This is a genomic window from Bradyrhizobium sp. URHA0013, from assembly GCF_000518345.1.
Lineage (GTDB): Bacteria > Pseudomonadota > Alphaproteobacteria > Rhizobiales > Xanthobacteraceae > Bradyrhizobium.
Genome location: NZ_JADK01000011.1, coordinates 55,532 through 111,463 on the forward strand (window position 1 = coordinate 55,532; position 55,932 = coordinate 111,463).

General features: G+C 64.6%; 54 protein-coding genes (2 of these 54 only partly in view). 26 read left to right on the forward strand and 28 right to left on the reverse strand.

Annotated elements, in window-relative coordinates; all coding sequences use genetic code 11:
- The 3 genes from N551_RS0117320 to N551_RS0117330 form a co-directional block, all read right to left on the reverse strand.
- Positions 1-1,031, reverse strand: the 5' portion of a protein-coding gene (locus N551_RS0117320) for an HlyC/CorC family transporter (RefSeq protein ID WP_027567984.1). The gene continues 274 nt to the left of window position 1, outside the view; only the first 1,031 of its 1,305 coding nucleotides appear in the window; its start codon is at positions 1,029-1,031; its stop codon lies off the left edge, out of view.
- A gap of 92 nt (positions 1,032-1,123) precedes the next feature.
- Entirely contained in the window at positions 1,124-2,272 is a 1,149-nt protein-coding gene (aroB, locus tag N551_RS0117325; RefSeq protein WP_027567985.1) for a 3-dehydroquinate synthase, read from the reverse strand.
- The gene (locus N551_RS0117330; RefSeq protein WP_027567986.1) at positions 2,269-2,892 is read right to left on the reverse strand and encodes a shikimate kinase; all 624 of its coding nucleotides are present in this window, start codon (positions 2,890-2,892) and stop codon (positions 2,269-2,271) included. Before N551_RS0117330 ends, aroB begins: the two co-directional genes overlap by 4 nt.
- 185 nt (positions 2,893-3,077) lie before the next feature.
- Between N551_RS0117330 and N551_RS35715 the strand changes: the two genes are divergently transcribed.
- The 4 genes from N551_RS35715 to N551_RS0117350 all read left to right on the forward strand — a co-directional run bounded on the left by N551_RS35715 (position 3,078) and on the right by N551_RS0117350 (position 7,328).
- Positions 3,078-3,224: a hypothetical protein gene (locus N551_RS35715; protein ID WP_035669499.1), complete on the forward strand. Its 147-nt coding sequence runs from the start codon at positions 3,078-3,080 to the stop codon at positions 3,222-3,224.
- Positions 3,225-3,241: 17 nt separating this feature from the next.
- Complete coding sequence (gene xerD / locus N551_RS0117340) at positions 3,242-4,210, forward strand: site-specific tyrosine recombinase XerD (protein WP_027567987.1); 969 nt, start codon at positions 3,242-3,244, stop codon at positions 4,208-4,210.
- A 200-nt stretch (positions 4,211-4,410) separates the two neighbouring features.
- Positions 4,411-5,373 carry an acetyl-CoA carboxylase carboxyltransferase subunit alpha gene (locus tag N551_RS0117345; RefSeq protein WP_007599220.1) on the forward strand — a complete coding sequence of 321 codons (963 nt, stop codon included), beginning with the start codon at positions 4,411-4,413 and terminating at the stop codon, positions 5,371-5,373.
- Positions 5,374-5,783: 410 nt separating this feature from the next.
- Positions 5,784-7,328 carry a murein L,D-transpeptidase family protein gene (locus N551_RS0117350; RefSeq protein ID WP_245287797.1) on the forward strand — a complete coding sequence of 515 codons (1,545 nt, stop codon included), beginning with the start codon at positions 5,784-5,786 and terminating at the stop codon, positions 7,326-7,328.
- 186 nt (positions 7,329-7,514) lie between these two features.
- Here the strand turns inward: N551_RS0117350 and N551_RS0117355 are convergent, their stop codons facing one another.
- From N551_RS0117355 to N551_RS0117385, 7 genes are all read right to left on the reverse strand, one after another.
- Entirely contained in the window at positions 7,515-8,210 is a 696-nt protein-coding gene (locus tag N551_RS0117355; RefSeq protein ID WP_027567989.1) for an ABC transporter ATP-binding protein, read from the reverse strand.
- Entirely contained in the window at positions 8,203-8,937 is a 735-nt protein-coding gene (locus N551_RS0117360; RefSeq protein ID WP_027567990.1) for an ABC transporter ATP-binding protein, read from the reverse strand. Before N551_RS0117360 ends, N551_RS0117355 begins: the two co-directional genes overlap by 8 nt.
- Positions 8,924-10,030, reverse strand: a complete 1,107-nt coding sequence (locus tag N551_RS0117365; protein ID WP_027567991.1) for a branched-chain amino acid ABC transporter permease — start codon at positions 10,028-10,030, stop codon at positions 8,924-8,926. The genes N551_RS0117360 and N551_RS0117365 overlap by 14 nt, the downstream gene beginning before the upstream one ends.
- Before the next feature lie 6 nt (positions 10,031-10,036).
- Entirely contained in the window at positions 10,037-11,254 is a 1,218-nt protein-coding gene (locus N551_RS0117370) for a substrate-binding protein (RefSeq protein ID WP_027567992.1), read from the reverse strand.
- 4 nt (positions 11,255-11,258) lie between these two features.
- Positions 11,259-12,116, reverse strand: coding sequence for a branched-chain amino acid ABC transporter permease (locus N551_RS0117375; RefSeq protein WP_027567993.1), 858 nt, complete (start codon positions 12,114-12,116; stop codon positions 11,259-11,261).
- A 138-nt stretch (positions 12,117-12,254) separates the two neighbouring features.
- Positions 12,255-13,769, reverse strand: a complete 1,515-nt coding sequence (locus N551_RS0117380; RefSeq protein ID WP_027567994.1) for an amidase — start codon at positions 13,767-13,769, stop codon at positions 12,255-12,257.
- A 160-nt stretch (positions 13,770-13,929) separates the two neighbouring features.
- Positions 13,930-15,117, reverse strand: a complete 1,188-nt coding sequence (locus N551_RS0117385) for a substrate-binding domain-containing protein (RefSeq protein WP_027567995.1) — start codon at positions 15,115-15,117, stop codon at positions 13,930-13,932.
- A gap of 178 nt (positions 15,118-15,295) precedes the next feature.
- Here N551_RS0117385 and N551_RS0117390 point away from each other — a divergent pair, with 178 nt between their 5' ends.
- On the forward strand, positions 15,296-15,730 hold the full coding sequence (locus tag N551_RS0117390) for a MarR family winged helix-turn-helix transcriptional regulator (protein ID WP_007599198.1): 435 nt from the start codon (positions 15,296-15,298) through the stop codon (positions 15,728-15,730).
- Positions 15,731-15,951: 221 nt separating this feature from the next.
- On the opposite strand, the gene secA is transcribed toward N551_RS0117390, so the two are convergent.
- Positions 15,952-18,792, reverse strand: coding sequence for a preprotein translocase subunit SecA (gene secA / locus N551_RS0117395; RefSeq protein WP_027567996.1), 2,841 nt, complete (start codon positions 18,790-18,792; stop codon positions 15,952-15,954).
- Between the two features lie 361 nt (positions 18,793-19,153).
- Here secA and N551_RS0117400 point away from each other — a divergent pair, with 361 nt between their 5' ends.
- Positions 19,154-20,101: a peptidylprolyl isomerase gene (locus tag N551_RS0117400; protein WP_027567997.1), complete on the forward strand. Its 948-nt coding sequence runs from the start codon at positions 19,154-19,156 to the stop codon at positions 20,099-20,101.
- A gap of 103 nt (positions 20,102-20,204) precedes the next feature.
- A complete protein-coding gene (gene argJ, locus N551_RS0117405; RefSeq protein WP_027567998.1) occupies positions 20,205-21,446 on the forward strand; it encodes a bifunctional glutamate N-acetyltransferase/amino-acid acetyltransferase ArgJ in 1,242 nt (413 codons plus the stop codon).
- Positions 21,447-21,460: 14 nt separating this feature from the next.
- On the opposite strand, the gene N551_RS0117410 is transcribed toward argJ, so the two are convergent.
- Positions 21,461-22,816 (reverse strand): TadE/TadG family type IV pilus assembly protein, encoded by a 1,356-nt coding sequence (locus tag N551_RS0117410; protein WP_027567999.1) that lies wholly within the window; start codon positions 22,814-22,816, stop codon positions 21,461-21,463.
- A gap of 139 nt (positions 22,817-22,955) precedes the next feature.
- On the opposite strand from N551_RS0117410, the gene mutT reads away from it, so the two are divergent.
- Complete coding sequence (gene mutT / locus N551_RS0117415) at positions 22,956-23,366, forward strand: 8-oxo-dGTP diphosphatase MutT (protein WP_027568000.1); 411 nt, start codon at positions 22,956-22,958, stop codon at positions 23,364-23,366.
- 114 nt (positions 23,367-23,480) lie between these two features.
- Here the strand turns inward: mutT and N551_RS0117420 are convergent, their stop codons facing one another.
- Entirely contained in the window at positions 23,481-24,329 is an 849-nt protein-coding gene (locus N551_RS0117420) for a methyltransferase domain-containing protein (RefSeq protein ID WP_027568001.1), read from the reverse strand.
- Positions 24,330-24,393: 64 nt separating this feature from the next.
- Between N551_RS0117420 and N551_RS0117425 the strand changes: the two genes are divergently transcribed.
- Genes N551_RS0117425 through N551_RS0117440 form a run of 4 tightly spaced genes read left to right on the forward strand, consistent with a single transcriptional unit; the run spans position 24,394 to position 26,877 of the window.
- Entirely contained in the window at positions 24,394-25,191 is a 798-nt protein-coding gene (locus N551_RS0117425; RefSeq protein ID WP_027568002.1) for a ComF family protein, read from the forward strand.
- A gap of 47 nt (positions 25,192-25,238) precedes the next feature.
- Positions 25,239-25,514, forward strand: coding sequence for a glutaredoxin 3 (gene grxC, locus N551_RS0117430; protein WP_027568003.1), 276 nt, complete (start codon positions 25,239-25,241; stop codon positions 25,512-25,514).
- Positions 25,511-26,389 (forward strand): carbon-nitrogen hydrolase family protein, encoded by an 879-nt coding sequence (locus N551_RS0117435; protein WP_027568004.1) that lies wholly within the window; start codon positions 25,511-25,513, stop codon positions 26,387-26,389. Before grxC ends, N551_RS0117435 begins: the two co-directional genes overlap by 4 nt.
- The gene (locus N551_RS0117440; protein WP_027568005.1) at positions 26,386-26,877 is read left to right on the forward strand and encodes a DUF1178 family protein; all 492 of its coding nucleotides are present in this window, start codon (positions 26,386-26,388) and stop codon (positions 26,875-26,877) included. Before N551_RS0117435 ends, N551_RS0117440 begins: the two co-directional genes overlap by 4 nt.
- On the opposite strand, the gene N551_RS0117445 is transcribed toward N551_RS0117440, so the two are convergent.
- From N551_RS0117445 to N551_RS0117455, 3 genes are all read right to left on the reverse strand, one after another.
- On the reverse strand, positions 26,874-27,773 hold the full coding sequence (locus N551_RS0117445; protein ID WP_027568006.1) for an EamA family transporter: 900 nt from the start codon (positions 27,771-27,773) through the stop codon (positions 26,874-26,876). The genes N551_RS0117440 and N551_RS0117445 overlap by 4 nt on opposite strands.
- Before the next feature lie 275 nt (positions 27,774-28,048).
- Positions 28,049-28,822 (reverse strand): bifunctional 2-polyprenyl-6-hydroxyphenol methylase/3-demethylubiquinol 3-O-methyltransferase UbiG, encoded by a 774-nt coding sequence (ubiG, locus tag N551_RS0117450; protein WP_027568007.1) that lies wholly within the window; start codon positions 28,820-28,822, stop codon positions 28,049-28,051.
- A 14-nt stretch (positions 28,823-28,836) separates the two neighbouring features.
- Positions 28,837-29,304: a PH domain-containing protein gene (locus tag N551_RS0117455; protein WP_027568008.1), complete on the reverse strand. Its 468-nt coding sequence runs from the start codon at positions 29,302-29,304 to the stop codon at positions 28,837-28,839.
- A gap of 151 nt (positions 29,305-29,455) precedes the next feature.
- On the opposite strand from N551_RS0117455, the gene N551_RS0117460 reads away from it, so the two are divergent.
- From N551_RS0117460 to prfA, 3 genes are all read left to right on the forward strand, one after another.
- On the forward strand, positions 29,456-30,712 hold the full coding sequence (locus N551_RS0117460) for an aspartate kinase (protein ID WP_027568009.1): 1,257 nt from the start codon (positions 29,456-29,458) through the stop codon (positions 30,710-30,712).
- A gap of 268 nt (positions 30,713-30,980) precedes the next feature.
- Positions 30,981-33,248, forward strand: a complete 2,268-nt coding sequence (gene ptsP, locus N551_RS0117465; RefSeq protein WP_027568010.1) for a phosphoenolpyruvate--protein phosphotransferase — start codon at positions 30,981-30,983, stop codon at positions 33,246-33,248.
- Between the two features lie 57 nt (positions 33,249-33,305).
- The gene (prfA, locus tag N551_RS0117470; RefSeq protein ID WP_027568011.1) at positions 33,306-34,391 is read left to right on the forward strand and encodes a peptide chain release factor 1; all 1,086 of its coding nucleotides are present in this window, start codon (positions 33,306-33,308) and stop codon (positions 34,389-34,391) included.
- Between the two features lie 33 nt (positions 34,392-34,424).
- Here the strand turns inward: prfA and N551_RS0117475 are convergent, their stop codons facing one another.
- Positions 34,425-34,895 (reverse strand): MarR family winged helix-turn-helix transcriptional regulator, encoded by a 471-nt coding sequence (locus tag N551_RS0117475; protein ID WP_027568012.1) that lies wholly within the window; start codon positions 34,893-34,895, stop codon positions 34,425-34,427.
- A gap of 112 nt (positions 34,896-35,007) precedes the next feature.
- Positions 35,008-35,541: a hypothetical protein gene (locus N551_RS0117480; RefSeq protein WP_035961511.1), complete on the reverse strand. Its 534-nt coding sequence runs from the start codon at positions 35,539-35,541 to the stop codon at positions 35,008-35,010.
- A 335-nt stretch (positions 35,542-35,876) separates the two neighbouring features.
- On the opposite strand from N551_RS0117480, the gene N551_RS0117485 reads away from it, so the two are divergent.
- The 4 genes from N551_RS0117485 to N551_RS0117500 all read left to right on the forward strand — a co-directional run bounded on the left by N551_RS0117485 (position 35,877) and on the right by N551_RS0117500 (position 40,741).
- A complete protein-coding gene (locus N551_RS0117485; protein ID WP_027568014.1) occupies positions 35,877-37,211 on the forward strand; it encodes a substrate-binding protein in 1,335 nt (444 codons plus the stop codon).
- A gap of 100 nt (positions 37,212-37,311) precedes the next feature.
- A complete protein-coding gene (locus N551_RS0117490) occupies positions 37,312-38,187 on the forward strand; it encodes a branched-chain amino acid ABC transporter permease (protein ID WP_027568015.1) in 876 nt (291 codons plus the stop codon).
- A gap of 11 nt (positions 38,188-38,198) precedes the next feature.
- Entirely contained in the window at positions 38,199-40,046 is a 1,848-nt protein-coding gene (locus tag N551_RS0117495; protein ID WP_027568016.1) for an ATP-binding cassette domain-containing protein, read from the forward strand.
- Positions 40,043-40,741 carry an ABC transporter ATP-binding protein gene (locus N551_RS0117500; protein WP_027568017.1) on the forward strand — a complete coding sequence of 233 codons (699 nt, stop codon included), beginning with the start codon at positions 40,043-40,045 and terminating at the stop codon, positions 40,739-40,741. Before N551_RS0117495 ends, N551_RS0117500 begins: the two co-directional genes overlap by 4 nt.
- Here the strand turns inward: N551_RS0117500 and N551_RS0117505 are convergent.
- Entirely contained in the window at positions 40,738-41,157 is a 420-nt protein-coding gene (locus N551_RS0117505; RefSeq protein WP_027568018.1) for an HIT family protein, read from the reverse strand. The genes N551_RS0117500 and N551_RS0117505 overlap by 4 nt on opposite strands.
- A gap of 77 nt (positions 41,158-41,234) precedes the next feature.
- On the opposite strand from N551_RS0117505, the gene prmC reads away from it, so the two are divergent.
- Positions 41,235-42,140, forward strand: coding sequence for a peptide chain release factor N(5)-glutamine methyltransferase (gene prmC / locus N551_RS0117510; RefSeq protein ID WP_155809767.1), 906 nt, complete (start codon positions 41,235-41,237; stop codon positions 42,138-42,140).
- 462 nt (positions 42,141-42,602) lie between these two features.
- Positions 42,603-43,382 carry a DUF4167 domain-containing protein gene (locus N551_RS0117515; protein WP_027568020.1) on the forward strand — a complete coding sequence of 260 codons (780 nt, stop codon included), beginning with the start codon at positions 42,603-42,605 and terminating at the stop codon, positions 43,380-43,382.
- 71 nt (positions 43,383-43,453) lie between these two features.
- Here N551_RS0117515 and N551_RS0117520 read toward each other — a convergent pair whose 3' ends face one another.
- Positions 43,454-44,200, reverse strand: coding sequence for a class I SAM-dependent methyltransferase (locus tag N551_RS0117520; protein ID WP_007599158.1), 747 nt, complete (start codon positions 44,198-44,200; stop codon positions 43,454-43,456).
- A 109-nt stretch (positions 44,201-44,309) separates the two neighbouring features.
- On the opposite strand from N551_RS0117520, the gene gloB reads away from it, so the two are divergent.
- Positions 44,310-45,077: a hydroxyacylglutathione hydrolase gene (gene gloB / locus N551_RS0117525; RefSeq protein ID WP_027568021.1), complete on the forward strand. Its 768-nt coding sequence runs from the start codon at positions 44,310-44,312 to the stop codon at positions 45,075-45,077.
- Positions 45,078-45,114: 37 nt separating this feature from the next.
- Positions 45,115-45,537, forward strand: coding sequence for a cupin domain-containing protein (locus tag N551_RS0117530; protein WP_027568022.1), 423 nt, complete (start codon positions 45,115-45,117; stop codon positions 45,535-45,537).
- 34 nt (positions 45,538-45,571) lie between these two features.
- Here N551_RS0117530 and N551_RS0117535 read toward each other — a convergent pair whose 3' ends face one another.
- The 3 genes from N551_RS0117535 to N551_RS0117545 all read right to left on the reverse strand — a co-directional run bounded on the left by N551_RS0117535 (position 45,572) and on the right by N551_RS0117545 (position 48,715).
- A complete protein-coding gene (locus N551_RS0117535) occupies positions 45,572-46,441 on the reverse strand; it encodes a DMT family transporter (RefSeq protein WP_027568023.1) in 870 nt (289 codons plus the stop codon).
- 128 nt (positions 46,442-46,569) lie between these two features.
- Entirely contained in the window at positions 46,570-47,295 is a 726-nt protein-coding gene (gene phbB, locus N551_RS0117540; protein WP_027568024.1) for an acetoacetyl-CoA reductase, read from the reverse strand.
- 241 nt (positions 47,296-47,536) lie between these two features.
- Positions 47,537-48,715: an acetyl-CoA C-acetyltransferase gene (locus N551_RS0117545; protein ID WP_027515119.1), complete on the reverse strand. Its 1,179-nt coding sequence runs from the start codon at positions 48,713-48,715 to the stop codon at positions 47,537-47,539.
- Positions 48,716-49,018: 303 nt separating this feature from the next.
- Here N551_RS0117545 and phaR point away from each other — a divergent pair, with 303 nt between their 5' ends.
- Entirely contained in the window at positions 49,019-49,615 is a 597-nt protein-coding gene (gene phaR, locus N551_RS0117550) for a polyhydroxyalkanoate synthesis repressor PhaR (RefSeq protein ID WP_027568025.1), read from the forward strand.
- Positions 49,616-49,770: 155 nt separating this feature from the next.
- Here phaR and N551_RS0117555 read toward each other — a convergent pair whose 3' ends face one another.
- Positions 49,771-50,658 carry a branched-chain amino acid aminotransferase gene (locus N551_RS0117555; RefSeq protein WP_027568026.1) on the reverse strand — a complete coding sequence of 296 codons (888 nt, stop codon included), beginning with the start codon at positions 50,656-50,658 and terminating at the stop codon, positions 49,771-49,773.
- Between the two features lie 116 nt (positions 50,659-50,774).
- Here N551_RS0117555 and N551_RS0117560 point away from each other — a divergent pair, with 116 nt between their 5' ends.
- Positions 50,775-51,710: an alpha/beta hydrolase gene (locus N551_RS0117560; RefSeq protein ID WP_027568027.1), complete on the forward strand. Its 936-nt coding sequence runs from the start codon at positions 50,775-50,777 to the stop codon at positions 51,708-51,710.
- Positions 51,711-51,758: 48 nt separating this feature from the next.
- Here N551_RS0117560 and N551_RS0117565 read toward each other — a convergent pair whose 3' ends face one another.
- Positions 51,759-52,004 carry a hypothetical protein gene (locus N551_RS0117565; RefSeq protein ID WP_027568028.1) on the reverse strand — a complete coding sequence of 82 codons (246 nt, stop codon included), beginning with the start codon at positions 52,002-52,004 and terminating at the stop codon, positions 51,759-51,761.
- Between the two features lie 440 nt (positions 52,005-52,444).
- Between N551_RS0117565 and N551_RS0117570 the strand changes: the two genes are divergently transcribed.
- Positions 52,445-54,028 carry a sensor domain-containing diguanylate cyclase gene (locus N551_RS0117570; RefSeq protein WP_027568029.1) on the forward strand — a complete coding sequence of 528 codons (1,584 nt, stop codon included), beginning with the start codon at positions 52,445-52,447 and terminating at the stop codon, positions 54,026-54,028.
- 13 nt (positions 54,029-54,041) lie between these two features.
- Here N551_RS0117570 and N551_RS0117575 read toward each other — a convergent pair whose 3' ends face one another.
- The 3 genes from N551_RS0117575 to N551_RS0117585 form a co-directional block, all read right to left on the reverse strand.
- Positions 54,042-54,602 (reverse strand): carboxymuconolactone decarboxylase family protein, encoded by a 561-nt coding sequence (locus N551_RS0117575; protein WP_027568030.1) that lies wholly within the window; start codon positions 54,600-54,602, stop codon positions 54,042-54,044.
- 110 nt (positions 54,603-54,712) lie between these two features.
- Positions 54,713-55,873 (reverse strand): PLP-dependent cysteine synthase family protein, encoded by a 1,161-nt coding sequence (locus tag N551_RS0117580; RefSeq protein ID WP_027568031.1) that lies wholly within the window; start codon positions 55,871-55,873, stop codon positions 54,713-54,715.
- Between the two features lie 45 nt (positions 55,874-55,918).
- Positions 55,919-55,932, reverse strand: partial view of an Lrp/AsnC family transcriptional regulator gene (locus N551_RS0117585; protein ID WP_027568032.1) — the 3' end only. The gene runs 451 nt beyond the window's last position; 14 of the gene's 465 nt are visible here — the last part of the coding sequence; its start codon lies beyond the right edge, outside the window — the gene reads right to left on this strand; its stop codon occupies positions 55,919-55,921.

The following is a 55,932-nucleotide window of genomic DNA, read 5'->3' on the forward strand; positions in this document are numbered from 1 at the left end:
CCGTCCGGCTGGGCGCGCACGCCCGCGACCACGACGTCATGCTCGTCGGAGATGTCGCCGACGATCTCTTCCAGAATGTCCTCCAGCGTCACGAGACCTTCAACTTCGCCGTACTCGTCGACGACCAGGGCGAAATGGGTCTTGCGGCGGCGGAACGCCTTGAGTTGCTCGGAGACGGGCCGCATCTCGGGCACGAACCACGGCGGCAGCGCGATGGTGGAGACGTCGATGCGCGAGGTCTCGCCGTCGGCCACGCGAATCGCGCGCAGCAAATCCTTGGCGTGGAGCACGCCGATGATGTTTTCCGGCTTCTCGCGCCACAGCGGAATGCGGGTGTATTCGGCCGCCAGCACCTCGCGCACCAGATCCTCCGGCGGCAGGTCGGCGTTGATCATCGTCATCTCGGTGCGATGGATCATGACGTCGGAGACCTGGAGCTCGCGCAGATCGAGCAGCCCGCCGAGCATGTCGCGGTCGTGCTTCTCGAACTTGCCCTCATGGTGCAGCAGGTCGACCGCACCCCGCAGGCGCTCGGTCGGCGACAGGATCGCCTGGTGCTCGCCGGCAAGGCCAAACAGGCGCATCAACAGCCGCACGATGACTTCCACGATCCGCAGCAGCGGCCCCAGCACGTACATCGTCAGCCGCATCGGGCGTGCCACCGCCAGCGCCATGCGATCAGGCGCGTTGATCGCAATGGTCTTGGGCAGCACCTCGGCGAAGATCACGACCAGCGCGGTCATCAAGCCGGTGGCATAGAGCACGCCGACGTCGCCGAACCAAGCCGTGAAGATGCTGGTGGCCAGGGCGGATGCACTGATATTGGCGATGTTGTTGCCGAGCAGCAGCGCGCCGATCAGGCGCTCGCGCATGTCGAGCAGCTGCGAGACCACGTCGGCGTCGCGATTACCCTGCTTGGAGAGCCGCAGCATGCTGGCGCGCGAAGCGCCGGTCAGCGCCGTCTCGCTCGCGGCGAAGAAGCCGGAGACGAGCAGGCAGAGAATGACGATGGTGAATCCGAGCCAATCCATGAACCACTCTGGTTTCTTGTTTTGACGCGTTTTCTTGACGCGAACCGGTACCCACTTCGCTCGAAAACGCTTTAGCGCCGTTCAACCGCGTGTCACGCCTTGTGGGCGAGCTTGTCCTTGAGGAAGTCGCGCACCGGAGCCGGTTCGACGTTCTTCGCGACGACGGCGCGTCCCACAGCCTCCAGCAGGATGAAGGTGAGCTTGCCGCGCACGACCTTCTTGTCCTGCGCCATCAGCGCCATCAGCGCGTCGGCATCGGCAAGCCCCTCCTGCGCGAAGCCCGCGATGTCCTGCAAGCGCGTCGGCAGGCCTGCCTCAACGAGGTGACGCTCGACGCGCGCGGCATCCGCTTCGCCGATCATGCCGAGCTTCGCCGAAAACTGCGCCGCCAGCGTCATGCCGATCGAAACGCCCTCGCCGTGAAACAGGCGGTCGGAGAAGCCGGTCGCGGCTTCCAGCGCATGGCCGAACGTATGGCCGAGATTGAGCAGCGCGCGCTCCCCGGTCTCGCGCTCGTCGCGCGAGACCACGCCGGCCTTGGCGCGGCAGGAGGTCGCGATCGCATGCTCGCGCGCCGAACCGCCTTTGGAGATGTCGGAATGGTTCTTCTCGAGCCAGGCGAAGAAGGCCTCGTCGCCGAGCACGCCGTATTTGGCGACCTCGGCGTAGCCGGCGCGGAATTGCCGGGGCGACAGCGTGTCGAGCACGGCGGTGTCGGCAATCACCAGCACCGGCTGGTGGAAGGCGCCGAGCAGATTCTTGCCCTGCGGCGAGTTGATGCCGGTCTTGCCGCCGACGGAGGAATCGACCTGCGCCAGCAGCGAGGTCGGCACCTGCACGAAATCGACGCCGCGGCGCAGGATCGCCGCTGCAAAGCCGGCGAGATCGCCAACCACGCCGCCGCCGAGCGCGATGACGAGATCGTTGCGCTCGATTTTCGCGGCGATCAGGGCTTCGCTGACCTTTTCGAGACCGGCATAGGTCTTCGAGATCTCGCCTTCCTCGACGACGATGCGCGATGTCGCAATGCCGCTGGCTGCGAGCGAAGCCTCGGCGGGCTCGAGCCAGTATTTCGCGACGGTGCGATCCGTCACGATCGCGGTGCGCACGCCGGGGCGCAGGCGCGCGACGCGTTCGCCGAGCGAAGCCAGCACGCCGCGGCCGATGACGATGTCATAGGCGCGATTCTCCAGCGCGACCTCGACGTTGACGGGATCGGAATGTTTCAAAGGCGCGGTCATCGTGCGGCACTCGCGACGTCGGCTGATGGCGGGGACGCCCGTTCGCCGCAAAGATGCGCGCGTAGCGTCTCGATGGTCTCCTCAACGATCTTGTCGTGCGGCACGTCGCGCGAGGCGATGGTGAGATCGGCATGGCCGTAGACCGGCTCGCGCTCGGTGAGCAGGCGCGTCACCGTTCCTTCGGGATCGGCGGTCTGGAGCAGCGGACGGTCGGCGCGCCGGCGCACGCGGCGCATGATGACGTCATGATCGGCCTTGAGCCAGATCGAGATCGCCTTTGCCGCGATACGGCTCCGCGTCTCCTCGCGCATGAAGGCGCCGCCGCCGGTCGCCAGCACGATGGGGCCGCCGTCGAGCAGACGCGCGATCACGCGGGCCTCGCCGTCACGGAAATGCGGCTCGCCGTGGCGCTCGAAGATTTCCGGTATGGTCATGCCGGCCGCGGCCTCGATCTCGGTGTCGGCATCGACGAAGGGCAGCTTGAGCCTGAGAGCCATGCGGCGGCCGATGGTGGATTTGCCCACCCCCATCATGCCGACGAGCACGATCGAGCGCGTCCCCAGCGCCGACAGGATGTCGGCCTCGGGCGAAGCTTGGATCGGCAACGCGGCGTCGGGCATTTGTCTCGCTCGAATGGGTCTCGCTCGATCTGCCGCCAAAGGCGGCATCCTTTGGCCACCTATACGACCCCAAAGGGGGCCTCGCCAGAGGACTCTTGCCACGAAACGGCGAACGTGTTGGATGATTTCATTGGTTAATTTGCCCGCCAAGCCGCCTGACCGAGACCCTCTCCGAGATCCTGCCGATGCCCAGCCTGTTCCGCTTCCTGACGGTCGTCGCCGTGATCGCCGGCATCGTCTATGGCGTGGTCTTCGCGCTGGCGAACTTCGTCAATCCCAAGCCGCGGGAAATGACGGTGACGATCCCGCCGGATAAGTTTCTCAAGAAATAGGAGGTAGCCTCCGGGGCATGCGTGCAAAGCCCTCGGACACAAAACTCACCGGCCTGTTCCTCGACATGCTCGCGGCGGAACAGGGCGCCGGTGCCAATACGCTCGATGCCTATCGCCGCGACCTCACCGACTTCTCCGAGTTTCTCGGCCGTGTCGGCCATGCATTCGCGGACGCGGAGACACAGACGCTGCGCGACTATCTCGCCGATCTCGACACGCGCGGCTTCAAGTCCACCAGCGTCGCGCGGCGGCTGTCAGCGATGCGGCATCTCTATCGCTTCCTCCTGAACGAACGCATCAGAACCGACGATCCCGCGGCGATCCTGTCCGGCCCCAAGCGCGGCCGCGGCCTTCCGAAGGTGCTGTCGATAGGGGATGTCGACCGCATGCTCCGCCGCGCCAAGGAATTGAGCGAGGCAGAGGATGCCTCGCCCTCGAAACGGCTGCGCGCCCTCAGACTCTATTGTCTGCTCGAGGTGCTCTACGCCACCGGCTTGCGCGTCTCCGAGCTGGTGGCGCTGCCGCGCACGGCCGCGAAGCGCGACGCCCGCATGATCGTGGTGCGCGGCAAGGGCAACAAGGAACGGCTGGTGCCGCTCAACGAGGCCTCGCGCCAGGCCATGGCCGATTATCTCGCGGCGACGGAGGCCGCCAAGGACAACAACAAGTCCGACAAGAAGAACAGCGTGGCGGCCTCGAAATGGTTGTTCCCCTCCTTCGGCGAGAGCGGGCATCTGACGCGGCAGCACTTTGCCCGCGACTTGAAGGAGCTCGCGGTCGCTTCGGGCCTGCAGGCCCGGCTGGTCTCCCCCCACGTGCTGCGCCACGCCTTCGCCAGCCACCTGCTGCACAACGGGGCCGATTTGCGCATCGTGCAGACGCTGCTCGGCCATACCGACATCTCGACCACCCAGATCTACACCCACGTGGTCGAGGAGCGGCTGAAGAGCCTGGTCCGCGACCTGCACCCGCTGGCGGAGAAGTAGGTCTGCGCGTCGCCCCGCTACAGGCCAAGGCCGAAACCGCCTTGACTTCGGCCACATCTCCGCAGAAAGAGCCGGGGCCTCACGATGATTGGCCTGCGCTGGTTGCGAACACACAAGCCAACTCATTGACGGACCTACATTTCTTTCCACGACATCGAATCCGCTTCGCCGCCTCGCCCCGTTCTCCCTATATTGAGTTGATGCCAGACCAGATGCGCAGCTATCTCGATTTCGAAAAGCCCGTCGCCGAGCTCGATTCCAAGCTCGATGAATTGCGGACGCTTGCGGCCTCCGGCAGCGACATCGCCGAGGAGATTGGGCGGATCGAGGACAAGGCGGCGCAGGCGATGGCCGACCTCTATCTGAACCTGACGCCGTGGCAGAAGACGCTGGTCGCGCGGCATCCGCAGCGGCCGCATTTCAACGACTTCATCAAGGGCCTGATCACCGAGTTCACCCCGCTCGCCGGCGACCGCAAGTTCGGCGAGGACGAGGCGCTGGTGGCCGGCTTCGGCCGCTTCCGTGGCGAGGCCATCTGCGTGATGGGCCAGGAAAAGGGCGATTCCACCGAGAGCCGCATCAAGCATAATTTCGGCATGGCGCGGCCCGAAGGCTATCGCAAATGCGTGCGGCTGATGGAGATGGCCGAGCGGTTCGGCCTGCCGGTGCTGTCGCTCGCCGATTCCGCCGGCGCCTATCCCGGCATCGGTGCGGAAGAGCGCGGCCAGGCCGAGGCGATCGCGCGCTCGACCGATGCCTGCATGGCGCTGACCGTGCCGAACGTCGCCATCATCACCGGCGAGGGCATGTCGGGCGGCGCCATCGCCATCACCACCGCCAACAAGGTCCTGATGCTGGAGCACGCGATCTACAGCGTGATCTCGCCCGAGGCCGCGTCCTCGATCCTCTGGCGCGACGGCTCCAAGGCGCAGGAAGCAGCCAACAACATGAAGATCACGGCACAGGACATGCTCCGCTTCGGCGTGATCGACAGCATCCTGAAGGAGCCGGTCGGCGGCGCCCATCGCGACCCCGCCGCCATGATCGCCACCACGGGCGATGCCATCGCCAAGGCCTTCGACGAACTCCGGGGCCTCGACGGTGACGCCATTCGCAAGCATCGGCGGCAGAAATTCCTCGATATCGGCCGGAAACTGGGCTGATTCGGGCGGTTTGGGACCCGTTGGACGCGTTACCCTCCGCCGTCGTCCAGGCTGCTTTCGCCAGGACGACGCTGGATTTGAGGCCGGCCGAGCCCCGCAGGCGTCCGGTAACCCCGCGTTAACCCTTTTTTTGCCCAAATCAGCGATCTCTGTACCGGTTTGGCCGCGAGGCCCAAGTTACGGCCCAGTTTAAGTCTTCGTTGACCACGCCTTTGGGCCAACGGGCTCGTGATCCCCGTTCGGGTTGCGACCACATGACCCAGAGGTTAGAATTTTAATCAATGGCTTCAGGGCATAAGCGCTGGAGCGTGATTGCGAAAAAGCCCGTCGCGACGGGTCCCGGTCTCCGGTCGGATCATGCTTCAACATTGGGGTTTGCGCGCGCTGCCCTGGACGGTGTGGGGTCCATCTTGATTTCTCGTTCGCTTGCTCGCGCGTTTCTGGTTTCGGTGGCGCTTGCCGCCAGCTTCGTGCTGGCCGGCTGCGATACCGACCAGGTTTCGCTTGCGACCAATGCCAAGGCCAACCAGCCGGTGCCGCCAAAGCTTCTCGCCGCGATGGTCGAGAAGAACATGGATCTGCAATCACCTATCCTGGTGCGCCTGTTCAAGCAGGAGGCCGAGCTCGAGGTCTGGAAGCAGACCCGCAACGGCCAGTTCGCGCTGCTCAAGACCTATCCGATCTGTCGCTGGTCGGGCGACCTCGGCCCGAAGGTCCGCGAAGGCGACCGCCAGGCGCCGGAAGGATTCTACTCGATCAATCCGGGCCAGATGAATCCGCAGTCGGCGTATTATCTGTCGTTCAACACGGGCTATCCGAACGCGTTCGACAAGGCTTTGGGCCGCAGCGGCTCGCAGCTGATGGTGCATGGCGATTGTTCGTCGCGCGGCTGCTACGCGATGACGGACGAGCAGATCGCCGAGATCTATTCGCTCGGGCGCGAATCCTTCTTCGGCGGCCAGAAGGCGTTCCAGCTGCAGGCCTATCCGTTCAAGATGACGCCGGTGAACATGGCCAAGCACCGGAACAATCCGAACATGCCGTTCTGGAAGATGATCAAGGAAGGCTATGATCATTTCGAGGTGACGCGGCAGGAGCCGAAGGTCGATTTCTGCGAGAAGAAGTACGTGTTCGACGCGGCGAAGGCGCCTGACGCCAAGCGCGATCCGGTGTTCGACGCGTCCGCGAAATGTCCGGCCTATGTGGTCCCCGAGGAGATCGTCAGCGCCGTGCGCGAGAAGGATGCGCGCGACCAGGCTGAGTACAACAAGCTGGTTTCGCGCGGTACGCCCGTTGCGCGCATGAACACCGGTATCGACGGCGGCATGAACAAGATCTTCGCCGCGAAGATTCCGGAAGGCTCGACCGGCCTGTCGGAGGGCGCCGAAGGCACCACCTTGCAGATGCTGGCGATGGCGAAGGCGCCCGGCACGATCCCTGGACACGTCAATCCGCCGAAGCCGAATCTCGATGCAGCCGCGCCCTCGCCGCAGGAAGAGCCGGTCGTCGCCGTCAGCACGCCCGCCGCCAACGCCCGCGTCGCCACCGCAGCTGCGCCTGAGAAATCCGGCTTCTTCTCCAACCTCGGCCGCAAGATGGGCATGGGCAACGCCGACGCCACGGCAACCACGCCTCCGCCGCAGGCCACGGCATCCGTCGCTCCGGCCGCGACGACCACGACACCGCCGACCGCAGCGTCCCGGCTGAAGGCCGCGGTGACCCGGTTCGTACCGGGTCGCGACACGTCCAAGGATGCAGCGAAGGATGCGCCGAAGCCGGCTGTTGCCGCAACCAAGCCCGCCGAACCTGCGAAGCCCGATACCCGCCTCGCGGCGACGCGCCCGACGCTGAAGCCGTCGGTGTCGGATGGCGCGGGTGAAGCGACCCAGATCATGGGCGCCGCGCCGGTCGTGCAGTCGAACTCGTTCGACAGCCGGTTTGGGGCGGTGAAGTAAGCGGGCGCTCCGCTTAATCTCTCCGATCCATCCCAGCCTGACGCCGTCATTCCCCGCGATGGCGGGGAATCCAGTATTCCAGGCACCCCTTATCGATCGAGAAGCTGCGGCGTACGGGATGCCCCGCCTCCGCGAGGCATGACAGCCGAGTTCGGTGTGAGAGCGACGCGCTTCACGCGCGCTCTCCTACGGCGCCAGATACCGCAGCAGCTCCGGATTGCCCCTCACCTCGCCTGCCTCGCCTTGCAGTGCGACGCGGCCGCGGTCGAGCACGTAGGCGTAGTCGGCGACGCGGAGCGCGAGGTCGAGGTGCTGCTCGACGATGATGACGGCGATGGTTTTCGCGAGTTCGATCAGGCGCTCGGTGATCTCCTCGATCACGCCGATCCAGACGCCTTCGGTCGGCTCGTCGAGCAGAAGCAGTTTTGGATCGCCCAGCATGGCGCGGCCGATGGCGAGCATCTTGCGCTCGCCGCCAGACAGCGTGCCGGCGGGCTGGTCGAGGCGCTGGCCGAGCTTTGGGAATATGGTCAGCACGTGGTCGACCGCGTCGGCTTTTCTGCTCGCGAGCGAGCCGACCGCGAGATTGTCGCGCACCGACAGGCGCGCGAACACCGAATGCTCCTGCGGCACGTAGCCGATGCCGGCGCGCACGCGCTCCTGGGTCGCGCGGCGGCTGATGTCGCGCCCGTCGAAGGCGACCTCGCCCTTCCACGCCGGCAGCTCGCCGACGATGGTCTTCATCAGCGTGGTCTTGCCGGCGCCGTTGCGGCCCAGCACGGCGACACCGCCGCGCCAGGGAATGCCGAGATTGACGTCGAACAGGACCTGGCTGCGGCCATAGCCGGCGTCGAGATGCTTGATGTTCAAAAATTCAGGCACGGCGCAAATAGATCTCCTGGACGGCCTTGTTGGCCTGGATCTCCGACACCGTGCCGGATGCCAGCACCTTCCCCTGGTCGAGCACGGTGAGGCGATCGCAGATGTCGCGGATGAAATCGAGGTCGTGCTCGACGATGACGAGCGAGCAATGCTTTTTGATCGGCTGCAACAGTTCGCCGGTGACGCGGCGCTCCTCCAGGCTCATGCCGCCGGTGGGCTCGTCCAGCAGCAGAAGCTTCGGCTTGCAGGCAAGCGCCATCGCGATCTCCAGCCATTGCTGCTGGCCGTGCGACAGCGCCGCGGCCGCATCGAAAGCGCGGCCGGCAAGGCGAAATTGCGTCAGCATGGTCATGACCTGATCGTGCAGGAGCCCGCGCGTGCGCGAGAACACGAGATCGAACAGCGAGGACTGCGCCTGCAGCGCGAGCAGGATGTTGTCATAGAGCGTCAGCGTCGGCAGCACACTGGTGATCTGGAATTTCAGGCTCATGCCGGCGCGGGCACGTTCGGTCGGCGTGAACGCGGTGATGTCGGTGTTGATGAAACTCACCTTGCCCTGCGTCGGCACCTCGGCGCCGGCAATGCACTTCATCAGCGTGCTCTTGCCGGAGCCGTTCGGGCCGATCAGGCCGTGAAACTCGTTCTCGCCGACGGTCAGCGCGGCGCCATCGAGCGCGGTGAGCTTCCCGAAGATCTTCTTGACGCCGGTGGCTTCAAGGAGCGGCATCGCGCTTCTCCTTCCCGGTCTTCCTGGATTTCCCACCAAAGCTGCCGACCCGCTCGCGCTCGCCGAGCACGAAACTGATCAGGCCGAGCGGCCGGAACAGGATCACGAGCAGGAGCAGCACGCCAAGGATGATCGGCCAGACCTCGCGGTAATTGTCCGAGAGCCAGAAGCTGACGCCCTCGACGATGACGGCACCGATGACGGCGCCGATCAGCGTGCCGGAGCCGCCGAACAGCACATAGAGCACGACTTGCGTCGAGACCACGACGCCGACCATGTTGGGCCAGACGAAACCTTCGTGGAAGGCGTAAAGACTGCCGGCAAGACCCGCCACCGCGCCGCCGATCGCGAAGATGATCGCCTTCAGGTGCTGCGTCTTGTAGCCGAAGAAGGCGATGCGCTGCTCGTTCTCGCGCAATCCCGCAAGCGCCAACCCGAATTGCGAGCGCACCAGAAAACGGCAAAGCAGATAGACCACCACAAGAAGGCCAAGCACGAGATAATAGAACGGCGGCCCTTCCGAGAACTCGTAGCTGCCGAGCGTCATCGACGAGATCGAGGGAATGCCGTTCTGGCCACCGAGATAGTACCAGCCGCGCGCGAGCCGGTCGGCGGCGTAGGATCCGGTCAGCGTGCCCAGCGAGACGAAGATCACGCTGGAGGGATGCCGTCCCAGCAGCAGGAAGCCGCCCAGCAGCAGCGCAAAGGTGAGGCCGATGATGGTGCCCGCAGGCAGCACCAGGAAGATGTTGGTGATGTTGAGGTCGCGCGCGAGCAGCGCCACGCCATAGCCGGCCGAGCCGAAAAACAGCGCCTGGCCGAAGCTCATGATGCCGGCATAGCCCCACACCAAATCGAACGACAGCGCGAACAGCGCGAGGATGATCACCCGCGTCGCGAACACCGTGAGGTAGTCCTGCAGCAGCAGCGGCGCGAGCAGCGCCGCGGCGAGCACGACGCCCTCCACGATCGGCAAGACCTTTCGGCCCGAAGCGGCTTGCTTCGTTGGTCCGTGCTCAGTCATGGCGACGTCCGCCTCCCCGCCGATCTCGGCGGGGATCGCCTGTTTCACTGCGCCCATCGACTTCAGCATTCCGGCTTAACACTCCTTGGGGTCGACGAGCCCGTCGCTGCGTCCGACGATCTCGTAATTCCCGCCCTTGGCGACCGCGGTGTACATCTTCATCTTGCAGTGCCGCTTGCCCGGGACCATCTCGGCCGGTCCACCCGGGCCCTCGGCGATCTTGGCGTGGTCGAGTGTAACCGCGACCGACTCGCGGTCGATCTTGCCGGCTTCCTTGACGGCGGCTTCCCACAGCTTCAGCCCGCGATAGGTGCCGGTGGCGGCGCTGCCGGCGGCGAACAGGAAGTTGCCCGGGAAATCCTTCTCGTAGGCGGCCTGGATTTTTGCGTCGAACGGGTTCTCCTTGGTCAGCACCTTGAAATAGTCGAGACAGCTGGCGAGACCCTCGATCTCGGCGGCCTGATTGATGTTGAGCGTGTTCTCGTCATAGTAGACGCAAGCCAGCCGTCCGCCGTTCTTGAGGAAGCCGGCTTCATAAAGCTGCTTGAAGAACGGGCCGACGCCCGGCGGGATGACGGTGTTGAAGACGACGTCGACCTTGTTGGAGATGATGCGGTTGACGGTCGAGGAGAAGTCGACCTGGTCGAGCGGATAATATTCCTCGAACACCACCTCGCCGCCATTGGCCTCGATCACCTTGCGGGCATAGACGTTGAGCGTGTGCGGCCAGACGTAGTTGGCGCTCGGCAGCGCGAACTTCTTGCCGCCGTTCTTGATCAGCCAGGGAATGAACTCGTCGCACTGCTGCGCGGGCGTCGGCCCGGTGCAGAACAGATAGGGCGTGCACTCCTTGCCCTCGTAGAGCTGCGGATAGATGTAGAGCGTCTTGCCGCGCGCGACGATCGGGTCCTTGATCGCGTTGCGCATCGACGAGGTGATGCCGCCGAGCACCATGTCGACCTTGTCGCGCTGGATCAGCTTGCGGACGTTGCCGACCGCGACGGATTCGTTCGAGGCGGTGTCCTCGATGTAGAGCTCGAGCGGGCGGCCGAGCAGACCGCCGCCGGCGTTGATCTCCTTGATCACCATCTTGGCGACGTTGGCGTCGGCATTGCCGGCATAGGCGATCGGCCCCGTGAGGTCGGTGGCGATACCGACCTTGATCGGGGCTTCGACCGCATTGGCCCAGGGCGCCGGGATCACCCAGCTGCCGACGCCGGTTGCGACCGCGCCAGAGGCAAAGGCGAAATTCGAGAGGAAGCGACGACGGGAGAGCTGAGTACGATCGGACATGTGACTAAACCCCTTTTCCAGCAATGAGGCCCTGCGGCCGGAATTTGATGAAGACGATGGCGAGAACGAAGACGAGGACATCGGCCACGACGGGCGCCATCACCCAGGGCAGCGCGGCACTGAGCGTGCCGATGACGCCGGCGCCCGCGACCGGCCCGATGAAGGAGCCGACGCCGCCGACCATGACCGCGACAAAGCCCTGGATCAGGAAGCGCAGGCCGAGATCGGCGAACAGGCTGAACACGGGGACGATCAGCGCGCCGGCAAGGCCGGCAAGCGCCGCGCCGAACGCAAAGGTGGCGCCGTAGATCAGCGGCGTGGAGATTCCGGAGGCGCGTGCCAGCGACGGGTTTTCCAGCGTGGCGCGCACGCGCAGGCCGAAGCTGGTGCGCGCCAGCAGCAGATAGCAGCCGCCCATCACCAGCGCCGTGATGACGATGATGGTGAAGCGCCAGGCCGAGATATGCATGGCGCCGATGTCGATCGAGCCGCCGATCGGCTCCGGCACGGTGAGATAGAAGCCGCCGATCAGGCCGCGCACGGATTCGCGGATGATCAGGCCGAGCGCATAGGTGCCGAGCATGGCGACGATGGGGGCTGCGTAGAAGCGTCGGATGATCAGCGCCTCCAGCACGAAGCCGAGTGCGCCGACGAGGAAGGGCGCGGCGACCATGCCGGCCCAGATCGGCAGGCCCTTGGCGTAGGCAAGATAAGTGATGTAGGCCCCGAGCAGGACGAACTCGCCCTGCGCGAAGTTGAAGATGCCCATCATGCTGGCGATGATGCCGAGACCCAGCACGATCAGAACGATGATCGCGCCGAAGCTCAGGATCTCGAACGCCGCGACGAACGCGTTAGCCATGCGCCGGAGCCTTTCCCGTTCCGATGGAATCGGAACGGGGCTCAGGCTTGTTGTCTTGACACGTTTTCCTGGCGCGAACCGGTATCCACGTCGCGCGGAAACGCTTCCCTGTTCCGTTGGCCCGCATCAATGCCTCGCTCACATCTTCTTCCAGTCGCCGATCTGCTCGAAGGCGTGGGCGGCGCGGTAGATGGTGGATTCCTCGAACATGCGGCCGACCAGCATCAGGCCGACGGGCAGACCGTCGACCATGCCGCAGGGCAGCGACATCGCGGGATGATGGGTGATGTCGAACGGCGCAGTGTTGGAGATCATCTCCAGCGCACGTGCGACATAGTCCTCGCGGCTGGCCGTGGGCTCCGGCAGCTTCGTCGCCTTCATCGGCGTGGTCGGCAGCAGCAGCAAATCGTAGTCTTTGAAGGCCTTGTCGTAGGCCGCGGTCAGGCGTCGCGAGATGTTGAGCGCCTTGCCGTAATAGCGCGGACCAAAAGTGTTGTTGATGTAGGTGCCGAGCAGCAGGAACAGCTTTGTGGTCTCGGACAGGGAATCCGCCTGCCGGCGCCAGCCGCGATGGAAGTCCATCAACGTGGTCGAATAGAGATCCGAGCGGGACAGGCCATAACCGTCGCCATACATCATGGTCTGGGTCATGCCCTCGGTGCCGATCGGCGTCCAGATCGCGGGACCCATGAGATGCATCGGGATCGAAACGGTCTCGACCGTGGCGCCGAGATCCCTAAAACGCTTTGCGGCCTCTCGCACGCTCTCGTTCACGGCGGCTTCGGCCGTCGCCTGCTCAAAGCCTTCCTTGAGGATGCCGATCTTCATGCCCTTGACGCCCTGGCCGAGCGCCTTGGTGTACTCCTCGACCTCTGGCGCCTTGATGCGGGGATCGTAGCCGTCATCGCCGGCCAGCACCTCCAGCAGCAGCGCGTTGTCGGCGACGGTCGCCGTCATCGGGCCGGTGTGATCGACGAACACCTCGATCGGCATGATGCCGGTGTAGGGCACGAGGCCCCAGGTCGGCTTCATGCCATAGGTGCCGCAGAACGAGGACGGCATGCGGATCGAACCACCCTGGTCGCCGCCGATCGCCATGTCGACCTCGCCGAGCGCGACGACGACGCCTGAGCCTGACGACGAGCCGCCGGCCGAATAGCCCATCTTGTGCGGATTGTGGACGGCGCCGACCGCGTTGGTGTGGCTGCCGCCGGACATGCAGAAGGATTCGCAATGGACTTTTCCAGCGATCTCGGCGCCGGCATCGAGCATGCGGGTGACGATGGTGGCGTCGAAATCGGGGACGTAGCCTTCGAGCGTCGCCGAGCCGTTCATCATGGGCACGCCGGCGAGCATGATGTTGTCTTTCAGTGCGACCGTCTTGCCCTTGAGCTTGCCGCTCGCCGCACCCTTCACGGTCGACTTGCGATACCAGGCGTTGCGCGGGTTCTCTTCCGGGGAGGGCCGATAGCCCGGCGTGCGCGGATATTTGACCTCGGGCACCTCGTCGGGCATGGCTCCGACGAGATTGTAGGCTTCGATCGAGCCCTGCATCAGGCCGCGGAACGAGGCGACATCGTCATCGGACAACGCAAGGCCGCACTGGTCGGCGACGCTGCGCAATTGGGCTGGCGTGGGAAGGACAACTGTCACGGCGCTCTCCTGAAGTTTCTTGATCCCTGGCATTGGACGGAAGCCGTCCTGCGCCGGCATGGCGCCGCTCGGGCGGCTTCGCCTCGATATTACAGACGGAAATATTTTCCTTTTCAAGTATTATTTTGGATTTCCGCCTGTGCGCGTCACTGCACCGGCATCAGATCGGTTTGATCAGCTTGAAATCGAGGCCATCCGCCGCGGCGAGATACATTTGCATCCTGGTGTGACCGTTGCTGACCGTGACGGGGCCGCGCGCGCCGCCATAGACGATGTTGCGGCCGGCCGCGAGCATCGGCCCCATCGCCAACGTGCCCGCCTTGTTCGCTACGGCCTCAAGGAAGCGCAGTCCCTCATAGCTGGATTGACCGAGCGACCCGATCGGGGGGCCGTTCGGTCCGAACATCGCGCGATAGCGGCTCTGGAAGTCGTCGTTGGCCCGCGATCCGATGCCGGGGAAATAGCCGGAGGCGCAGAACAGGTTCTCGCTATTGTCGGCGCCGATTCCGAGCAGCACGGTCTCGTCCATCGCCCCGGCCAGCCGCAGCGTCGTGGCGCCGAGGCCGCATTCGCCGAACGCGCGATTGAACGTGATGCTGTCGGTGCCGATCAACGAGATCAGGACGACGTCCGGCCTCGCGGCACGGATGCGCTCCAGATGCGGCTCGTGGTTGTCTTCGCCGAGGGGAACGAACTCTTCGCCGACGACATGGCCGCCGGCCTCCTTGATGTAGCGCTTCACCGCGCGGTGCGACTGCCATGGCCAGACATAGTCGCTGCCGATCAGGTACCAGCGCGCCGCCTTCTTGACGTCGGCGAGCCAGTGGATCGAGGGGCGGCTCTGCCAGCGCGGCGTCTCGCCGATCGCCATGACACCCGGCGTCTGCTCGCCGCCCTCGTAGACGGGCGTGTAGATGTAGGGGATGCGGTGGCGCGTGGTGACCTTGCGCAGCGCCACGCGCACCGCGCTGGTATGCAGTCCGACGATGAGGTCGATCTCATCGGACGCGATCGCCTGCTCGGCGCGGCTCAGAATCCCGTCGAGCGGGCCGCCCGCGTCATAGATCGAAAGCTCGATTTCGCGCCCGAGAATGCCGCCGCGCTTGTTGATCTCGGCGACCGCGAGCTGCGCGCTGCTTGTCGCGCACGGGCCCCAAACGCCGGGCGAGCCGGTGCAGCACATGAAGCCCCCGATGCGGAGCTTGTTGTGTGCGCCGCGGCGCTTCATGAAATGCGCGTCAGTCGGCGACAGGTCGAAATCCGCTGCCGCGGACGACAGATTCCTGAACAGCAAGGACGGCGGTAACGCCGGACCGCCGTGAGCCGGGAAGTTTACCGTCGCGCGCACGCCAACTCCTGTCTGAGACCAGACTTGAAAGCTCATTCGAGAGGCGGCCGCGGCACCCGCCCTATTGTTGGGCAATATCCTATTTTGAAAATATTGAATATTCAAGAATTGAAGTGCATATAGATGCAGCATCGATTGCAAGACATTCACTCATTTGGGTCAAGACAAAGTCTTAGCCGTGGCAAAACCGAACACCCCGATCACCGAACACCTCGCCTACCTGCTCGCGCAAGCCAACCGGGAGATCAACCGGCAGCTCGAACTGCGGTTGAGCAAGGAAGGCGTGCCCGTCGAGCAGTGGCGCATCCTGAAAGTCCTGTCGGATGGCAACGGCCATTCGATGGGCGAGCTCGCGGATGCCGTGCTGCTCAACCATCCGACGCTGACCAAGATGATCGACCGCATGGTCTCCGACACGCTGGTCTACCGCGTGCAGGACCCGAACGATCGCCGCAAGGTCCTGATGTTCATCTCCGATCGCGGCAAGGTGCTGAGCAAGAAGCTCAACTCGCTCGCGGTCGACCAGGAGGAGCACATCCTGGAGAGCTACGGCGACAAGTCGACGAGCGAATTAAAGCGGCTGCTGGAGAGCTTGATCGACAGCTCGAATTGAGTGGTGCGTTTAGCTAGCTCCCTCGACACGGTCGTCCCGACGATGGAGATGGAGCTGCGCGCCACATACTCGCTGTCATCGCCCGATTTAATCGGGCGATCCAGTATTCCAGAGACTGACGTGATTTGAACCGAGAAGCCGCGGCGTACTGGGTCGCCCGGCTAAACCGGGCGAGGACAGCGGAGAGTGAGGCGCCGACGTCGGCGCCTCACATTCAAGCCTTAGGCATACCGCCCGTGGCAGTGCTTGTACTTCTTGCCTGAGCCGCAGGGGCAATCCTCGTTGCGGCCGATCTTGCCCCAGCTTGCCGGGTTCTTGGGATCGCGCAACGCGGCGTCGGTGGCCTGCGCCCCGAGTGTGACGCTGGCGAGCGCCATTTCATCCTCGCCGGTGTTCGGGTCGAACTTGTGCGCTTCCATCGGTGGCAGCACCGGGGCTTCCTGCTCCGGCGGCACGATCTCGACCCGCATCAGCTGCGCCGTGACGGCCTCGCGCAGATGCGCGCTCATCTCCTGGAAGAGGTTGAACGCTTCGGTCTTGTACTCCTGCAACGGATCGCGCTGGCCGTAGCCGCGCAGGCCGATGACCTGGCGCAGATGGTCGAGCATGATCAGATGCTCGCGCCAGAGATGGTCGAGCGTCTGCAGCAGAATGGTCTTCTCGACGTAACGCATCACGTCGGGGCCCCATTGCCCGACCTTGGCCGCCATGTGCTCGTCGGCCCGGGTCTCGATGCGCGTGAGCAGCTCCTCGTCGGCGATGCCCTCTTCCTTGGCCCAGTCCTCGACCGGCAGGTCGAGATCGAGCACGCGCTTGAGCTCTTCCTTCAGGCCCGCGACGTCCCACTGCTCGGCATAGGCATGCTCGGGCACGTGCTTGGCGACGAGGTCGTCGATGAAGGCGTGGCGCATGTCGGCGACGGTCTCGGCGACGCTGTCGTCCTTCATCAGGTCGACGCGCTGGTCGAAGATCACCTTGCGCTGGTCGTTCTGGACGTTGTCGAACTTGAGCAGGTTCTTGCGGATGTCGAAGTTGCGGGCCTCGACCTTCTGCTGCGCCTTTTCGAGCGCCTTGTTGATCCAGGGATGGATGATCGCCTCGCCCTCCTGCAGGCCGAGACGCTGCAGCATGCTGTCGAGGCGATCCGAGCCGAAGATGCGCATCAGATCGTCTTCCAGCGACAGGAAGAATTTGGAGCGGCCGGGGTCGCCCTGACGGCCGGAACGGCCGCGGAGCTGGTTGTCGATGCGGCGGGATTCGTGGCGTTCGGAGCCCATGATGTAGAGGCCACCGGGCTTCTTCACGGTCTTGGCCGGCTTCGAACCCTTCGCCGGCTCGATCTCGACCTCTTCCTCGGCCTTCAGCACGATCTCGCGGAAGTGCTCGATGTCGGCCTTGATCTGCTCGATCTTCAAGGCCTTCTCGGCCTGGTCCTCGATCGAAGCGGCCTCCTGCTGGATGCGCATTTCCAGCGAGCCGCCGAGCTTGATGTCGGTGCCGCGGCCGGCCATGTTGGTCGCGATCGTGATCGCGCCGGGGACGCCGGCTTCCGCGACGATGTAGGCTTCCTGCTCGTGGAAGCGCGCGTTCAGCACCGCGAACAGCTTTGCCGGTTTGCCGGCGCGGGCCGCGGCGTACAGCTTCTGCATCGAATTTTCGTTGCCGAAATCGATCTGCCGATAGCCGTGCTTCTTGAGATATTCGGCGATCACTTCCGATTTTTCGATCGAGGCGGTGCCGACCAGCACGGGCTGCAGCCGCGCATTGGCGCGCTCGATCTCGGCCAGGATCGCGGCGTATTTCTCGTTCTGGGTGCGATAGACCTCGTCGTCCTCGTCGAGACGGGCGACCGGCAAATTGGTCGGGATCTCCACGACCTCGAGCTTGTAGATGTCGAACAATTCGTCGGCTTCGGTCAGCGCCGTGCCGGTCATGCCGGCGAGCTTTTCGTACATCCGGAAATAGTTCTGGAAGGTGATCGAGGCCAGCGTCTGGTTTTCGGGCTGGACCTGCACGTGCTCCTTGGCTTCCAGCGCCTGATGCAGGCCTTCGGAATAGCGGCGGCCCTGCATCATGCGGCCGGTGAACTCGTCGATGATGACGACCTCGTCGTCGCGGACGATGTAGTCCTTGTCGCGCGTGAACAGCGTGTGGGCGCGCAGCGCCTGGTTGATGTGGTGCACGACGGAGACGTTCTCGACGTCGTAGAGCGACTCGCCCTTGAGCTGTCCGGCATCGCGCAGCAGCGTTTCGATCTTCTCCATGCCGGCTTCGGTCAGCGTCACCGTGCGCTGCTTCTCGTCGACGTCGTAGTCGGACTTGTCGAGCTTGGGCAGGAAGCCGTCGATGGTGTTGTAGAAGTCGGAGCGGTCGTCGAGCGGGCCGGAGATGATCAGCGGCGTGCGCGCTTCGTCGATCAGGATGGAGTCGACTTCGTCGACGATCGCATAGAAGTGCGGCCGCTGGACCATGTCCTCGAGCCGGTACTTCATGTTGTCGCGCAGATAGTCGAAGCCGTATTCGTTGTTGGTGCCGTAGGTGATGTCGCAGGCATAGGCCATCTTGCGCTCGGAATCGTCGAGGCCGTGCACGATCACGCCGGTGGTCAAGCCGAGGAAGCCGTAGATCTGGCCCATCCAGTCGGAGTCGCGGCGGGCGAGGTAGTCGTTGACGGTGACGACGTGGACGCCCTTGCCGGCGAGCGCGTTGAGATAGACCGCGAGCGTTGCAACCAGGGTCTTGCCTTCGCCGGTCTTCATCTCGGCGATGTCGCCCTCGTGCAGCACCATGCCGCCGATCAGCTGGACATCGAAATGGCGCTGGCCGAGCGTGCGCTTGGCGGCTTCGCGGACCGTGGCGAAAGCGGGGACCAGGAGGTCGTCCAGCGTCTTGCCCTCGGCGAGCTGCTTCCTGAACTCGGCGGTGCGGGCCTTGAGGGCCTCGTCGGAGAGTTTCGAGACCTCGGGCTCCAGCGCGTTGATCGCGTTGACGCGGGACTGATATCCCTTCACCCGCCGGTCGTTGGCGGAGCCGAAAAACTTGCGGGCGAGCGCGCCGATCATGCTTAGTTCCTGTGTTCGCGATTCAACCGCGTTCGCGTTGCAGCCAAGAGGTTGTCACCCGCCTGCCTATCAACTCACCGTGACGCCTGCTGGGCGCCGGAGCCCGGATTGCGGGGGGTCCATCCGCCATATGGGTGGGAGTTGGGCAAGTCTGGGTTCAACGGCCAAAAACGCAGCAAAATAAACGCCATCGCATGGACGCGACCGGGCAGAGATATGGCCCGGTCAGGGCCTTGTCAACGGCGGGTGCATTGCGGCTAATTCATCATTTTGACAGACTTTTCGCGTTGCCAAGGCCCCCTGAATTGGGCGAGTGTCCGCCCCGCTCGAGCAGCCCCCTGCTTCAACAAAAGGATTTTCCATGACCACCTCGTTCCCGGTAACCAAAACCGGCCTGCGCTTCGGCCTCGCCACCGCCCTCGTGGGCTGCCTTGCGCTGGCGCTGATCGCGGGTCCCGGCCGGGCTGCCGACGATCCGGTGCTGGCGAAGGTCAATGGCGCTGAAATCAAGAAGAGCGACGTCGCCATGGCCGAGGAGGAACTCGGGCCGAGCCTCGCCCAGATGGACCCGGCGACCAAGGACGAGAACGTCCTGTCCTTCCTGATCGACATGAAGATCGTCGGCAAGGCCGCTGAGGACAAGAAGCTCGCCGACGGCGAGGAGTTCAAGAAGCGTCTGGCGTTCGCCCGCAACCGCCTGCTGATGGACAGCCTGCTCGCCGGCGAGGGCAAGGCCGCCACCACCCCGGATGCCATGAAGAAGGTCTATGAGGAGGCCTCCAAGCAGATCACCGGCGAGCAGGAAGTGCACGCCCGCCACATCCTGGTCGAGACCGAGGACGAGGCCAAGGCGGTGAAGGCCGAGCTCGACAAGGGGGCCGATTTCGCCGAACTCGCCAAGAAGAAGTCCAAGGATCCCGGCTCGGCCGACGGCGGCGACCTCGGCTTCTTCACCAAGGAGCAGATGGTGCCGGAATTCTCGGCAATCGCCTTCGCGCTCGAGCCGGGCAAGATCTCCGACCCCGTGAAGTCGCAGTTCGGCTGGCACGTCATCAAGGTCGAGGAAAAGCGCAGCCGCAAGGCACCTGATTTCGAGCAGGTCAAGGCGCAGATCGAGCAGTATGTCACCCGCAAGGCCCAGGCCGACTATGTCGCCAAGCTGCGCGCGGAAGCCAAGGTCGAGCGGCTGGACCAGCCGGCGGATGCGGCCAAGGACGCCAAGCCGGCTGATGCGGCCAAGCCTGCCGATGCCAAGCCTGCCGATGCGAAGCCGTCCGACAGCAAGATGGCTCCGCCCGCGAAGAAGTAAGAATTCGCTGTCACTTCGGTGACGTGAAGAGTATCTAAGCCTTTGTGATGCCCGGCCCCCGCGCCGGGCATCTGCATATCCAGATCCCATCAAGGCGCCCGCGATGTCCTCCTCCGTCTCTCCCCTGGCCCCGAAGAACGTTCCGAACATGCCCGTGATCGCGGGGGTCCGTCTCGCGACGGCCGAGGCCGGCATTCGCTACAAGAACCGCACCGACGTGCTGCTGGCGGTGATGGACAAGGGCACCGCGGTCGCAGGCGTCTTCACCAAGTCGAAATGCCCCTCCGCGCCGGTGGAATGGTGCCGCGCCAAGCTCAAGGGCGGCAAGGCGCGCGCGCTGGTGGTCAATTCCGGCAACGCCAATGCCTTTACCGGCAAGACCGGTCGCAGCTCCACCGCACTGACCGCCAGGATCGCGGCCAAGGCCGTCGGCTGCACCGAGGGAGAAATCTTCCTGGCCTCGACCGGCGTGATCGGCGAGCCGCTGGACGCGACCAAGTTCGACGGCGTGCTTGGTCGGCTCGCGGAAACCGCCGAGGCCGGCGATTATCTCGCCGCCGCCAAGGCGATCATGACCACCGACACCTTCCCGAAGGTCGCGACAGCGACCGTGAAGCTCGGCAAGGCCAAGGTCACGATCAACGGCATGGCCAAGGGCGCCGGCATGATCGCGCCCGATATGGCGACGATGCTGTCCTTCATCTTCACCGACGCACCGATCGCGCCTGCCGCGCTGCAGGCGCTGCTCAAGAGTGGCGTCGAAGACACGTTCAATGCGGTCACGATCGACGGCGACACCTCGACCTCGGACACGCTGCTGGCCTTTGCCACCGGTGCTGCTGCAGAACACGGCGCGCCGAAGATCAGCCGGGCCAGCGACCCGCGCCTGAAAGCCTTCGTCAAGGCCTTCAACGAGGTGCTCGCCAATCTTTCCGAGCAGGTGGCCCGCGACGGCGAAGGCGCGCGCAAGCTGGTCGAGATCACCGTCGAGGGAGCCAAGACCAAGGCCTCGGCGCGCAAGATCGCTATGTCGATCGCGAACTCGCCGCTGGTGAAGACCGCTATCGCCGGCGAGGACGCCAATTGGGGCCGCGTGGTGATGGCGGTCGGCAAGGCCGGCGAGCCGGCCGACCGCGACAAGCTCTCGATCTCCTTCAACGGCATCCGCGTCGCCAAGAACGGCGCACGCGATCCGTCCTATGACGAGGCGCAGGTGTCGGAAGCGATGAAGGCGCCGGAGATCGCGATCAAGGTCTCGCTCGGCCTCGGCAAGGGCCGTGACCGCGTGCTGACCTGCGACCTCACCAAGGAGTATGTCGCGATCAACGGGGATTACAGGTCGTAGAGTCTACGGCTGCCTCACCCCGCAATCCGCGCGTCGGCAACCGCCTTCTTGAACAGCGCGTTCATCGCGGCCGAAATGCCCTGGGTGGGGCTAACCTCGAAATAGAATCCCGGCGAAGCGCAGCTCTCCATGTTCTGCGCGATCTTGCTGTTCGGAGACGGCCCCCACGGCCCGGAATTAAAGGGCGATATCCATGTGTTGTACCAGCCGTCAGTAGGCGGTTGGTATGTCGTGTACAGCACCGCGATCTTGATGCCCCGGTTCTTGATGGTCGTGCAGAGCGCCGGATTGATCGGCGACTGACAGCGGTTCGATGACGCGAGAGGATACGAAGAAGACGAGACACTACACATCGTCGTGCCCGAGTTGGCTTCGTCAGCGACCCCATCGGATACAAAAAACAGATATTTCAGCGGTGACGCGGACGTACCTGCGCCAGGCGAGGCGATTGCGCTATTGATTGCGGGAAAAATAGTGGTGAGGGGAGTATCCTTGTCGATAGTGTACACGTCATTCTGACCGGCAACCGCCATCAGGTCGATGTTTCCCGCCGCCGTCTTGGCGGAGGTCAGGCTCGACGAGAGCGCGAACAGATTTCTCAATCCGATCGTCGCCGAGGAAGCGCCGAAATCGTAGATCGCCATTCTGAACTGGTTCGCGTAGGTCTGCGTGCTCTGGGCCGTGTCCATCAAGTTCGCGCTCGCCTGGCGCACCACGTCAATTCGGGTCGTGATGCCATTTGCTTTGGCGATGTCGTAGTTGCTTGTGCCGGCCGCCTTGGTGGTGTCGTGACAGGCAAATGCACATCCACCCGTCTTCGCCTGCAAATTCGTGATGTCGGTCGGTGTCGCTGCGACACCCATCGACGGAGAATTGTCCAGCAGGAGATAGAAGTCGACATAGAGCGGCATATTGACCGTCGACGCCGACGTGCCGCTCATGGTCAGCGTGGTCTTGCCCATCAAGCCGAGAAACATGGTGTTGATGGAGGCGGTGAACGAGACGGTCGAGTTGATGGTCGAGCCGGTCTTGACGACGGTCTGGGTGACGCTGTTGAGCGTATAGCCGGTCAAGTTGGCGCGATTGGCATCGAAGATTTTCTGGGCGTCGGTGACGCCGACCGCGATCGAGCCGTCCGTGGTCATCGAGCCCGCGGCGGCAAACCCCGGCGAGGCTTTGGCGATGGCACCGACGCTGGCCGCGTCGGCCGCGCCCTGAAGTTTCGCCCGGACCTGCGTCGCGCGGGAGTAGTCGATCGCACTGCCGACGAACGTGATCAGAGGCACGCAGCAGATTGCGAAGATCACCGCCACATTGCCGCGCCGGTCGCGGAGGAACCGGCGGAAGATGGTACGACACTCAGCGCGCATGGATCTGGCCCGGATTGATTTCGGCGTTTCCACTCTAGGAACCGTGGATTAAATATGACTTATGGAGACCTCGGAAATACGGGCCTTAACAGGGTTAACGAACTGTTGCGAATGACCTTCAGCGAGCGACATTCCAGGCATGGCTGATCTCAAACTGACGCTGGTGGTGGCCTGCGCGCTGGTCGACGCCGACAACCGCGTCCTGATCGCGCAGCGCCCCGAGGGCAAGACGCTGGCCGGCCTCTGGGAATTTCCCGGCGGCAAGTGTGAGCCCGGCGAGCGGCCGGAACAGAGCCTGATCCGCGAACTCCACGAGGAGCTGGGCATCACCGTCGCGGAGCCCTGCCTGGCGCCGCTGACATTCGCAAGCTACGGCTACGAGACCTTTCACCTCCTGATGCCGCTCTACATCTGCCGGCGCTGGGAGGGACAGGTCATGCCACGCGAAGGCCAGACCCTCGCCTGGGTCCGCGCCAACAAGCTGCGCGACTATCCCATGCCGCCCGCGGACATTCCGCTGATCCCGCATTTGATTGATCTGCTGATGTGAGCTCAGACCTCATCCTGAGGAGACCGCGCAGCGGTCGTCTCGAAGGATGGCTGCGGATGAGAGCCGGGCCTGCATGGTTCGAGACGGCGCTGACGCGCCTCCTCACCATGAGGATTACTCTTTCCCCGCCTTCTTCACCGCCTCCGCCAGGCTCGCCTTCGCTGAGCCGGGCTTGAGCGGCTGCTGCTGGCTCGCATGCGGGGCCCAGCCGGAGAGCCAGATGATATCGAATGTCGCACGGATGCGGCCGTCGGCATCGGCAAAGCGTTCCGCGTAAATTTCCGCCATCCGCAGCAGCGTCGACCGCCGGCTGGGCGTGCGCCGCCGCTCGATCAGTACATTGGCGGCGCCCATGCGCCTGATATCCTGCATCAGCGCGAACGCGTTGGCGTAGCGCACCACGACGCGGTCGACATCGGTGACCGGCAGCGCAAACCCTGCCCGCTGCAACAGCGCGCCAACGTCGCGCAGATCGGCAAACGGTGCGACGCGCGGCGACACGCCGCCCTCGCATTCGGCCTCGGCGGCGGCAAAAGCCTGGCGCAGCTCGGTCAGGCTGTCGCCGCCGATCATCGCCGCCAGCAGCAGCCCGTCCGGCCTCAGCGCGCGACGGATTTGCGCAAATACCCCCGGCAGATCGTTGACGAATTGCAGCGCCAGCGCCGAGAGCACGAGGTCGAGGCTTTCGGGCGCAAAGGGCAGCTTCTCCGCACCCGACGCATCGAGATTAATGCGCTCGATCGAGGGCAGTCGCGCGCGCAGCACCGCCAGACCCTCGCCGGGCGTCCAGAGATCGACCGCTGTATGAAACTCCCGCATCACCGCGGCCAGCCGGTCGGACATGTCCTCGGCGACCCGATCCAGCAGGAAGCTCACGGCACCTTGCGCCTGCGCGCGGCGCTGTCGCGCATGCAGCAAAGCACGATCGAACAAAGCGGGCGGGGTTTGCGGATCTTGAGCCATGCGGCTGGTTACGCCGATCGCGACGGTTCTGGCAATCCGGTGCGTGGGGCGCTAGCTTTCGGCCATGGCATCCGACGCCGCCCCTTCTCGTTCCATCGCCGCCCCCTTGCGTGCCGCATGGACGGCTGGCCGGCACGTGCTGTCACGTGCGGCACGGCTTGCGCTCGACATCGCGCTGCCGACGCTATGCGTGTCCTGCCGCGACCCGGTTGACGGCGAGGGCGTGTGCGCGGCGTGCTGGGCGCGGCTGTCGTTCATCGAACGGCCCTACTGCCCGCGGCTCGGCATTCCTTTTGTGTACGATCCCGGCCCCGACATGCTGTCGATGGAGGCGATCGCGAGCCCGCCCGCCTACCAGCGTGCGCGCGCTGCGGTGCGTTATGACGACGTCGCGCGCACCCTGGTGCATGCGCTGAAATACCAGGACCGCACGGATCTGGCGCCTGCCATGGGCCGCTGGATGGCGCGCGCGGGCGGCGAGTTGCTCGCCGAGGCCGACATGTTGGTGCCCGTTCCCCTGCATTGGCGAAGGGCCTGGCGCCGCCGTTACAACCAATCCGGGGCGCTGGCGCGGATCATCGAGCGGCAAAGCGGGGTGAAAGCGAAGGCTGAGGTGCTGCGCCGGGTACGCGCGACCGAGCAGCAGATCGGCCTGTCGCGAGCCCAGCGCGCCACCAATGTGCAGGGCGCATTCCAGGTATCCCCCGACCGTCAGGCGGAGGTTCAGGGTCGGCGCATTGTTCTCATCGACGACGTCCTGACGTCCGGTGCGACACTGGGTGCCTGTGCGCGGGCCCTGCTCCGGGCCAAGGCGGCGCAAGTGGACGTGCTGGTGTTTGCCCGGGTTGTCGAGAGCCGGTGAAGTCCCATATAATTCAATGAATTCATGACATGAGAGCGCCAGACAAGATGACCGCTGCTGTCGAGATCTACACGAGGCCGGGCTGCGGCTATTGTTCCGCCGCCAGGTCGCTGCTGACCCGCAAGAAAGCGACCTTCACGGAGTTCGATATCGCCAAGAACCCGTCCTGGCGCCAGGAGATGTACGATCGGGCCGGCGAGGGCTCGACCTTCCCGCAGATCTGGATCGGCGGAACCCATGTCGGAGGCTGCGACGAGCTCTACTCGCTCGATCGCGAAGGCAAGCTCGACGCCATGCTCGAAAGCGTCAAGGCGGAGTCATGAGCGACACCAGGACCTTCACGGCGGCGATGGTGCAGATGCGCACCGGCCTGATGCCCGAGCCGAGCCTCGCGCAGGCCACCCGGCTGATCCGCCAGGCTGCGGCCAATGGCGCCGACTACGTGCAGACGCCCGAAGTCAGCAACATGATGCAGCTCAACCGCAAGGCACTGTTCGAGCACCTTCAGAGCCAAGACGACGATAACTCGCTGAGGGCCTACCGGGCGCTCGCGGCCGAACTGAAGATCCACATCCATGTCGGCTCGCTGGCGCTGCGCTTTTCGGACGAAAAAGCGGTCAACCGCTCCTTCCTGATCGGGCCCGAGGGCAACGTGCTCGCGAGCTACGACAAGATCCACATGTTCGACATCGAGCTGCCGGACGGCGAGAGCTATCGCGAATCCGCCAATTACCAGCCGGGCGAGACGGCCGTTATCTCCGACCTGCCCTGGGGCCGGGTCGGCCTGACGATCTGTTATGACGTGCGCTTCCCCGCGCTCTACCGCGCGCTGGCCGAAAGCGGCGCGTACTTCATCACGGTGCCCTCGGCCTTCACCCGCAAGACCGGCGAGGCGCATTGGCACGTGCTGTTGCGTGCGCGCGCGATCGAGACCGGGTGCTTCATCTTCGCCGCGGCGCAGGCAGGCCTGCATGAGAACAAGCGCGAGACCTATGGCCATTCGCTGATCATCGATCCCTGGGGCGAGATCCTCGCCGAGGGCGACGTCGAGGCCGGCATCATCATGGCAAAAATCGACCCGGCCAAGGTCGAGACCGCGCGCCGCGCGATCCCCTCGCTCCAGCACGGCCGCCGCTTCGGCGTTGCCGACCCCAAGGCGGGGCCGGACCATCTGCACCTGGTGCGGGGATCGGCATGATCCGCTACGCGCTCCGCTGCGACCGGAGCCACGACTTCGAGAGTTGGTTCCAGAGCTCGGCCGCGTACGATTCTCAGGTGAAGCGCAAGCTCGTGACCTGCCCGATCTGCGGCTCGGCCAAGGTCGAAAAGGCGATCATGGCGCCGCGCGTCGTCGGCAAGAAGGGCCGCGGACGCGCCACGCCGCCGGCTGAGCCCACCGCCACGACGCCCGCGCCCGCGCCCGAGGCTGCGCAATCCGCACCGACCTCGCTGTTGATGGCGCAGGAGCGCGAGCTGCGTGCCAAGCTCAAAGAGCTGCGCGATCACATCGTGAAGAACGCCGACAATGTCGGTGAGCGATTCGCCACCGAAGCCCGCGCGATGCATTACGGCGACAAGGAGCACCGTCCGATCTACGGCGAGGCCTCACCCGACGAGGCCAAGTCGCTGATCGACGAAGGCATCGAGGTGTCGCCGCTGCCGACGCTGCCGGAAGATCGGAATTAGGCTCCCACCAGCACCGCCACGCCGAGCACGATCAGCGCGATGCCAATGATCTCGCGCGGCGCGATCGGCTGCTTGAACGAGTAATAGGCCACGCCTTGCGCAAACAGTACCTCGATCAAGGCGAGCGTGCGGACATTGGCGGCGGCCGTCAGCGCAAAGGCGAGGAACCAGAACTGCGAGGCGAAGGCGCCGGTGAAGCCGGCCAGCATCGAGGGTCGCCACATCGAGAGGATGCCCTGAAGCACTTTTGGCGCGCGCCAGAGCAGGTAGATCGTCAGGATCAGCGTCTGCACGAACAGGCCGAGCACCAGGGTGAACGATGCCGCCGTCACGAACGAGACATCAGGCACGTTGATGATGGCGCCGCGGAAACCGACCGCTGACAACGCGAACGCTGCCGCCGCGACGAGGCCGGTGATGGTCGGCTTCAATTCGGCAAAGCTCTTCTCGCCACCGGGACGCAGCGCGGTGATGACGACGCCGATGGTCGCGATCACGATCGCAAGCACCTTGAGCCATGTCAGATGATCGCCGAGAAAGACGAAGCCGAAGATGGCGGTCTGGATCGCCTCGGTTTTCAAATAGGCCGTCGTCACCACGAAGGAACGGTCGTTCATGGCGAGCAGCATCAGGCCGGTCGCGACGATCTGGCTGAGGGCGCCGAGCAGGAGCCACGGCCAGAACACGCCGGACGGCATGCCGAGATGATCGCCGGTCGCGACCAGCACCACCGTGAGAAACAGCAGCGAGAACGGAAAGCCGAACAGGAAGCGGATATTGGTTGCGCCCCAGGTCCCCAGCGGCTTCGTCAGCGATCGCTGCATCGCATTGCGCGCGACCTGGCCGAGCGCGGCAATGACGGTAAAGGGAATCCAGAGGCTGGCGATGGTGAACATGGGGGATGGGGTGCGGGGGGCCAGAGATCGCGGCCAACCTGCCGCTAGCTGTTCAATGGGTCAACCACACGAACGTCATGGGAGCGATGCTATCGCCACAAACTCAGTGTCGTCCCGGCGAAGGCCGGGACCCATAACCACAGGGAGTGATTTGGCGAAGATTCGTGGTTGCCTGCTTCGCGCCGCAACTTCTTCCTGAGGGTATGGGTCCCGGCCTCCGCTGGGACGACACCTATATTTGCGGAGACAGCTAGGCCGCCACGAGCGGCGCGGCCTCACACCATGCCTTCCGCCACCACCATGTAGTTCACGTCCATGTCTGACGAGAGGGTCCATCTGTCGGCGAAGGGGCTGTAGACGACGCCGGTCTGCTCGGTAATGACCAGGCGGTTGTCGAGCAGGTATTTCGTCAGCTCGTCGGGGGTGACGAACTTGTTCCACTCGTGGGTGCCGCGCGGCAGCCAGCGCAGGACGTATTCGGCGCCGACGATGGCGAGCGCAAAACTCTTCCAGTTCCTGTTCAGCGTCGAGACCACCATCAGGCCGTTCGGCTTCAGCATCGCCGCGCAGCGCTTCAGGAAAACGCCGACGTCGACGACGTGCTCGACCACCTCCATCGCCAGCACGATGTCGAAGCGCTCGCGCGGGTCGATCTCCTCAACCGTGGTGCAGCGATAGTCGATCGCAAGATGCGCCTTGTCGGCATGCAGCTTCGCGGCCGCGATGTTGCTGACCGACGGATCGACGCCGATGACCTGCGCACCCAAGCGCGACAGCGGCTCGCAGAGCAGGCCGGCGCCGCAGCCGATATCGAGCACGCGCAGACCGCCGAGGCAGTTGAGGCTGCGCACGTTGCGCTCGAACTTGCGGCAGGCGGCGTCGCGGATGTAGCCGAGCCGCAGCGGGTTGATCCGGTGCAGCGGCGCCATCTTGCCGTTGGGGTCCCACCACTCGGCCGAAAGTTTTGAGAATTTCGCGATCTCGGCGGCGTCGACGGTCGAGCCCGGCGGGGTGGTTGCGGTTGCGGAAGTATCTTGCTGCATGCTCATGGTTACGCGCGGTCCTACCGCGTGGTGATCGAACTGCGGAAGGCGAGCGGCGAGGCGATGGTCCGGATGGTTTCGCGACCTTCCCCCACGCCGTTGATGGTCACGTCGCCATAGTTGAGAATACGTCCAAGAATGGTCTGATTCACATCGACGCTCTCGACCTTGTCCAGCGCCATCTCGAAAGTGCGGCGCTTGATGAAGCCGGTCTTGTGCACGACCCGCAAATTGGTCACGTCGGTCTCGGTGGTAAAGCGATGGAACCAGCCCTTCACGGTCCAGTACAGCGCCGCCAGAGCCACCACGCCGGCCGCGACGAGACAGAGCAGGACAAGCCCCTCGACGATGGTTTGCCGGGACAGGACGAACAGGACCAGCGCCACGATCCAGGCCAGGATCGCCGGAAAATAGAAGATCCAGTGCGCATTGGTCGAATACAGCACCTTCTCGCCAGGCTGCAGGATCTCGTCGATATAGCGCGCCATGATTCTCGGTTAACCCACTACCCCGCACCCTGCCCCGCAGGAACCCGCTTGCCCCCGGCCCCGCCGCTATGTATACGCGCGGTCGGTGTCCGCGAGGCCCGTCCAGTGCGGGCCACCATACTGATCCTTATGAAGGAATGCACGCGTCGTCATGAGCCGCCTCGTGATGAAATTCGGCGGCACATCCGTCGCCAACATCGAACGTATCCGCAACGTCGCACGCCATGTGAAGCGTGAGGTCGACGCCGGACATGAAGTGGCCGTGGTCGTCTCGGCGATGTCCGGTAAAACCAACGAGCTGGTGGCCTGGTGCACCGAGGCCTCGCCGATGCACGACGCGCGCGAATACGACGCCGTGGTCGCCTCGGGCGAACAGGTGACCTCCGGCCTGCTTGCCATCGTGCTTCAGGGCATGGGTATCCAGGCCCGTTCCTGGCAGGGCTGGCAAATCCCGATCACGACCAGCGACGCCCATGCTTCGGCCCGGATCGAGGGCATCGACGGCAGCGAGATCATCAAGCGCTTCAGGGAGCGCAAGGAAGTCGCCGTAATTGCCGGCTTCCAGGGCATCTACCCGGAGACCAACCGCATCACCACGCTCGGCCGCGGCGGCTCCGACACCTCGGCCGTGGCAATCGCCGCCGCCGTCAAGGCGGACCGCTGCGACATCTACACCGACGTCGACGGTGTCTACACCACCGATCCGCGAATCGTGCCGAAGGCCAAGAGGCTCGACAAGATCGCGTTCGAAGACATGCTGGAGCTGGCCTCCCAGGGCGCCAAGGTGCTCCAGGTCCGCTCCGTGGAACTCGGTATGGTCCACAACATGCCGATTTTCGTCCGCTCGAGCTTCGACAAGCCCGAGGATATCGATCCGCATGCCAACCAGCCGCCCGGCACGCTGATCTGCAGCGAGGAGGAGATCATGGAAAGCCACGTCGTCACCGGCATCGCCTTTTCGAAGGACGAGGCCCAGATCTCGGTACGCCAGATCGAGGACAAGCCCGGCGTGGCGGCGTCGATCTTCGGCCCGCTCGCGGAGGCCAACATCAACGTCGACATGATCGTGCAGAACGTCTCCGAGGACGGCAAGACCACCGACCTCACCTTCACGGTTCCGGCCGCCGACTACACCAGGGCCAAGGAGACGATCACCGCGGCCAAGGGCCAGATCAATTATGCCCGGCTCGACACCGCGACCGACGTCGCCAAGATCTCGGTGATCGGCAGCGGCATGCGCAGCCATGCCGGCGTTGCCGCCCAAGCGTTCTCGGCCCTCGCAGGACGGAATATCAACATCCGGGCCATTACAACCTCCGAGATCAAATTCTCGGTCCTGATCGACACAGCCTATACCGAGCTTGCGGTGCGCACCCTGCACACGCTCTACGGCCTCGATCAGGCTTAGGCTAATTTTCTCTTAGCGGTCGCAGCAAACACGAAGTGTCCACACTTTCGCGTTTGGCAGGCGTTTTGCTTGGCAAAACAAACCCCAATTCGCTATACGGCGAACAGGGTGGGCTGCCGGAAACTGTGCCCCAGTTGAGGCGGTGCTGATTCGGCCCAGGCAACCGCCGGGGCTGGCGCCGGACGAGCAAATTTGTTGTTTTTCTGGATTTCTGGGCGAGCCGCCGCGGGCCCTTTCGGCCCCGGCAGACGGAGGAGATTGACGGTCCATGCGGAGCGCGTCGGGAGGTCCCCGCGTCTTGTTGAGACGGCTCCGCGAAACCATGGCGGAGCAGGTCTCGGCCCAGGAGCGGCTGGACAAGATCGTGGTGCTGATCGCCGCCAACATGGTGGCCGAGGTGTGCTCGGTCTATGTGCTGCGCGTCGACAACACGCTCGAGCTCTATGCCACCGAAGGCCTCAATCGCGAGGCGGTGCACCACACCGTGCTCAGCGCCCATGAGGGTCTTGTCGGCCTGGTCGCCAGCGAGGCAACGCCTCTCAACCTGAGCGATGCGCAGAGCCATCCGGCCTTCTCGTTCCGCCCGGAGACCGGCGAAGAGATCTACCACTCCTTCCTCGGCGTCCCGATCCTGCGGGCCGGCAACACCCTCGGCGTGCTGGTGGTGCAGAACCGCGCCAAGCGCAACTATGTCGAGGAGGAGCTCGAGGCGCTTCAGACCACCGCGATGGTGCTGGCGGAGCTGATCGCCTCCGGAGAGCTGTCCGCGCTGGCCCAGCCGGGCCATGAGCCCGCCGCGCGCCATTCGGCGCAAAAGGTCGGCGCCATCCTGTCGGAAGGCATCGCGCTCGGCCATGTCGTGCTGCACGAGCCGCGCGTCGTCATCAAGGACTACATCGCCGAGGACCTGCCGAAGGAAATCAAGCGACTCGACACCGCGCTCGCCAAGTTGCGCGCCGATCTCGACCGCATGCTGGAGCGCGGCGACGTCGCGGAAGGCGGCGAGCATCGCGAGGTGCTGGAAGCCTACCGCATGTTCGCCAACGACCAGGGCTGGTCGCACAAGCTGCACGAGGCGGTCGCCACCGGCCTCACGGCGGAGGCCGCCGTCGAGCGTGTGCAATCCGATACCCGCGCGCGCATGCTGCGCTCGACCGATCCCTATTTGCGCGACCGGCTGCATGATCTCGAGGATCTCGGCTATCGCCTGATGCGCCAGCTGGTCGGCCAGGATCACGCGCCGTCACGCGAACAATTGCCCGACAATGCCATCGTCATCGCGCGCGCGATGGGCCCGGCGGCGCTGCTCGACTATGACCGCAAGCGCCTGCGCGGCATCATATTGGAGGAAGGCACCGCCAATTCCCACGTCTCGATCGTGGCGCGCGCGCTCGGCATTCCCGCGGTCGGCGAAGTGCCGAACGCGCCTGGCATCGCCGATCCCGGCGACGCCGTCATCGTCGACGGCACCTCCGGCATGATCTATGTGCGCCCGTCGCAGGAGGTCGAAGCGGCCTTCGCAGAGCGCGTGCGCTTCCGCGCCCGCCGCCAGGCGCAGTATCTGGCGCTGCGCGACCTGCCCTGCGTCACCAAAGACGGCCAGAAGGTCGAGCTGATGATCAATGCGGGTCTCGCGATCGACCTGCCGCATATTGAAGACACCGGCAGCGCCGGCATCGGCCTGTTCCGCACCGAGCTGCAATTCATGGTCGGCCAGAGCCTGCCGCGCACCAGCGACCAGCTCGCGCTCTATCGTACCGTGCTGGATGCCGCCGGCACGAAGCCCGTCACCTTCCGCACCCTCGACATCGGCGGCGACAAGGCGCTGCCTTATATGGAAGCAGTGATCGAGGAGAATCCCGCGCTCGGATGGCGCGCGATCCGGCTCGGGCTCGACCGTCCCGGCCTGTTGCGCGGCCAGATCCGCGCACTGCTGCGCGCCGGAGGTGGCCGCGCGCTGCGCATCATGTTCCCGATGATCTCGGAGGTCGCCGAATTCGATTCGGCGAAGGCGCTGGTCGAGCGCGAGCTGACCTATCTGCGCCAGCACGGCCACACGCTGCCGGAAAGAATCGACATCGGCACCATGGTCGAGGTGCCGGCGCTGCTCTATCAGCTCGACGAACTCCTCAAGAAGGTCGACTTCATCTCAGTCGGCTCCAACGATCTGTTCCAGTTCCTGTTCGCGGTCGACCGCGGCAACGCAAAAGTCTCCGAGCGCTTCGACACCATGTCGGCGCCGATCCTGCGCGCGCTTCGCGACATCGCACGCAAGACGCAAGCCGCGAAGAAATCGCTGTCGCTCTGCGGCGAGATGGCGTCGAAGCCGATCGGCGCGCTGGCGCTGATCGCGATGGGCTATCGCTCGCTGTCGCTCTCGGCCACCGCGCTCGGCCCGGTCAAGGCGATGGTGATCGATCTCGACGCCAAGAAGGCCGAAGCGATGCTCGGCCCGTTGCTGGACGCGCCCGCCGGCAGCGTCTCGATCCGGCAGAAGCTGACGGAATTTGCCGAGGCCGAAGGCCTGGCGTTGTAGCGGGCCTGTCGCCGCTTCCCGCCGCCTCGCCCTTTTCCGCATTTTGAGACTGAACCGATGTCGTCACTCCCCGAAGCCAAACTGGACGTCCTGCTCGCGCATCACGCCTCGCTGGAGGCCGAATCGCTCGGTCAGCTCGCTTCCGAACGCTATGTGCAGATCACGCGTGAGCTCGCCGAGCTCACGCCATTGATCGAAGCGGTCAAGACCTATCGATCGGCCGTCAAGGAGCTCGCCGACACCGAAGCGCTGATCGCCGACCCCGCGACCGATGCGGAGATGCGCGCCATGGCGGAAGCCGAGCGCGGCGAGCTGACGCCAAGGATCGAGGAGCTGGTCCAGAAGATCCGCGTCGCGCTGCTGCCGAAGGACGCGATGGATGACCGCAACGTGGTGCTGGAAATCCGCGCCGGCACCGGCGGCGACGAGGCTTCGCTGTTCGCCGGCGATTTGTTCCGGATGTACGAGCGCTTCGCGGCCCTGCAGGGCTGGAAGGTCGAGGTGATCTCGGCCAGCGAAGGCAGCGTCGGCGGCTATAAGGAAATCATCGCGGAGGTGCAGGGCCGCGGCGCGTTCTCGAAGCTGAAGTTCGAATCCGGCGTGCACCGCGTGCAGCGCGTGCCGGACACCGAGACGCAGGGGCGCATCCACACATCCGCCGCCACCGTCGCCGTGATGCCCGAGGTCGAGGAGGTCGATGTCGAGATCCGGAACGATGATTTGCGTATCGAGACGATGCGCGCCGGAGGCGCCGGCGGCCAGCACGTCAACAAGACCGAATCGGCGATCCGCATCACCCACATCCCGACCGGCATCGTGGTGATGATGCAGGACAGCCGCTCGCAGCACAAAAATCGCGCTTCCGCCATGAACATCCTGCGTTCGCGCATCTACGACGCCGAGCAGCAACGCCTCGACGCGGCGCGCTCGGCCGAGCGCAAGGAGAAGGTCGGCTCCGGCGACCGCAGCGAGCGCATCCGCACTTACAATTTTCCGCAAGGACGCGTCACCGATCACCGCATCAATTTGACGCTCTACAAGCTGCCGCAGGTGATCGCGGGCGAAGCGCTGGGCGAACTGACCGACGCGCTGACCACCGAGCACCAGGCCGCGCAGCTCGCCGCCCAGGGCGCGGCGGCGTAAAGCTCGCGGCTTCGCGCTTTCTTCAGCGTGTCTTCAGCGTCTCTTGGCTCGAAACGCTCGCAGGATCTTGCCCAAACCGGGCGCGGCGGCGCTGAGCTCGTCCAGATGGATGCGCGAGAGGGATCGCAGCTTCCGCTCGCCCTTCGCTGTCAGCTTGACCAGGACGCGCCGCGCATCATCGGGGTCGGCTTCCCGGCCAGTCAGCTTCAGTTTCGCCATGCGATCCACCAGCTCCACCGCGGTGTGGTGCCGGATCAGCAGGAAGCGCGCGATGTCGCCGACGCTGGCGCCGTCAGGGGCAGCCAATCCCTTGATCGCCAGCAGCGCCTGGTGCTGCTGCGGCGTCAACCCGGCGCTCTGAGCCGCGGCTTCGCTGAAGGCCAGGAAGGTTCGGAGCTGATAGCGAAACTGCGCAAGCGCCGCGTAGTCGGCCTCGCGCATCGCGCCACTCTTTGTGGGCACAGCACGCGTCGGGCGCGTCGTCTTCCGCTTCGATGGGGCCATTCCCTGCCTGCGACGTCGAGCCAGCCGGTGCAACGGGCGGCCTCACCGAGACTAGCAAGGAAGGTCAGGCCGAACCAACCGACCGGCGCCCCGGATGCACAAATATCGCCACCTATTCGAAGCTGGACAGCAGGATCTTCACCAGGATGACCTGTAACGCGATCGGGATGCGGACGCTTTTCCGCCGGATCGAGCGCTGCAGCGCGCCGGCAATCTCGGAGCTGGTCAAGGTACCGGCGGATGCATTGGTAATCATCTCCGCCCACATCTGCGACAGCGAGCCGCCGGGTGGGATCACCGGCTTGATGGTCACGCCGCAGCCCTGCGCCCAGTCGATGATCTCCCTCATCGTGTGAGGGCCGCAATTGCGCGCGGTGGCGAGGCGCTCAGCCGTCAGAGCAAGCAGCAATTCGCGCGAGGGCGACCAATTCCCCTTCGGCGGCTGCTCAGCAGTGAGCTCGACCGCGAGCTCCTTGAGGACGTTCTGGGCGCGCACGCTGAGCATCTGCATCGGGCCGGGTGCGCGCTTCGCCTGAACGGGGCCGACGGCGGGCCCGCGCCGGCCGGCCGGCCAGTTGCGCGGATCGGGCATGCGCGAGGCATCGCCGGAGTGCGGTGTCGCTCGCTGCCCGTTCGCCTCTTCCACTGGCCACCCCGCCTCCTGCCGCTCCGCACCTTGCGGCCACGACCGTCGCTTCCGGGTACCCGCCACCGTCGTCTGCCGCGCCATTTCTCTCGCCGAACCCGCCAGCTTCGTACTCACAAAGACTAATATATATCGTGATGCGATATGTTTTCACGAGATAATTTTCGTCGTTCGACCAAAGGCGAAATTGACAGAAGGCGTTCACAAGCAATGCTTGCGTCCAAGAGCTACACGCGGATGTGACGTGCCCGGCGCGGGCAGGCCCTTGAGGCCGGCTGCCGCCGGACAGGTCGTGCTTTGCCTGCAAACAAGAACGATGTTCGGAGGAAACGATCATGACTGACAATCTCATCCGCCGCGGCCTCTCGCGCCGTGGCCTGCTTCAGACCACCGCGGGCCTCATCGGCGGCGCGGTTCTGCCCGGGATGCCGGCGTTTGCCGAGGACAAGCTGGCGATCGGTTCCTACCCCGCCGGGGTCTCGGGCTCCACCGCCTTCATCGGCATCTCCGTGCCGCGCACCGGCACCTATGCCGTGCAGGGTGAAGACGAGCTCAAGGGCTATCAGCTCGCGATCGAGCACATCAACAGCGGGCACGACCTGATCAAGAAGATATCGCCGAAGACCAGCAAGGGCGTGCTCGGTAAGGAGCTGAAGTTCGGCGTCGCCGATTCCGCGGCCAAGCCAAACGAGGCGGTGCAGGCGCAGCAGCGCTTCATCAGCGAGAACAAGGCGATCATGATCACCGGCGGCACGTCGAGCGCCGTTGCAGTGGCGCTGAACAAACTCGCCCAGCGCGAACACGTCATTTTCGTGTGTGGCATTTCCGGCTCGAACGATACCACTGGCAAGGATTGCGTCCGCTACGGTTTTCGCCAGAACTTCTACGGCCAGACTGCGGCTGCAGCGATCGGCCCGGTGATGGTACGTGAGTTCGGCAAGGGCAAGAAGGCCGCGTATCTCACGCCTGATTACACCTACGGCCACACCGTCACCAAATCCATGCAGGATTTCCTCGCAACAGCGGGCTGGACGACGACCACCAACCAGGTGGCGCCCCTCGGCGCACCCGACTACTCCTCCTATCTGCTGAACGTCGCGAATTCAGGCGCCGATGTGCTCATCAACGTCAATTGGGGACACGACGCCGTGCTGTCGACACAACAGGCCAAGCAGTTCGGCGTGCTCGACAAGATGAAGCTGGTCGTCCCCTACCAGGTGCCTTTCATCGCGCGCGAGACCGGCGGCCTGATGCAGGGCGTCTACGCCGCCACCGATTATTGGTGGACCATCGAAGACAAATTCCCGCTCGCCAAGATGTTCAACGAAGCATTCGAGAAGAAGTACGGCTACAAGCCCGAATGGGGCGCGGAGAACGCCTATGTCAGCTTCGCGCATTGGGCGCACATGTGCGAGCAGGCCGGCAGCTTCAGCCCGCCCGACGTGATCAAGGCCTACGAGAAGGGCGAGACGATCCCCTCCCTGGTGGGCGAAGTGCATTACCGTCCCGAGGACCATCAGTGCGTCCGGCCGGTGATCATCGTCAAGGGCAAGCAGCAAAAGGACATGAAGAACAAGGAAGACTGGTACGACGTCGTCGAGATCGTCCCGGGGGAAAGCCTGATGCAGAAGCCGGACGCCTTCGGCTGCCATCTCGGCGACTACAGCTGAGACCTCGCTAACCCCTGTGACGCCGCGGACTGCACTCCGGTCCTGCGGCGTCACCCTTTTTTGGACGCGCACCATCGCGCGCCACAACAGCGATTGTCGCATGATAAGTTGGCCCAACCTCGTTTCGCAGCTTTTCAACGGGCTCGCGCTCGGCGCCCTGCTCGCGCTGATCAGCTCCGGCCTGACCATCATCTACGGCACGCTCGGCGTGCTCAACCTCGCGCACGGCGCGATGTTCATGATCGGCGGCTATGCCGGCTTCGTCGCCTACCAGTACACGGAGTCGTTCATCCTCGCCGTGATCGCGGGCTCGCTGTTCGTGATGCTGCTCGGCGTTCTCATGGAACGCGTCATCATCCGCCATTTCTATCACCGCCCGCACGAGGATCAGCTGCTCGTGACCTTCGGGCTAGGCATCTGTTTCGTCGAGCTCGTGCGCCTGATCTTCTCGAGCCAGTCGCAGCTGGTGCCGCCGCCGGCCCTGTTCCGGGGCATCACCAATCTCGGCTTCATGTTCTATCCGACCTACCGCCTCGCCGTCGTCGGCATCGTCGCGGTCGCCCTCGGCGCACTGTTCACCGTCCTCTACCGGACCCGGCTGGGCATGATTGTGCGCGCCGGCATCGAGGATTCGGTGATGGTCGATTCGCTCGGCATCAATGTCTATCGCGTCTTCATGGTGGTGTTCGGCATCGGCGCAATGGCCGCCGGCTTTGCCGGCATCGTCAACGCGCCGGTGGTGTCGCTGACACCGGGCATCGGTGACGACATCCTGGTCCAGACCTTCGTGGTGGTGGTGATCGGCGGCGTCGGCTCGTTCCCCGGCGCAATTCTCGGCGGCCTGATCGCCGGCGAGATCATCAGCGTCACCTCCATGTTCAACCCCGGCTACGCCTATGTGATGCTGTTTGCGGCGATGACGCTCGTGCTCGTGGTACGACCGCATGGCCTGCTCGGCGTCCAGGGCCGCGAGTAAGCGATCTCCTGATGCTCAAGCAACGCCCCTTCCTGATCGAAGCCCTGACCGCGATCGGCTTGATCGCAGCCCCCTTCGTGCTGCCTCATCTCGGCTTCGCGCCGAACACCGTGAACAGGATCCTGGTCTGGGGCCTGTTCGGCCTCGGCTTCGACATCCTGTTCGGCTTCACCGGCCTGCTCTCGTTCGGCCAATCCGCCTTCTACGGCACCGGCGGCTTCGTCGCCGCCTACCTGCTGACCCGCGCGGGCTTCGGCAACGTGCTGGGCGCGCTGATCATCGGCATGATCGCGGCGGCCGCGACCGGCTACCTGATCGGCCTGATCGCGTTGCGCCGCACCGGCATCTATTTCGCGATGATCACCGTGGCGATCGCGGAGGTGTTCTACTTCGTCGAGTTCAATCCACTTTCCGATTTCACCGGCGGCGAGAACGGCTTGCCGGGGGTACCGACGCCGAGCTTCGATCTCGGCTTCACCTCCATCCACTTCACCAATGGCTGGTCGCTCTATCAGTTCATCGCGCTGTGCTACTTCGTCGGCGTCGTCATCGCCCTCAGGATCGTGCGCTCGCCGGTCGGCGCGATTCTGAGTGCGATCCGCGACAATCCGCTGCGCGCCACGGCCGTCGGACACAACATCCATGGCTACAAGCTGACCGCCTTCGTGATCGCAGCCGCTTACGCGGGCTTCGCCGGCGGACTGCTCGGCGTGCTCCAGGCCTTCATGCCGCCCGACGCCTTCACCTTCGACACCTCGGGCCAGCTCGTGATGCAGACGGCCATCGGCGGCAGGGGCACGCTGTTCGGACCGCTGGTCGGCGCAACCGTTTGGCTCTTCCTTCAGGACTTCCTTCAGTCCGCGCTGGGCCTCGGCGCGGCCTGGAAGCTGGTGCTGGGTGTCGTCTTCGTGCTGCTGGTCTGCTTCCTGCGCGGCGGCATCATCGGCGGTCTTGCCGATCTCTACCGCCTCGTCTCCGGCAAGCGAAAGCGAACGGATGCGGAGATGGAGCAGGAGGCCGCTGACGCCGAGGCCACACTGCAACCCCCACCGGCGCCGATGCAGGCCAAGGAGGTCGCGCATCCCGCCTATTCCGGGCCGATCCTGAAAGCCACCGGCCTGACCAAACGCTATGGCGGTCTCGTCGCCAACAGCGACATCGATTTCAGCGTCAATCAGGGCGAGCTGCGCGGGATCATCGGCCCCAACGGCGCCGGCAAATCGACCTTCTTCAAGATGCTGACCTGCGAGATCGCGCCGAGCTCCGGCCAGATCGTATTCGAGGGGCGAGACATCACGGGATTGAAGGTGACCGAGGTCTGCCAGCTCGGCCTCACCAAGAGCTATCAGGTCAACCAGCTCTTCACCGGGTTGACGGTGCGGCAGAACCTGACGATCGCAGCGCTGGCCGAGCTACGTGGAAAATTTCGGCTCGACCTGTTCCGCAAGCTCTCCAGCGTCAAGGGCCTGACCGAGCAGGTGGAGCACACGCTTGCCCTCGTCAATTTGAGCCGCCGGGCCGATACGCCGGTATCCGAGCTCGCCTATGGCGAGAAGCGCAGGCTCGAAATCGGCCTCGCGCTCGCCACCTCGCCGCGCCTGCTGCTGCTCGACGAACCGCTTGCGGGCATGAGCCCACGCGAGCGCGTCGAGACCGTCAAGCTGCTCAAATCGATCGCGCGAGGGCGCACCATGATCATCATCGATCACGACATGGATTCGCTGTTCGAGCTGGTCGAACGCGTAACGGTGCTCCAGGAAGGCAAGGTTCTGCTCGACGGCACGCCGGAGGAAATCAAGGCCAACGCCGCCGTGCAGGAAGCCTATCTCGGCGGAGTTCACGGGGAGATCGCCGCATGAGCCTGATCGAGGTCAACGGCCTGAACAGCTATTACGGTGACTCCCACATCCTGTTCGACGTCGCCATGCACGTCGCGCGTCACGAAGTGGTGGCGCTGCTCGGTCGCAACGGCGCCGGCAAGAGCACCACGCTGAAGAGCCTGATGGGCGTCGTGACGCCGCGTAGCGGCAGCGTGAAGTTCGACGGCATTGATATCGCCGGACGAAAGAGCCACAGAATCGCCCAGGCCGGCATGCAGCTCGTGCACGAGGAACGCCGCATCTTCGGCAGCCTGTCGGTGGAGGAAAACATCGTCCTCGCCGGCATCACTGCGCCGAAACGCTGGCCGCTCGATCGGATCTACGAAATGTTTCCGCGGCTGAAGGAGCGGCGCAACAACCGCGGCACCGAGCTCTCCGGCGGCGAGCAGCAGATGCTCGCGATCGCACGGGCGTTGGTGCGCGACCCCAAGATCGTGCTGCTGGACGAGCCGTTCGAGGGGCTCGCGCCCGTCATCGTTCACGATCTCGTCAAGGCCTGCCGCGAGCTCGCCGCCGCCGGCCAGACCATCGTGCTGGTCGAGCAGAATTTGGCGGCGACGCTGGCGCTGGCGAGCCGGATCTACATCATCAACAACGGACACATCGTGCACGAGGGGCCGGCGCGGGAGCTCAAGGCCCAGCCGGAGCTGCTCCAGCGCTATCTCGGCGTCTAGAGAGCGGCGATCATTAGCCTGGCGTGAGCGGCGAGCACCGTCATGTCCTCCTTGCGCGTCTGCGCCGGCAGCAGCTCGATTCCGGCCCTGACGGGCATGACGTGCATGTGCAGGTGAAAGACCACCTGGCCGCTGGCCGGCTCGCTGAACTGCTGAAGGATGATGCCCTCGGCGTCGAACGCCTTCATCGCGGCAATCGCGATCCGCTTGGCGGTTCGGGCGACCGCGGCGAGGTCGTCATCCGCGATGTCGAGGATGCCGCGTGCCCGCGCCCGGGGAACGACCAGCGTGTGCCCGGGCGAGCGCGGCATGATATCGAGAAAGGCGAGGCTACGGTCGTCCCTGAAAACCTCGAAGCAGGGGATCTCGCCGCGCAGGATCTTTGCGAAGACGTTCTGATCGTCGTAGGGCGTCATGGACCCTCCTTCGTTGCGCGACGCGATCTGACGCGCTCCTTTCCGTTGACGCAAGCAAGCCAGCCGGCCTATCCACGATGCCAGGCAGGATAGTTCCATTGGCGACAGATTTCGATCCCGGACACAGCATCGAGAGTGCGCGGCGCGCGCTTGCGGCACGGCTGCAATCGGCCGGCATCGAGCAGCCCGCTCTCGATGCGCGCCTGCTCGTCGGGGCTGCGCTGAGGCTTGATCTGACCGGCATGGTGACGCAGGCGGCCCGGCAACTCGCACCTGAAGAGGCTGCGCGGCTGGAAGCGTACGCAAAGCGCCGGCTCGCGCATGAGCCGGTCGCCCGCATTCTCAGCGCTCGGGAATTCTGGGGCCTGCCGTTCCAGCTATCCGAGGCGACCCTGGTGCCGCGTCCCGATACCGAGACGGTGGTCGAACTCGCGCTCGAAATCTTTCACGAGCGGCAAGCCTCCCATCAGCTACGCATCGCCGATATCGGCACCGGATCCGGCGCCATCCTGCTCGCGCTGCTGCACGAGATTCCCGGCGCCTTCGGCGTCGGCACCGATCTCAGTCTGACCGCGCTCAACACCGCCAGAGACAACGCCGCGGCTCTGGGCCTCGCCGACCGCGCCAGCTTCGTCGCCTGCTCCTACGCAGCGGCGCTCCGCGGCCCGTTCGACCTCGTCGTGTCGAACCCGCCCTACATCCCGTCGGCAGAAATTCCGAAACTGAGCATCGAGGTGCGCGAGCATGATCCGCATCTGGCGCTCGACGGCGGCAATGACGGTTACGACGCCTATCGCGCCCTGATCCCGCAGGCGGCTGAACGTCTCGCCCCCGGCGGAGCACTGATCGTCGAGGCCGGACAGGGCCAGGCCCGAAATATTGAAACCTTGCTGACGGCTGCCGCGTTGGTCGTGGACAGGTCGCCCAAGGCCGATCTGGCGGGCATCCCGCGGGCGGTTTCGGCCCGGAAAATGCCCCCATAAAAGCCGGATTGGGCTGCAAAAAACCTCTTGGAATATCCCTTGGGAACGACTACCTTCCGATCAACACATCGGTGCCGGCCCCGTAGACTTACGGGCGAAAGCCGGGCTCTCGGGCGAGAGCTTACTGATAAAGGTTCCAAGCCGCAGGTCCTGTTGAGCGCGATGGCCATTTGAGCTGCGCTGCTTACCGACCGCAACGTGAACGAAAGCCTGATATTGCGCTTGAAGACTTACGCAACAAAGCAGGGCTTGTTTCGGCAGGCGATATGAATGGGTTCGCTGGCGATGGATGCTGGCGGTGGGGAACGCGTCTTTTGTTGAACGCGACGGTCGACGAACATCGGCAGGGATCAAGCCGCTCTTGCGTGCGGTTGCGCGCAAGCGATGTGAACCGCTGTCATCAGGTCACTCTCGGCAATCAGTAATGCGTGCAACCTTTAGGGCTGGAATTAAAGGCAGGACATGAGAAACGGTCAGAACAAGCAGCGGATGCGCAACCGCAACAATAATAATAATAACAATAACAACAATAATAACCGGCGCGGCCAGAACCCGATGACCCGGGTCTACGAGTCCAACGGACCCGACATCAAGATCCGCGGCACGGCTTCGCATATTGCTGAAAAATATCTCCAGCTCGCGCGCGACGCGCGCTCCTCCGGAGACCCCGTTGCGGCCGAGAACTACTACCAGCATGCCGAGCATTATTTTCGCCTGATCGCGACGGCTCAGGAGCAGTTCCGGCAGAACCAGCAGCCGCGCGGCGATGAGCCCATCAACAGCAGCGGCGACGACGGCGAGGACGACGGCGAGAATTTCTCGAATTTCGGCCAGGAGCCGGGGTTTGTCCCACAGCCGCCACCGCCGCCCTTCACGCGCGACCGCGACGGCCCGCGCGATCATCAGCCCCGCGACAACCACTATCAGCGCGACAATCAGCAGCCGCGCGAGCATCGCGAACGCGACCATCGTCCGCAGCCGCAATATCAGCCCCAGCCGCAACCGCTGCCGCTGAACCAGCCCCAGCCCGTCGTCGCCGACGCGGTCAGCGTCGATCGTCTGCCGTCCTTCATCACCGGTCCGCAGCCGCAGGTGAACAGTGGCGCGCCCGGCCAGGCCGGCTTCGAAGGTGCTGGTGGTGGCGAGCGCTTTCCGCGGCGGCGCCGCCGCCCGAATGGCCCGCGCCCCGAGCGCGAAGCCGCTCCGGCCGCCTCGAGCGACGAAGTGGCCCCCGGCGAGTAAACCTTTCGCCGGACATCCTGCGCCAGATACCCTGACCTGAATCGTCCCGGCATGTCCGGGACGATTTGTTTTTAGCCGCGCGTCGCCGTCGTCGATGACGGCACCAGCACCGGCTTCGCCAGTGAGGGAATCAGCCGCGCCCGCTCGCGCTTGGCGGGGATCGCGCGGTAGACCTGCTTGGTCGCCTCAACGATGTGCACGCCGGCAAAGGGCAGCGACAGCGCCGCGCCGGCGCGCTCCCACATCTGCGCGGATTTCAGCACCCAGCCGCCAGCATAGGGCGGCATGAACAGCGCCTCGCCCCAGGCGGTCGGGGTGAACCAAGTCTGGCGCAACAGATCGGTGATCTGCGAGCGCGAATAGGGCCGGCCGTGACCGAACGGCGTGCTGTCGGTGCGGGTCCACACCCCGCGCCGGTTCGGGATCACCGCAATCACGCGACCGGACGGGGACAGCACGCGCCACGCCTCGCGCAGCAGCGCGGCCGGATCGTCCGACATTTCCAGTGCGTGGACCAGCAGGATGCGATCCACCGCGGCGTCGGGAAGCGGCAGCGAGAACTCGTCCACCAGCGAGGCGAGCGCCGGCCGTCCCGTCGGCCATTTCAGGACGCCCTGGGCCGACGGCATGAAGGCGATGCAGCGCTCCGCGTCCTCGCGGAACAACCCGAGATAGGGCGTGGGATAGCCGAAGCCGAGCACCCGCTGGCCATCGACGCGCGGCCAGCGCTCCCGAATGCCGCGATTGATCATTTGCCGCGCCACAATCCCGAGGCGACGGGAGTAGAACTCGCGGAGGTCGACGACATCAATGGTCATGATCGCAATGTAACATGCACGAGGCGGCCCCCGCGCGCGGAATATGGCATTGCCTGCGCAACGTTAACGCCATATTTGTCTGACGGAGCTGAGCGCGATCGGAGATGACATGGCCGCCGAAATTCGTACTTTCACCTGTTTAAACGACAATTTCGGTTACCTGATCCACGATGTGGAAACCAAGGCGACGGCGTCGATCGACGCGCCGGAGGCCGGTCCCATCCTGAAGGCGCTCGAGCGCGAGGGCTGGCAGCTCACCGACATCCTGATCACCCATCATCATGGCGATCATGTCGGCGGGGTCGCCGAACTCAAGCAGAAATACAATTGCCGCGTCGTCGCGCCGCATGACAAGACCACTGAGATCGCAGACGTCGACCTGCGCGTCGCCAACGCCGAAATCGTCAAGGTCGGCAGCTTGTTGGGGCGCGTGCTGGAGACGCCCGGCCACACGCTCGACCACATCTCCTACGTGTTCGACACCGAGAAAGCGCTGTTCGCCGCCGACACGCTATTCTCGATCGGCTGCGGCCGCGTGTTCGAGGGCACCTATCCGATGATGTGGGATTCGCTTCTGAAGCTGCGTGCCCTGCCCGACGACTTCAAGCTCTATTGCGGCCATGAATACACGGCGTCCAACGTCAAGTTCGCGCTGGCCGTCGACCCCGACAATGCGGCGCTGCAGGCGCGCGCGGCCGAGGTGGCGAGGCTGCGGGCCGAAAACAAGCCGACCATTCCCTCGCTGCTTGGTGACGAGAAGCGGACAAACGTGTTCCTGCGCGCTGATGAACCCTCGATCGCAGCCAGGCTGCACATGAAGGGCGCGGATGCCACCGCGGTGTTCGGCGAGCTGCGCGAGCGCAAGAATAAGTCTTGAGGAACAAGTCCTGAAGATCAAATCCTGACGGGAATCGATGCCGACCGCAGCCGAGATCATCGCGCGCCTTGAACTCCGACCGCATCCCGAAGGCGGGCACTATCGCGAGACGTTTCGCGATCAGACCACCGACACCAACGGCCGCGCGCGCTCGACCCTCATCTACTTCCTGCTGGCACGCGGCGAGCGTTCGCACTGGCACCGCATCGATGCTGTCGAGAGCTGGCACTATTACGCCGGCAGCCCGCTGACGCTGCGCATCGCCCATGACGGCTGCTCCCAGCACGAGGTGCGGCTCGGCACGGACCTGTTGAACGGCGAGCGGCCACAGGCGATCGTGCCGGCGGATGCGTGGCAGACGGCGGAGACCACCGGCGAGTGGACCCTGGTCGGCTGCACTGTGGCGCCGGCCTTCGAGTTCGCGAAGTTCGAGCTCGCGCCCAAGGGCTGGGAGCCCTAAGGCCCCGTCGCTTCGGCTTGCGCCGGCAATGACGCTACCGCTTTCGCAGCACCATGTCCTTCGCGGCTATCAGGCCGCCGCCGGCGATCAGGATCGCCGCGATGGTGATATTGGCGCTGGCATTGGCGAATCCGGCGGCGATGAGGAAGCCGGTCGAGAGTAGCGGCGTCGCGTAGGACGCGGCGCCGAGCACGCGGATGTCGCCGCGCTTCATGCCGATGTCCCAAGCGTAGAACGCAGCACCGACCGGACCGATGCCGAGCGCGATCACGGAGAGCCATTGCAAGGTCGTGTCCGGCCACACCGTGGTTTCGAGCAGTCCATGCATCAGCGCGGCGAGCACCGCGGTGGCGAGGCAAAATCCCGCGACCGCATCGGTCGGCACCGCCTTCAATCGCCGCGACAACACCGAATAGGTCGCCCACACGAACGCTGCGATGAAGGCCGCGGCCAATCCCGGCAATTGACCCTGCGTGAAGCCGGAGGTGTTCCCGGCGAACAGCAGCACGGTGCCGACGAGGCCGAGCACGGCGCCCACGACGTGATGCACGGCAAGCCGCTCGCCCGGCAGGAACGACGAGAACAGCACGATCAGGAGCGGCCACAGATAATTCAGCAGGCCGGCTTCAGCCGGCGGCGCAAAGCGCAGCGCGAGGAAATACAGCGCGTGATAGCCGAACAATCCGCCGACACCGACGGTCCACACGGCCAGCGGCTGACGCAGGCTTTTGGCCGCCTCGCCGCGGCCGATCCAGGTGAGCAGGCCGACGAGACCGCCGATCGCGAACGTCATCGCGGCCAGCTGGAACGCCGGGATCTTTCCGGTCGCCACCGTCATCGCCGACAGCAGCGACCACATCAGGATCGCGGTCAATCCGATCAGCGTTGCCGTGCGGGGAGTCATCGATCAAAGGCTCTGAGGACGTTTATGCCCGGCACGAGGCCGGGCATTTTCGTCTTCACTATCGCCTTGTCGCGCCTGAAGCTACAGGCATTTGGCTCAGCGACGTCCAGCGGAGAGAATTGGCGTCATCAGGCCTGGTATTGGCCGCCATTGATGGTCAGTGTCGAGCCGGTGATGAAGCCGGCCTCGTCGGCCGCCAGGAACACGACCGCGCGCGCGATCTCTTCCGGTTCGCCGAGCCGGTTGACCGGGATCTGTGGGATCACGTTCTTTTCCAGGACGTCCTTCGGCACGGCCTGCACCATTTCGGTGTTGATGTAGCCGGGGCAGATCGCGTTGACGGTGATGCCGCCCTTGGCGTTCTCGAGCGCGAGTGCCTTGGTGAAGCCGATGTCACCGGCCTTTGCCGCGGAATAGTTGACCTGGCCGAACTGTCCCTTTTGGCCGTTGATCGACGAGATCGAGATGATGCGACCGAACTTGCGCGCACGCATGCCTTCAATGACTGGACGCGTCATGTTGAACAGCGAACCGAGGTTGGTATTGATGACGGCGTTCCACTGCTCGAGCGTCATCTTGTGAAAGGCGGTGTCGCGGGTAATGCCGGCATTGTTGACGAGCACGTCGATCGGGCCGATCTCGGCCTCGACCTTCTTCACGCCCTCGGCGCAAGCATCGAAACTGCTGACGTCCCATTTGTAGACGGCGATGCCGGTCTCGGCCTTGAACTTCTCCGCTGCGGTGTCGTTGCCGGCATAGCTCGCCGCCACCTTGTAGCCGGCCGCCTTCAGCGCCTTGCTGATCGCAGCTCCGATGCCCCGCGTACCACCCGTCACCAATGCAACACGTGCCATATCGTATTTCCTTCCCTTGGACTCTTCGGACGTTTCTGAGTGATCGTTTTTAAGCGCGGATTATGGGGCACGTTTGACGGACATCAAGAACAAAACGCCCGGCGTCGAGCCGGGCGTTTCTCTTTAGTCGAGGCTTGTACGGTTGCGAAGAATATTTGATTTGCAACCGCCGCCTTTTTAATCGCGTGCAACGCACTCAGTCACGTGTGCAGCGCACGCGCAAATGACGCGGCAACTATCTTCAGTCGCGCGCCACACACATCGCGATACCCATGCCGCCGCCGATGCACAGCGTGGCGAGACCCTTCTTCGAATCGCGCTTCTGCATTTCGTGGAGCAGCGTCACCAGAACGCGCGCGCCGGAGGCACCGACCGGATGGCCGATCGCGATCGCGCCGCCGTTGACGTTGACCTTGGAGGTATCCCAGCCGAGATCCTTGTTGACGGCACAGGCCTGCGCCGCGAAGGCTTCGTTGGCCTCGATCAGGTCGAGATCGCCGACATTCCAGCCGGCCTTCTTCAGCGCGGCACGCGAGGCCGGGATCGGGCCCGAGCCCATGATCTTCGGATCGACGCCGGCCTGCGCCCAGGACACGATGCGCGCGAGCGGCTTCTTGCCTTCCTTGGCAGCCTGCTTGGCGGTCATCAGCACCACGACCGCAGCGCCGTCATTGATACCCGACGCAGAGCCCGCGGTGACCGTGCCGTCCTTCTCGAAGGCCGGACGGAGCTTCGCCATCGCGTCGACCGTTGCGCCATGGCGCGGATATTCGTCGGCGCTGACGACGACATCGCCCTTGCGTCCCTTGATGGTGACGGGAACGATTTCGTCGTTGAATCTACCGGCCTTCTGCGCGGCTTCGGCCTTCTGCTGCGAGGCGACCGCGAACTCATCCTGCTGGGCGCGGGTGATCTGCCACTGCCGCGCGACGTTCTCGGCGGTGTTGCCCATGTGATAGCCGTTGAAGGCGTCCCACAGACCGTCCTTGATCATGGTGTCGATGAATTCGACTGCACCCATCTTGACGCCGCCACGCAGGTACTGGGCGTGCGGAGCCATGCTCATGGATTCCTGGCCGCCGGCGACCACGATCTCGGAATCGCCGTTGAGCAGTGCCTGATAGCCGAGCGCAACGGTGCGCAGGCCCGAGCCGCAGAGCTGGTTGACGCCCCAGGCCGGGCTCTCGACCGGAATGCCGGCATTGATCGAAGCCTGGCGAGCCGGGTTCTGACCCTGGGCGGCGGTCAGGATCTGGCCCATGATGACTTCGGAGACCCGGCCGGGCTCGATGCCGCCGCGCTCCAGCGCGGCCTTGATGGCGATGGCGCCGAGATCATGAGCGGGAAGGGTTGCGAACGCTCCGTTGAAGCTTCCGACCGGGGTGCGGGCGGCGCTGACGATGACGACATCGTCTGACATGGGCATCTCCTGGGTTGAATGGGGGCAGACGGGGCTGGGGAAACGGCTCGCCAGTCTCGGACGGCATCCTGTTAACGTCGTTGAGGCATGTCAATCGGCCGACGGCCGAATTCATCCCGCAGCGCATTCAAAATAGCGTTCTTGGCGCTTTCGCAAGCACGTTTTTGCTGCCCGATTAACCGTGGCGCACAAAACGGTAGCGTGACCCCTTTGAAAATGCTTATTTTGTTGCGTTGCGTACTCTTCCCGCCCTGCGGCATAGCCCGTCAGGTTCCCGTTCTCCGCGCTTGCAAGTGAGAGCCCATGGCGAAATCAGACCAACCCACCACCATCAAGAAATACGCGAACCGCCGGCTCTATAACACCGGGACGAGCACTTACGTGACGCTGGAAGACCTCGCCTCCATGGTCAAGGACGGCGAAGATTTCCTGGTCTACGACGCCAAGACCGGCGACGACATCACCCGCTCCGTACTTGCCCAGATCATCTTCGAGCAGGAGAACAAGGCCGGCCAGAACCTGCTCCCGACCACTTTCCTGCGCCAGCTCATCCGCTTCTATGGCGACAGCATGCAGATGGTGGTGCCGAAATATCTGGAGCAGGCCATCGCGTCGCTCACGCAGGAGCAGGAGAAGTTCCGCAAGCAGATCGCCACCTCGCTGTCCGGGACCCCGTTTGCGCCGCTGGAGGAACAGGTCCGCCGCAATATGGAGCTGTTCCAGCAGACCTTCTCGATGTTCAAGCCTTTCGCGCCCGGCGCAGGCCGCCCCGCCGGCTCCGCGGAGCCGGCGCCCGAGCCGACCGCCGAAGCCCCGAAGGACAGCAATATCGACGATCTGCGCCAGCAGATGAAGGACATGCAGGAACGCCTCGAGCGGATGTCGAAGAAGGACGAGTAGGTCCTCGCGCTCGCGTCGCGAGCGCCGCGGCCCGCTGATTTCCTCAGCAGTCCCCCACCTCGTCATTGCGAGCGCAGCGAAGCAATCCAGAATCCCTCCGCGGAGGCAGCCTGGATTGCTTCGCTTTGCTCGCAATGACGGGGAAACTGCGGAAGCTATGCCGCCAGCTTCACCGCGTGGGCAAAGTCCCAATAGAGCTTGCGCGCGCGGGTGTAGAGCGGGCCCGGCTGCAGCTCGCGATCATCGATGCGGATCACCGGCGCGACTTTCGCGAAATTGCCCGTAGAAAAGATCTCGTCGGCGGCGAGGAAGTCGGCATAGCGCAGCGTCTTCTCGACCACGGTGACGCCGTCGGCGCGAAGCAGGCTGATGACCCGCTGGCGGGTGATGCCGTTGAGGAAGGTGCCGTTCGGTACCGGCGTGTAGACCACGCCGTCCTTGGCCATGAACACGTTGGAATTGCCGAACTCCGCGACGTTGCCGAGCATGTCGAGCATCAGCGCGTTCTGGAAGCCGCGCGAGGCGGCCTCGGCAAGCGCGCGCGAATTGTTCGGATAGAGACAGGCGGCCTTGGCCTCGACCGGGGCGCACTCGGCGGTGGGCCTGCGGAACGGCGACAGCGTGATCGCGTTGCCGACCGGCTTTGGCATCGGCGCCTCGTAGATGCACAGGCACCAATCGGTGGTCTCGGGATCGAACAGCACGCCGCCGCCCGAGCCGTTCCGCGCCCAGTACATCGGACGGACGTAGAGCTCGGCATTCGACGCGAAGCGTGCGATGCCGTCGTTTGCGAGCGTCAGCCAGGTTCCGGTATCCACCACCGGCTTCAGGCCGAAGTTGATCGCGGATTGATTGGCGCGGGCGACGTGACGGTCGAGATCGGGCGCGACGCCTTCGAACGCCCGCGCGCCGTCGAACACGACCGAGCCGAGCCAAGCCGCATGCGTGCGCGGGCCCATGATCGGCACATTGCCGTCATGCCATTTGCCCTCGAAGAAGGTCCAGCTCGCCGAATATTCGATTGGCTTTTTGATCTCGGCCATGACCGGCCTCTCCCTTGGCGTGGTGCCGCATTATAGCGCCACTATTGGGCGCAATTTCTAAATGATTCCCTGTGGGAAAATGGTGAGTTACCCTCCCCGGAGGAAAAGGAGGCGCCATGCCGCTCGATCCGATCGCAAAGCGTTTGTTGACCATGATGGCTGCGGCTGCGCCGCAGGCACGGAGCAGGCCCAGCGTGGAGGCACGGCGGCAATCATTGGCAAAGCTGATGCAGTTTGCGCGCGCCGATGCGCCTGACGTGACGACGTCCGACGGCATCCTGCCTGGTCCGGGCGACGCGCTGCCCTATCGCCTCTATTCACCGGCAGGCGCGGCTGATCGCGCGCCCGGCTTCGTGTTCTTTCACGGCGGCGGGCTCGTTGCCGGCAGCATCGCCACGCATGACCGCATCGCGGCGGCGCTGGCACATGCGACCGGCTGCCGTCTCGTCTCGGTCGATTACCGACTGGCACCCGAGCACAAATTCCCCGCCGCCGTGGACGATGCGATCGCCGCCACCGAATGGGTGGCGCGCGAGGCCGCATCGCTCGGCATCGACGCCGGGCGTCTGGTGCTCGGCGGCGATTCCGCCGGTGCAACGCTCGCTGCGATCGTGTGCCAGGAGGCGGCGCAGGCCGCGGGCCTTTCCATCGTCGCGCAATGCCTGATCTGCCCGGTGCTGGATTTCGAGGAGGCCTCGCCTTCGCGCGAGGCATTCGCCGAGGGCCACCTGATCGACCGCGTCACGATCGAAGCCGATCTCGCCGATTATCTGCCCGAGGACCTGGATGCGGCCGATCCGCGCATCTCGCCCTTGCGCGCGACACGGCTTTCGGGCCTGCCGACCGCCATCATCCACACCGCCGAGTACGATCCGATGCGCGACGAGGGCAATGCCTATGCGCGCAAGCTGCTCGCCGCGGGCGTCACGGTCGAGCACGTCTGCCACGAGGGCATGGTTCACAATTTCCACGCCATGGGCGCCATCCTGCCGCAGGCGCAGCTCGTGCTGTCGCAGATCGGTGAGCAGGTAAGGCGGGCGGTGGGGACGTGAAACACCTCGTGTTGCCGTCTCCCGCAACGGGAGAGGAAAGAGAATGCCTCACGCTCTCGCCGCGATGACGGAACGCGCCGCCGCGACGTAGTTTGGCCAATGCGCGTCCGCATAACGCTCGGCCTGTCGCACGCAGGTGACGTCGGGCGCATGCGCAGCTGCGATCATGCGCGCAAAGCGCTCTTCGGCGACCGTCACGTCATCGGCCGCGATCGAGGGCGCGGCTCCAGCGGCGGTCGGCGCAACGGCGAATCCCGCCAGTCCGGCGAGCAGGATGCGGCGTGACGTGTCCATGGCTATCGTTCTCCATTGTCCGGCCTGCACTCTGGCGCGGATTGTGTCCGTGCGGCCACGGCAACGTACCTGCGTGCATTCGCACCGTCCACCGATTGCGGACACCGCTTGACCACGCGGGCGATCACATTCCATCCAACAGGCAGTTCCGCCATCAGGGCAAACGCGTGACGTTGCGGACGCCGCTCTACGCGGTGCGCGGCTGACTGCGGACCGTAGTGGATTTTCCGTAAAGCGGAGCGTCCGCATTTTCACGCATATCGGAGCAAGGCCGCTCCCGCTCATCGTTGATGATGAAGGGCTTTTCGCGTTCTCCGCTGACGTAAACGACGCCGGATGCGTGAACCAATTGTTAGCCCTCTCGCGCAATCGCGCACCGCCTTACCTTTCGGCAAATAAGCTTGCGGCAAACTGAGCCAATTCCGCTTGGGAGGTTGGGAATGCCCCGCTTGGTATCGGAACGAACGTTCCTCGCCGGCCAGATCTTCTTCAACTTCGGTCAGTCGACGATCGATTGCGTCGTGCGCCGGATGTCCGAAGACGGCGCGACGCTGGAGATGCAGAGCAGCCTCGGCGTGCCCGATCGGTTCCAGCTCCGGCTCGCAGGCCAGGAGATCCTCTCCTGCCGTGTGCTCTGGCGATCGGACCGTCAGGTCGGGGTTGCGCTCGGAGCGGAAGATCATGTCGATCCGAAGGCCGTGGACGAGCAGGAGCGGCCGACCGATTCGCTGATGCGCGGACAGATGCTGGCGCTTCGCGCGGCACTCGATTTCGTCCCACTGGGCATCGTGCTGCTGGATGCCAATCTCCGCGCGCAATTGATCAATCGGGCGTTCCGGCAGATGTGGCTGTTGCCGGATGAAGTCGCCAACAGCAACCCGTCATTTGTGACGCTGATGCATCATGGCCGCGATACGCTCGCCTACGAGATTCCGCCGGCCGAGCTGGAGGCTTATGTCGCCGAGCGCGTCCGTCAAATACAGGTAGGCGATGCGTCGCCGCGCGACCTGCGCCGTACCAGCGGCGACGTCGTTCGGATGCAATGCACGCCTCTGCCCAACGGCGGGCGGATGCTGACCTATACGCCGGTCACCGACATCGTGCGCTACTCCGACGAGCTGAAATTGCTGCGCGACGCGCTCGAGAACGTCGAGGACGGCGTGCTGCTGCTTGACCGCGACCTGAACGCCAGCTTCATGAACCGGCGCATGCGGCGGTTCTGGGAGGTGAGCGAACAGGAAGCCGCCGCCCGCCCGACCTATGCATCGTTGGTGAGCCGGGTGCACCGTGCGAGCGCGCCCGATCTGCCGGCGAACGAACTGGCGAAATTTCCCGTCAAGCGCGTCGCCGAAGTCAAGGCGGGCGATCATGTGCGCGACCTCCAGACGCCGGATGCGCGGCGGATCAGGGCCCACTGCACCACGATGTCGAACGGCGGCCGCATGCTGACCTATGTCGATATTACCGATCTCACCAACAAGGCCAACATGCTGGAGCGCCTGGCCACCACCGACCCGCTCACGGGTCTCTATAACCGCCGCCATTTGCTGGGCTCGCTCGAGGCCGAATGGAGCCGCTTCCAGCGCTACTACCGCTCCGTTTCGGTCCTGATGCTCGACATCGACCATTTCAAGTCGGTCAACGACCGCTATGGTCACGCGGTCGGAGACGAAGCGATCAAGGCCGTGGCCGCCGCATGCCTCGATGGCAAGCGCAAATCGGACGTCGTCGGCCGCTTCGGCGGCGAGGAGTTCGCGATTCTGCTGCCCGAAACCAGCCTGTCGCGTGCAAGAATCGTCGCCGAGAGAATCCGCAAACGCGTGATGAGCGCACAGATCGCCGCCGACCATATTCAGTTCGGCGTCACCGTGAGCATCGGCATTGCGGAAGCAAGTGTCAGCATGTCCGGCATGGACGCCTTGATGAGCGCGGCCGATCACGCGCTCTACCAGGCGAAGGCCGAAGGTCGCAATCGCTGTATTGCCTGGTCGCCTCCGCCGCCCATGAACAAGGCGGCGGAGTGATCGCACCGCAGATCTAGTCCGGCACCGGCACGTCGAACGTGTTCAGCGTGACCGACACCATGCAGTAAACGCCGACGAGATAGGACAGTTCGGCCGCACCGTGCTCGCCGAATTCCTTGACCGCGGCCCGATAAGTCAGTTCCGGCAGCACGCCGCCGCTGACCAATGCGGACGCCACGTCGTAGGCGACGGCCTCCTGCTTGGTGAGATCGACCGGCCGCTGTCCGGCGACGATGGTCGCGAGCTTCTCGTCGGAGAGGCCGCGCTGCTCGGCGACCAGCACATGCGCATAGAGTTCGTAGCCGGAGCGGAAATGCGAGCCGGTGACGAGGATCGCGACCTCACGCACCGGCGCCGGCAGCAGCGGGTTCGCCGCGATCGCCTTGACCAGCTCCCACACCGGCTTGCCGAAGCGCGGCTCACGGATCCAGGGATTCCAGGGCCCGAGCAGCGCGCCATCGTCGCGCATGTTCACAAAGCCCTTGAAGTGATCCTTGATGCCCGCTCGCATGTCGTCATAGAGCGGCTTCTGTTCGGCACTCAGGTCTTTCGGGTCGAGAATGGGAAGGCGCACGGCAGGTCTCCTCGTTGAGAAGCCGCGAAACTCGCCCGCAGGCGCGCGCAAGGCAAGTGAAGTTGCCGTGACGGCCGTGCAATCTTGCAATGGCAGGGAGGCGCCAGCTATCAGGCCTCAGGATTTCGCAAGTTCTGCGGATTCGTTACGTCTTCGAACTCAAGTGCCAGTGGCTGCGCTGTATCGAGGAACGACGACAAGGCCGCCTCGAACGGCGCTGGATCGAGTCCGCGCGTTTTCAGCCATGCGGGCTCATAATAGGTCTGCCGGTAGCGCTCGCCGGAATCGCAGATCAGCGTCACCAGCGATCCCGTCTGATTCGCCTTTCGCATGTCCGAGGCGAGCCTGCACAGCGCCAGGAAATTGGTGCCGGTCGAGCCCCCCACCGCGCGGCGCAGCCGGCGCGATAGCACGTTCATCGCCGCGATCGTCGCCGCATCCGGGATCTTCATCATGCGGTCGACCACGCCCGGCACGAAGGAGGGCTCGCAGCGCGGCCGCCCGACACCTTCTATCAGCGAGGGGCGGTCGCAAACATGGGAGCGGTCCTGCGAGCTGAAGCAGTCGAAAAAAGCGGAATGCTCGACATCGGCAACGCAGAGCCGCGTCGGATATTGGCGATAACGCAAATAGCGTCCGATGGTGGCCGAGGTGCCGCCGGTGCCCGCGCCCATCACGATCCAGTCCGGCAGCGGGCGCGGCTCGCCCTGCAATTGCGTGAAGATGGATTCGGCGATGTTGTTGTTGCCGCGCCAGTCGGTGGCGCGCTCCGCGAAGGTGAACTGGTCCATGTAGTGGCCGCCCAGCCGTGCGGCCAGTGCGCCGGCCTCCGCATACAGCGCGCGGCCGTCGTCGATCAGATGGCAGTTACCGCCGTAATGCTCGATCGCGGCGATCTTCTCCGCCGAGGTCGTGCGCGGCATCACGGCATAGAAGGACACGCCGATCATCTGCGCGAAATAGGCTTCCGACACTGCGGTCGATCCCGACGAGGCCTCGACGACAGGCGTGCCTTCGCGGATGTGGCCGTTGCAGAGCGCGTAAAGGAAGAGCGAGCGCGCGAGCCGGTGCTTCAGGCTACCGGTCGGATGCGTCGACTCATCTTTCAGATAGATGTCGATGCCAGCGAGCGCCGGCACGATCAGCCGGATCAGATGCGTGTCGGCCGTGCGGCACTGGTCGGCCTCGATCGCGGCGACCGCCTCGTCGACCCAACCGCGCCGATAGGCCGGTCCGGCCGGATTGAGGTGGCGGAAGGGAAATGGCTGCATCACCTGAATCTCTCATGATGCCGATCGCGCATCAATAGCTTCCGCTCAAAACTCCAGCG

What these genes read in the sequence shown, in the direction of transcription:
- aroB (WP_027567985.1), bottom strand. Translation starts at nt 2,272, where the DNA reads ATGACCGCGCCTTTGAAACATTCCGATCCCGTCAACGTCGAGGTCGCG.
- N551_RS0117330 (WP_027567986.1), bottom strand. Translation starts at nt 2,892, where the DNA reads ATGCCCGACGCCGCGTTGCCGATCCAAGCTTCGCCCGAGGCCGACATC.
- N551_RS35715 (WP_035669499.1), top strand. Translation starts at nt 3,078, where the DNA reads ATGCCCAGCCTGTTCCGCTTCCTGACGGTCGTCGCCGTGATCGCCGGC.
- xerD (WP_027567987.1), top strand. Translation starts at nt 3,242, where the DNA reads ATGCGTGCAAAGCCCTCGGACACAAAACTCACCGGCCTGTTCCTCGAC.
- N551_RS0117345 (WP_007599220.1), top strand. Translation starts at nt 4,411, where the DNA reads ATGCCAGACCAGATGCGCAGCTATCTCGATTTCGAAAAGCCCGTCGCC.
- N551_RS0117360 (WP_027567990.1), bottom strand. Translation starts at nt 8,937, where the DNA reads ATGCCGCTCCTTGAAGCCACCGGCGTCAAGAAGATCTTCGGGAAGCTC.
- N551_RS0117365 (WP_027567991.1), bottom strand. Translation starts at nt 10,030, where the DNA reads ATGCTGAAGTCGATGGGCGCAGTGAAACAGGCGATCCCCGCCGAGATC.
- N551_RS0117370 (WP_027567992.1), bottom strand. Translation starts at nt 11,254, where the DNA reads ATGTCCGATCGTACTCAGCTCTCCCGTCGTCGCTTCCTCTCGAATTTC.
- N551_RS0117375 (WP_027567993.1), bottom strand. Translation starts at nt 12,116, where the DNA reads ATGGCTAACGCGTTCGTCGCGGCGTTCGAGATCCTGAGCTTCGGCGCG.
- secA (WP_027567996.1), bottom strand. Translation starts at nt 18,792, where the DNA reads ATGATCGGCGCGCTCGCCCGCAAGTTTTTCGGCTCCGCCAACGACCGG.
- N551_RS0117400 (WP_027567997.1), top strand. Translation starts at nt 19,154, where the DNA reads ATGACCACCTCGTTCCCGGTAACCAAAACCGGCCTGCGCTTCGGCCTC.
- argJ (WP_027567998.1), top strand. Translation starts at nt 20,205, where the DNA reads ATGTCCTCCTCCGTCTCTCCCCTGGCCCCGAAGAACGTTCCGAACATG.
- N551_RS0117410 (WP_027567999.1), bottom strand. Translation starts at nt 22,816, where the DNA reads ATGCGCGCTGAGTGTCGTACCATCTTCCGCCGGTTCCTCCGCGACCGG.
- mutT (WP_027568000.1), top strand. Translation starts at nt 22,956, where the DNA reads ATGGCTGATCTCAAACTGACGCTGGTGGTGGCCTGCGCGCTGGTCGAC.
- N551_RS0117420 (WP_027568001.1), bottom strand. Translation starts at nt 24,329, where the DNA reads ATGGCTCAAGATCCGCAAACCCCGCCCGCTTTGTTCGATCGTGCTTTG.
- N551_RS0117425 (WP_027568002.1), top strand. Translation starts at nt 24,394, where the DNA reads ATGGCATCCGACGCCGCCCCTTCTCGTTCCATCGCCGCCCCCTTGCGT.
- grxC (WP_027568003.1), top strand. Translation starts at nt 25,239, where the DNA reads ATGACCGCTGCTGTCGAGATCTACACGAGGCCGGGCTGCGGCTATTGT.
- N551_RS0117435 (WP_027568004.1), top strand. Translation starts at nt 25,511, where the DNA reads ATGAGCGACACCAGGACCTTCACGGCGGCGATGGTGCAGATGCGCACC.
- N551_RS0117440 (WP_027568005.1), top strand. Translation starts at nt 26,386, where the DNA reads ATGATCCGCTACGCGCTCCGCTGCGACCGGAGCCACGACTTCGAGAGT.
- N551_RS0117445 (WP_027568006.1), bottom strand. Translation starts at nt 27,773, where the DNA reads ATGTTCACCATCGCCAGCCTCTGGATTCCCTTTACCGTCATTGCCGCG.
- ubiG (WP_027568007.1), bottom strand. Translation starts at nt 28,822, where the DNA reads ATGAGCATGCAGCAAGATACTTCCGCAACCGCAACCACCCCGCCGGGC.
- N551_RS0117455 (WP_027568008.1), bottom strand. Translation starts at nt 29,304, where the DNA reads ATGGCGCGCTATATCGACGAGATCCTGCAGCCTGGCGAGAAGGTGCTG.
- N551_RS0117460 (WP_027568009.1), top strand. Translation starts at nt 29,456, where the DNA reads ATGAGCCGCCTCGTGATGAAATTCGGCGGCACATCCGTCGCCAACATC.
- ptsP (WP_027568010.1), top strand. Translation starts at nt 30,981, where the DNA reads ATGCGGAGCGCGTCGGGAGGTCCCCGCGTCTTGTTGAGACGGCTCCGC.
- prfA (WP_027568011.1), top strand. Translation starts at nt 33,306, where the DNA reads ATGTCGTCACTCCCCGAAGCCAAACTGGACGTCCTGCTCGCGCATCAC.
- N551_RS0117475 (WP_027568012.1), bottom strand. Translation starts at nt 34,895, where the DNA reads ATGGCCCCATCGAAGCGGAAGACGACGCGCCCGACGCGTGCTGTGCCC.
- N551_RS0117485 (WP_027568014.1), top strand. Translation starts at nt 35,877, where the DNA reads ATGACTGACAATCTCATCCGCCGCGGCCTCTCGCGCCGTGGCCTGCTT.
- N551_RS0117490 (WP_027568015.1), top strand. Translation starts at nt 37,312, where the DNA reads ATGATAAGTTGGCCCAACCTCGTTTCGCAGCTTTTCAACGGGCTCGCG.
- N551_RS0117495 (WP_027568016.1), top strand. Translation starts at nt 38,199, where the DNA reads ATGCTCAAGCAACGCCCCTTCCTGATCGAAGCCCTGACCGCGATCGGC.
- N551_RS0117500 (WP_027568017.1), top strand. Translation starts at nt 40,043, where the DNA reads ATGAGCCTGATCGAGGTCAACGGCCTGAACAGCTATTACGGTGACTCC.
- N551_RS0117505 (WP_027568018.1), bottom strand. Translation starts at nt 41,157, where the DNA reads ATGACGCCCTACGACGATCAGAACGTCTTCGCAAAGATCCTGCGCGGC.
- prmC (WP_155809767.1), top strand. Translation starts at nt 41,235, where the DNA reads ATGCCAGGCAGGATAGTTCCATTGGCGACAGATTTCGATCCCGGACAC.
- N551_RS0117515 (WP_027568020.1), top strand. Translation starts at nt 42,603, where the DNA reads ATGAGAAACGGTCAGAACAAGCAGCGGATGCGCAACCGCAACAATAAT.
- N551_RS0117520 (WP_007599158.1), bottom strand. Translation starts at nt 44,200, where the DNA reads ATGACCATTGATGTCGTCGACCTCCGCGAGTTCTACTCCCGTCGCCTC.
- gloB (WP_027568021.1), top strand. Translation starts at nt 44,310, where the DNA reads ATGGCCGCCGAAATTCGTACTTTCACCTGTTTAAACGACAATTTCGGT.
- N551_RS0117530 (WP_027568022.1), top strand. Translation starts at nt 45,115, where the DNA reads ATGCCGACCGCAGCCGAGATCATCGCGCGCCTTGAACTCCGACCGCAT.
- N551_RS0117535 (WP_027568023.1), bottom strand. Translation starts at nt 46,441, where the DNA reads ATGACTCCCCGCACGGCAACGCTGATCGGATTGACCGCGATCCTGATG.
- phbB (WP_027568024.1), bottom strand. Translation starts at nt 47,295, where the DNA reads ATGGCACGTGTTGCATTGGTGACGGGTGGTACGCGGGGCATCGGAGCT.
- N551_RS0117545 (WP_027515119.1), bottom strand. Translation starts at nt 48,715, where the DNA reads ATGTCAGACGATGTCGTCATCGTCAGCGCCGCCCGCACCCCGGTCGGA.
- phaR (WP_027568025.1), top strand. Translation starts at nt 49,019, where the DNA reads ATGGCGAAATCAGACCAACCCACCACCATCAAGAAATACGCGAACCGC.
- N551_RS0117555 (WP_027568026.1), bottom strand. Translation starts at nt 50,658, where the DNA reads ATGGCCGAGATCAAAAAGCCAATCGAATATTCGGCGAGCTGGACCTTC.
- N551_RS0117560 (WP_027568027.1), top strand. Translation starts at nt 50,775, where the DNA reads ATGCCGCTCGATCCGATCGCAAAGCGTTTGTTGACCATGATGGCTGCG.
- N551_RS0117565 (WP_027568028.1), bottom strand. Translation starts at nt 52,004, where the DNA reads ATGGACACGTCACGCCGCATCCTGCTCGCCGGACTGGCGGGATTCGCC.
- N551_RS0117570 (WP_027568029.1), top strand. Translation starts at nt 52,445, where the DNA reads ATGCCCCGCTTGGTATCGGAACGAACGTTCCTCGCCGGCCAGATCTTC.
- N551_RS0117580 (WP_027568031.1), bottom strand. Translation starts at nt 55,873, where the DNA reads ATGCAGCCATTTCCCTTCCGCCACCTCAATCCGGCCGGACCGGCCTAT.